Raw genomic sequence first — 57671 nt, forward strand, 5'->3', positions numbered from 1 at the left:
CCCGAATTATACGTTCACCTATACCAATACAATGGAAGCCAACCGAACCCACACTTTTTATGCAAAAGCTGGGCTCAATACATCTGGGAATATCTTAGGTCTTATACAAGGGGCCAACTACAAAACAGATAATTCAAAAAAACTGTTCGGCACAGAATATTCTCAATTTATTAAAGCTGAAGCAGATTTTAGACACTATTTAAAGCTCTCCTCTAAATCTACGTTGGCTTCTCGGCTAATGATAGGAACTAGTTATTCATATGGAAACTCCTCTTCTCTTCCCTATTTAAAACAATATTATTCAGGTGGTCCAAATGGACTTCGTGCCTTTCGTGCACGCGCTATCGGTCCGGGAAGTTCAGTGCCTGAAAATGTCGGTGAGCTAAACTTCTTTGCAGATCAGACAGGAGATTTTAAATTGGAAATAAACACTGAGTTTCGCTCAAAAATCACTAACATGATCGAGTGGGCTGCATTTATTGATGCAGGAAATATCTGGCTACAAAGAGAAGATATCTATAAACCAGGAGGTAAACTCAGCAAAGACTTCCTGAGTGAACTAGCTATAGGAACGGGGCTAGGGCTTCGACTAGATTTACAATTTTTAATCATCCGGACGGATTTTGCGATTCCAATACGTGTCCCATATTACAATAAAGGTGACAGGTGGGTCCTAAAAGATATTAACATAGGTAATTCCAAATGGCGTAGAGAAAATCTTGTATTTAATTTAGCCATCGGCTATCCTTTCTAAACGAATTAAATAAATAGAAGAAAAATAAAAGTCTAATTTTTACGATAAGAGAAAAGCATATACACATGTGATACAATATGTTTCACTTTTTTTATGTATATTTATATATCATTTTAGAAGTAATAATCTAATTTATTATCTGAATATAAAACAAATAATAAGCGGTTATTTAATAAGTTACAAAGAGCATATGAGCTCATGATATTAGTATATATATGAAGATAACAGTAATAGGTGCGGGAGCAGTTGGTGCAACAACCGCAGACAATCTTGTCAGAAGAAACGTAGCAGAAGAAATTATCCTTCTAGATATTAAAGAAGGTGTAGCTGAAGGAAAAGCTCAAGATATGATGCAAACTTCAGCTTTACTTGGCTTCGACTCAAAAGTGATTGGAGTAACTAATGATTACGAAAAAACTGCAAACTCTACGGTAGCGGTGATTACATCTGGAATTCCTAGAAAACCAGGAATGACACGAGAAGAATTAATTGGTACAAATGCAGGCATTGTAAAGTCTGTGGTAGAAAACTTACTTAAATATTCACCAAATATCATTATTCTTGTTGTATCCAACCCAATGGATACGATGGCTTACTTAGCTCTTAAAGCAAGTGGAATTCCAAAAAATCGCATCATCGGGATGGGAGGTGCCTTAGATTCTGCCCGCTTTAAATATCAAATCTGCAATAAACTTAATGCTTCAGCTAATGATATCAACGCAGTCGTAGTTGGAGGGCATGGTGATACAACAATGATTCCTCTCATTGAGCACGCCACGTGGAACAGCATTCCCATAACCAACTTTTTAACAAAATCCGAACAGGATGAAATTATAAAGCGCACCATGATTGGTGGTGCTACCTTAACAGCACTTATAGGTACATCTGCTTGGTATGCTCCTGGAGCAGCTGCCGCCGCTATGGTAGAAAGTATAGTGCGAGATCAAAACAGACTGTTTACAGCATCTGTTTATTTAGAAGGCGAATATGGACAAAAAGATATCTCAATAGGTGTCCCTGTTATTATCAACAAAAAGGGCTGGGACCGCATAATACCACTAAATTTATCTGAGCATGAACAAGAACTATTTATTAAAAGTGCAGATGCTGTTAGAAATATGAATAAAGTTTTAAGCGACGAAGGAATTATATAATAGACTAAAATTTACATGGTTTAAATGTTTATATTTAAACCATGCAAATAATTCCTTTAGAAATTATAGACTTACAGGGAGATGGCTATCACCTGCTCATAGACGTTAAACTATTTAATCAAAATTTCAAAATGGTCGTTGATACAGGTGCTTCGAAAACAGTACTTGATATCAACATGCTATTAAATTCAGGAATATCCAAAGAACAAATATTAAAAACAGATATTCTTTCAAGCGGTCTGGGCACTAATAGTATGGAAAGCTTTTTAATAGATTTACCTGAATTTAGTATCGAAAATTGGAAGATAAAAAATTTATCGGTTGCTGTCTTAGACTTAAACTCTATAAATAAAGCTTATGAACAGATGGGCTTACCGACCATAATAGGAGTACTAGGTGGCGACATTCTGTACAAATACGGAGCACAAATAAACTATAAAAAACTCTCTTTAACTTTAAACGAGCGTCAATCACTAAATTTTAAAAAGCCTCCTCTGAATATGTAATCGTAAATAAATATAATATACTACAGCAATTGAAACACCGGCAATGCCAATGATATAAAGCGTTGCTTTCAATCCAGTGCTTTCCGCAAGGGCACCTATTAATAAGGCCCCCAACGGCGCTACTCCTTGGAAAGCCATAACATAATAACTCATCACACGAGCTCTGTACTGAGGAACGGCATGTGTCTGAATATAAGTATTAATAGATGAGTTTTGTGTCATCATAGACAAAGACACTAACATCGTAAACACCAAAGCCATTGGTAAATAATTAGTGAAAGCCAATAATAATATAGCAATTCCCATCAAAAATGCAGAAAATAAAACGCGATAACGAAAATTGACACCTGCTCTCAATCGAGCCATTTGAAACGCACCTAACATTGCCCCAAATCCTGCCGCACTTTCAAACCATGAAAACGTAACCTCATCCCCATTAAAAAGGTCCTTAGCTACTGCGGGGAGTAAAGAAGTATAAGGGATCACCAATAAACTTGAAAAAGCAAGTACTATAATCAGTGAAAACAAATGAGGTGAACGCCTCATATACTTAAATCCTTCTATCAGAGCCTCTAAATTGCTTTCTTTCGTTAATGAAGAATTATCTTCTATTACATCCATCAAAAATAAACATATAATAACGGGGATAAAACTGATGAAATTAAGTGCAAAACAGACTAACTCTCCATATGTACTTAATAAAATACCTGCAATAGCTGGCCCTACCATACGTGCCGCATTAAAAATAGAGGAATTTAAGGCTATAGCATTAGATAAATCTTTTTTATCTGTTACTAAAGACACAATCAAAGCCTGTCGTCCCAATACATCAAAAGCATTAATCACTCCTTGTATAAACCCTAAAACACACAGTAACCATACCGTCTCCAGTTTTGCCCATATAACTAAAGTTAGTATTCCAGCCTGAATCATAAGCCCCACCTGAGTTCTAAAAACAAGTCGATATTTCTTATGTCTATCAACAAAGGAGCCAATAAAAGGAGATAGAATTAAAGATGGCAACAACGCTACAAATTGCACGAAGCCAAGCCAAAAAATAGATTCTGTCATTTCATAAACTAGCCAACTTATCGCTATCCGTTGCATCCAAGTTCCTAAAAGAGATAAGGACTGACCAACGACATGTAAACGAAAGTTAGGGTAAGAAAGTGATCTAAATATATCCATTACAGGAGAAATGTTTAGCTAAACCTACGTAAGAATGTCAATAATATAGCTATTTTTGTAACAGTTTAAAGGCAAATAGGTTTTAAAATTCTATATAATTATCATAATTCAACATTCAATCATGAAATTTTTTATCGACACCGCAAATTTAGCGCAAATCAGAGAAGCACAAGATCTTGGTGTTCTCGATGGTGTAACAACCAACCCAAGCTTAATGGCTAAAGAAGGAATTAGCGGAGAAAACAATGTATTAAACCATTACAAAGCAATATGCGAGATAGTAGATGGTGATGTTAGTGCAGAGGTTATTGCTACTGATTACGAAAATATGATTAAAGAAGGTGAAGCATTAGCCGCTCTTAATCCTAAAATTGTAGTAAAAGTCCCCATGATTAAAGATGGAATTAAGGCAATAAAATATTTCAGTAACAAAGGAATTAAAACGAATTGTACTTTAGTTTTTTCAGCAGGTCAGGCACTTTTGGCTGCCAAGGCAGGAGCAACTTACGTTTCTCCCTTTATTGGCCGCTTAGATGACATTTCAGTTGATGGATTAGGTCTAATTGAAGAAATACGCCTCATCTATGATAACTATGGTTTTACAACGCAAATTCTTGCAGCTTCAGTTCGTCATAGCGCACATATTTTAGGCTGTGCTAAAATTGGAGCTGATGTAATGACTGGCCCATTATCGGCTATTTTGTCGTTGCTAAAACATCCTTTAACTGACAGTGGACTAGCACAATTTTTAGAAGATCACGCTAAAGCAGCTAATAAATAACATACTACGATCTTGTCTTTTACACCAAAGACTTATATTCTACATAAAGCCCTTTCTCCACTAGAGAAGGGGCTTTTATAAATAGTTGTAAAATATTATGTACATTTATAGTTAACATGGGGAATACAAATGCAGCAAATAAAATAAAATTCAGTACGTTACTAAAAAAAAACGAACTAAAAGTAACGCCTCATAGGTTACGTGTTTTAGAAGAAATAACGCAAAAAGAAACAGCTATTTCACAACCCGATTTAGAAAAAATAGTAGGAAAGGAAATTGACCGCGTAACTCTCTACCGTATTCTTTCAAATTTTGAAGAAAAAGGGATAGTACATAAAGTATTCGATTTAAACGGAACTGCTACTTATGCTATTTGCTCATCCGACTGTTCAGAAGCTCACCATCAAGATCAACACTTACATTTCATTTGCTCTATCTGTAATAATGTCTACTGCCTAGATGAAATAAGTTTACCCCAAATAATACTCCCAAAAAAATTCAGCCTACACTCTTTAGCTATAAACGCAGTGGGTTTGTGCGATAAGTGTCAAGAAGATAAATAATATTCTCTTCGACAGGTCTACCTTTATTTATTCAAAAACCACCATTTCAAGCATCTGTACTTTCAACAAAAGAGACTAGCACACTCTATTCTTGAATCAAGAAAAAAGCTCACCATTATAAAAAAAAATACCTGTGAGTAAAATTCATTAACAGACTAAAATAAATAACAAAGAATTATAAACATATAGTAAAGCATTAAAATTAGGTATGAACTTTTTTTACGTACCTTAGTTTACATAATAATAATCACGGCAATTGGTCGAGTATATTTTACATCCATTTCTCCAAACATATACCTACAGAATTATGGAGATATGAACAGAGTAATAGAACAAATGAAAAATAAAAAAGATAACCCCTACAAAGAAGTTCTAACCCAACTTATTGTTGATATTTTCGAAAAATCTAACAACACCCCTCTTAACTATAAACAAGTTGCTGGAAAATTAAATATACACGACTCCGACTCCAAAGTTGCAATCGCAGACATACTCACCGATGAATCTCGTTCGAGTAAATTTTTACAGGTAAGCCGAGGGAAATTTAAACTCAAACAGCTAAATGTCTACCTTGTCGGCAAAGTTGATATGACAGCAGATGGTTCAGCTTATATCATACCTGATGATGAATTGGAGGCAGATATATATATTGCCCCTAGAAAATTAAGACAAGCATTGCATAATGACCGAGTAAAAGTTCATATTTACGAAAGAAAAAATGGTCGAAAAAGAGAAGGAGAGGTAGTTGAAATCTTAGAACGATCTAAAATTAATTTTACAGGCACAATAGACATCTCAAAATCCTATGCATTCTTTATACCTGATGACAGAAAAATGCCTCATGATATTTTCATTCCATTGGACAGTTTACATGGAGCAAAATCAGGAGAAAAAGTAGTCGTTAGCATTAAAGAATGGCCAAAAAACGCAAAAAACCCAATAGGAAAAGTAACGAACATTCTAGGTAAAAAGGGAGAGAATAACACCGAAATGAATGCTATTTTAGCGGACTATGGCTTCCCTCTATCGTTTCCCTCTGCAGTGGAAAGTGAAGCCAACAACATCTCTCTCAACATTTCCGAAGAAGAAGTCAAAAAACGTAGAGATTTTCGATCGACCCTCACTTTCACTATCGACCCCTTTGATGCAAAAGATTTTGATGATGCCATATCATTTGAAATTTTAGAAAATGGCAATTATCAAATCGGAATCCATATTGCGGATGTTTCTCATTATGTTATTCCCGACACTCCTTTAGATAAAGAAGCATTCGAACGAGCGACCTCCGTATATTTAGTTGATAGAGTCATCCCTATGCTGCCTGAAAGACTATCAAATGGAGTCTGCTCTCTTCGACCAAATGAAGACAAATTATGTTTTTCTGCCGTTTTTGAAATAGACAACCATGCTCAAATAAAAAACCAATGGTTTGGTCGAACAATCATTAACTCCAATCGTCGATTTACTTACGAAGAAGCGCAGGAAATTATAGAAACTAAACAAGGTGACCACGCTGATGCTATTTTAAAATTAAATGATTTAGCCTATATCTTAAGGGAACGAAAATTTAAAAATGGGGCTATTAGTTTTGAAACCGAAGAAGTAAAATTTCATTTGGACGAAAAAGGCAAACCATTAGGTGTCTATACCAGAATTAGAAAAGATGCCCATAAACTCATAGAAGACTTTATGCTTTTAGCAAACAAAAAAGTTGCAGAATATATTGGAAAAATGGGGAAAGGTAAAAACAAACCTACCTTCATATACCGTTTCCATGATACTCCGAACCCAGAAACATTAGCCACTTTCTCCTCATTCGCGGCACGATTTGGGCATAAACTATCGATCAAAACAGACAGAGAAGCTGCAAAATCACTAAATACATTAATGACAAAAATTGAAGGGCTAAAAGAACAAAACCTGTTAACTTCACTAGCCGTACGATCTATGGCAAAAGCTATATACACAACAAAACATACAAGTCATTATGGTTTAGCGTTTGATTATTACACACACTTTACGTCGCCAATACGTCGCTATCCGGATATCATGGTACATCGACTACTACAATTTTATCTAGATGGTGGACAGAAGGTAAATGCTGAACATTACGAAAAAATGTCTGAACATGCTTCGCAAATGGAAAAGAAAGCAGCTGAAGCAGAAAGAGCCTCTATAAAGTACAAGCAGGCAGAATTCCTATTAGAACAGATAGGAGTAGAATATACAGGTATTATTTCAGGGGTTACGGAATGGGGCATGTATGTAGAAATCGAAGAAAACAAGTGCGAAGGAATGGTTAGGCTAAGAGATATAACTGATGATTTTTATAGTCTAGATGAAAAAAATTATGCCATTATCGGTCAACGAAAAAAGAAAAAATACCAATTAGGTGATTCAGTACAGATAAAAGTTAAAAAAGTCGATCTTGAAAAACGACAAATTGATTTTATATTATTGTCCTAATTTAAATTAAGATCGGATTTCTGTTTTTCCACAAATTTGAATAAATAGAGATCCGATCTTTAAATTGCACCAGCCTTCCTCAACGACTTACAAAAGTCACAAAATACTTACAGTATAATAAAATATCAAAGAGAATCGAGCTAACCCGCTATTTTCCTTTCACATCCACACAACAGGTAAAAAAAACAGACTAAACCTACGGGACAGGACAGGATAGTTTTGATTTTTACTTAGCTTATTTTTGATTAGATTCGTTCGGTTTCCTATTATAAATCAACAAAAAAGCATTTTAAAGGTTAAAAGTCAAACTTTAATTCCATAACATAAATTTTGATTCGCACAGATTTTAAGTCTTAACATGTTTAATATATGACATTTTTAAAAAAACTAGCAACCATATTCCTAAGTATCATGCTATTCATCAACTGTGAAGGCAAAAAAGAGACACCTCTTTTCCTCCCTATAAAAGACTCTCGAATAGTCCTACTGGGAAATAACTTAGCATCTAGAATGGATGATTTTGGAAGCTTCGAAACAGCACTTCACATTCAATTTCCAGATAGCACCCTTTATGTTCGTAACATTTCTAGCCCCGGGAACACCCCTGGTTTTAGACCTCACCCCTCTCGAACATCACCTTGGGCATTTGAAGGAGCAGATCAATACAACCCCCAATATGATATTAAAACGGGAAGTGAAGGTCATTTTCCTACAGAAGACGAATGGATCAAATCACTTCGAGCAGATATTATACTAGCCTTCTTTGGATATAATGAGTCTTTTAGAGGTCCAGAAAGTTTAGAGACATATCGGGAAGAATTAGCGGCCTTCTTAGACCATTCTACTCAACAAGCATACAACGAAAAAGGAAACACGAAAATCGTTTTACTTTCACCAATCGCCTTTGAAGACCTTTCCAAAAACTTCGATCTACCAGATGGTAAGGCAATCAATAAAAACTTAAAATTGTACACTGAAGCTATGCGAGATGTAGCCAAAACAAAGGGAATACCCTTTATTGACCTGTTTACGCCTTCAGAAAAATGGTACAAAAACACGAATGATTACCTAACAATTGATGGCTCACAACTAAATGAGGAAGGCTACAAAAAACTTGGTGATTTTTTAGTTGAAAGAGTATTCGGAAAAGGCACTCACACAGCCATTGCCAATGAATCATTAATCAAAAATGCAGTCATCGAAAAAAACTGGATGTGGAAACATGATTTCAAAATACCGAACGGAGTACATGCATATGGACGTAGATTTAATCCTTTTGGTCCCGAGAACTACCCATTTGAAGTTGCTAAAATAAAAGAAATGACAGCTAACCGTGATACGGCTATTTGGAAAGCTGCCCTAGGCGAAGTGCTTGATCTAGATATGATGGATAAGAATACCATGACACTCCCAGAAATAAAAACCAACTATAATTTAGGAAAAAATGGCAACCCAAAATACCTCTATGGACAAGAAGCCCTAGACAACTTCCATTTAGCACCTGGCTACAAAATAGAGCTCTTTGCCTCTGAAGTAGAGTTTCCAGATTTAGCAAACCCCATGCAACTTTCTTTCGACAACAAAGGCAGATTATGGGTTGCTGTAATGCCTAGTTATCCTCACTGGAAGCCCGGAGATGGTAAACCCAATGATAAAATTTTAATTTTTGAAGATACAAATGGTGACGGTAAAGCGGACAAACAAACTGTATTTGCTGAGAATTTACACCTCCCCATCGGTTTTGAATTTGCCCCGGAAGGAGTATATGTCTCACAAAGTAGAGATATGGTCTTATTAAAAGATACTGATGGCGACGGTAAAGCAGACTCAAAAGAGGTCATACTTAGTGGTTTCGATGATCACGATACACATCATGCGCATAGCGCATACACGACTGATCCATCAGGAGCTATCTATATGAGTGAAGGAGTTTTTCTACACACTAACGTAGAAACATCTTACGGTCCAGTGAGGGGTACAAATGGCGGATTCTATCGCTATTCACCACAAAACAAGAAACTCGAGCGAGTAGCACAGTTAGCTATACCTAACCCTTGGGGTATAGCCTTTGATAAGTGGGGACAGACAATATATGCAGAAACATCCGGCCCAGCCGTAAGATGGATGCTCCCAGGCACTATCAAACCACGCTACGGTGAAGCTACAGATAAATCTTTTGACCTGATAGATCCTGCTCACCAGGTTCGTCCTACATCAGGTTTGGAGTTTGTATCCAGCCGTCACTTCCCTGACGATGTTCAAGGAGATTTTCTTATTAACAATACAATCGGTTTTCTAGGCACCAAGCAACATAAAATAGTTGATGACGGCACGGGCTATCATAGCGAACATCGACAGGACTTGTTACGTTCCGATGACCCTAATTTTAGGCCCGTAGATATGGAATTTGCACCAGACGGTTCACTTTATGTAATAGATTGGCACAATGCATTAATTGGACATATGCAGCACAATGCTAGAGACCCACTAAGAGACCATGTACATGGACGTATTTACAGAATCACCTACCCGTCTCGCCCTTTAGTAGTCGCTCCAAAAATTGAAGGTGCCACGATAGAGCAACTTCTAGAAAACCTAAAACTACCTGAATATAGAGCCCGCTATAGAACACGTGCTGAGCTTAGAACAAGAAAGGCAAAAGATGTTATAAAGAAAACACACGCATGGGTAAACCAATTGGAGAAAAACTCTCCAGATTACGAACAGTATATCTTAGAAGCCTTGTGGGTTACATGGGGAATGAATGAGCCATCATCTACGCTGTTAGAAAAAGTTTTAAATGCTAAAGACTACAAAATTAGGTCTGCTGGTATAGGTGTATTAAGATATAGCACAGACAAGATCGCCAACTACAAAGATCTTTTTACCACAGCAGCACAAGATGAACATGGGCGAGTTAAACTCAGTACTATCGCAGCTGCATCTTGGCTTCCGTCAAACACCGGACTTGAGATTTTAAACCACATAGATACTACAAAACTAGACAGATGGTCTTCCAAAGCATATGAAACAGCCTTTGCGCATCTTAATAATAGATCTGTTTCAAAAAAAGAGAATAAGAAAGAACCTCAAACAGACCTACAAGGAAGTCAAAAACAACAGTACATTAAAGGGGCTGCTATTTTTGCTCGCGATGGTTTTTGCCAAACATGTCATCAAGCAGATGGTAAAGGACTAGAGTCGTCGGGCTTTCCTCCTATTTCAAAAACAAGATGGGTTACCGGAAATGAAGACCGTTTAATAAAACTAACAATTAATGGCTTAATGGGACCTATAGAAATAGAAGGTAAAAAATACCCGGGACAAGTTCCAATGACACCATTCGGAGGTATGCTAAATGATCAGGAAATCGCAGATGTCTTGACATACGTACGTAATTCCTTTGGTAATAGAGCTACAGCAATTAGTCCAGAGAAAGTAAAAGAAGTAAGGGCTAAAATAAAGAATAAAAAAGGTTTTTATTCGCCAGAAGAACTTCTTAAAGATCACCCAATGGAAAATTAAAAAATACGTTGTATAAAAAGATATAATTATGAACAAGATAGGATTCAATTTACTACCATGGTCCGCTGGGGTTTCAGAGAAACTTAACCCCACCTTAGAAAAATTAAAAAAAATAGGTTATAATGGAATAGAAAGCTTCATAGGCTCTCCAGATGAAAATGAATACAAAGCCATGGGAGCATTCGCTCAAAACATAGGTTTAGAAGTTACCAGCGTCTTTGTTCTCGGTGCGTCCGAGAACCCAATTAGTACAGACAGTGCCATTAGAAAACAAGCACTAAATCGTATAAAGTGGGCAGTAGATAGAGCTGTGGATCTAGGTGCAGGAACAGTATGTGGTCCTTTTCACTCTGCACATAGTCATTTCTCCTATCAAGCGCCTTCGCAGGAAGAATATCATTACGCTGCTGAAGTACTGCACGCTGCTGCTGATTATGCTAAGCAAGCCAATGTCATCTTTGCCTTAGAAGCTGTTAATAGATTTGAGAATTATCTGTGCAATACTATAGAGCAATTAACTAAACTGATTAAGCTAATTGATCATCCTAATGCTAGAGCTATGTACGATTCTCATCACGCCCATATAGAAGAAAAAACTATTCTACAGCCACTACAACAAATACAACCATACCTACATTATGTGCATATCAGTGAAAATGATCGAGGTACACCTGGCATGGGATTATGCAGATGGGAAGAGACCTTTAATGCCTTATCAACCATCAATTACAAAGGTTGGTATACAATAGAGGCATTTTCAAGAGCTGATCCGGACTTTGCAAACTCTATAAATGTTTGGAGAGAATATTCTGCTCCGTGGGAAATTGCTGAAAAAGGATATACTTTTATTAAAGACATGCTTTCAAAAAACGAATAACTATTATAAACTAACCTTATAAACGATTATGACTCAAGAAATCAACAAAAAAGCCCTGTTCTATGCAAGTTGCCTGGCTCTAATAACAACAGGAGCATCTTTTTCAATCAGAGCGGGCATACTTCCCGAATTAGGAGCTAGCTTCAACCTAACTGCCGAACAACTCGGTTTTATTAACTCTATGTGGTTCTTAGGTTTTCCTATATCCATGGTTCTAGGAGGGTTATTTTACTATAAAGTAGGCGCAAAAAATATTATGCGTATTGCGTTTGTTGCCCATGCGCTAGGTATTGTTATGACAATTTACGCACAAGGCTATTCCTCACTATTGATATCAACATTATTTATTGGCTTTGGAAACGGATGTACAGAAGCGGCATGCAACCCACTTATTGCGGAAATGTACTCTGGAAATAAAATGGCAAAAATGCTCAATAGGTTCCATATGTGGTTTCCAGGGGGCATAGTTATTGGCAGTTTAGTTTCCAAATTTATGACTGACATGAATTTAAATTGGCAATTACAAATGTGGTTTATCATGATACCAACAATTATATATGCCATTTTATTTTATAAGAAAAAATTCCCACAACCCATTGACAACGCTGCTGTTTCTTTATCAACAAACTTACAGGCAATGTATAAACCAACATTTATCTTTCTTTTTTGTTGTATGGCGCTAACAGCAATATCAGAATTTGGACCAAACCAATGGGTGGGCATCATATTATCCAGTAGTGGCGCTAGTCCAATGTTAGTTTTAGCATTAGTCACAGGCGTTATGGCAATAGGTCGCTTCTTTGCTGGTGGCGTGATAAAAAAGTTTTCTATAACAGGAGTCTTATTGCTTTCGGCTATATTTGCAACAATAGGCATCTATTTATTTAGCATCGTAACAGGACCAGCAGTCTATTTTGCTGCAATCCTATATGCTCTAGGAGTTTGCTACTTCTGGCCTACAATGATAAGTGCCACTGCACAAAAATCTCCCTTAAGTGGAGCTTTAGGCCTATCTATTATTGGTGGAGTCGGCATGTTTTCCACCTCCATTTTTCAGCCTATTATAGGTTCATGGATAGACAATTCAAGAAATAGCATTATCCAAACGGCAGGACAAGTGGAGAACCTAGATCTTTTAGTTGGTCAAAGCACAATGACAAAAATCGCTATATTTCCTGCTATATTAATTGTTCTTTTCTCTTTCTTCTTCGTATGGCAGAAACGACTTGACAAAAGAGAAAACATTTAAACTATCAAATATCACAACACTATGCTATTAAAACCAACTACTTTCTTGCAACATTTTAGAAGAAAAACCATCCTACTAAATTTATTTTTGCTATTGTTGATTTTCTCCTATCAAAAAACTTACAGCCAAGAAGATTCAGAATGGCTACACTATAAACCAAAACAATCAACACAGGCCGAAAAAAAAGTAGTTCTAATCTCAGGCGATGAGGAATACCGCTCAGAAGAAACGTTACCCATGTTGGCCAAAATTTTAACTACCCATCATGGTTTTGAAACAGTAGTGCTATTTGCCATCGACCCAAAAACAAAAATAATTGATCCTAATAATCAAAACAACATTCCTGGGTTACACCATTTGGCCGACGCAGACTTGATGATAATAGCAACTAGATTCAGAGAACTACCAGATCATCAAATGAAACATATTGATAATTACTTAACAAAGGGTAAACCAGTAATTGGTCTGCGTACCTCTACACATGCTTTTAATTATGCGAAAGATAACACCTCCCCTTACCGCCATTATTCTTTCAATCACAAAGGTGGAGCATGGGATGGCGGGTTTGGACGCCTCATTTTAGGAGAAACTTGGATTAACCACCATGGTGACCATGGGAAGGAAGGAACCCGAGGACTAATAAATGGATTAGAGGTAGTAAATAAAAACCCAATCCTCCAAGGCGTCACAGACATATGGGGCCCAACTGATGTCTATGGTATAAATAGTCAACTAAAAGACGCCACCATCCTACTTTATGGCCAATCTACCGACGGTATGAGTGCACAAAGTCCAATAAGTTGGAAAAAAACGATACTACCTGTAGCTTGGACAAAACCTTATAAAATACCCAACGGTACAACAGGAAAAGTATTCGCTACTACAATGGGAGCTGCCACAGATTTTGTAAGTGATGATTTTAGACGGCTTATCATCAATGCTTGCCTATGGTCTTTAGATCTAAGTCATCTAATAACCAACGAAACAAACATTGAATACGTTGCTCCCTATAAGCCTACTATGTTTGGTTTTGGCAGCTTTAAAAAAGGCTTAAAACCTAAAGATTATCAATAATTCAACAAAATAAACTTATCGTCAGAAAAACAATTATCTGACGATAAGTATCCCCATTTAATGCCAATCTTTATCTTTTTTATATAAAAACATATAGATTCCTTTTTCTTACCAGATAATCTGATTATCTTTGCACACTTAAAAGTTAAATTTAAAACAAAAAAAGGTAAATGCCTACTATTCAACAATTAGTTAGAAAAGGTAGAGTAGCTCTGGTTGAGAAGAGTAAATCACCAGCGTTGGACAGCTGTCCACAGCGAAGAGGCGTGTGTACACGTGTATACACCACTACCCCTAAAAAACCAAACTCAGCAATGCGTAAAGTAGCCCGTGTTCGTTTAACAAACGGCAAGGAAGTTAACGCATACATTCCAGGTGAAGGTCACAACTTACAGGAACACTCTATCGTGTTAATTCGTGGTGGTCGTGTTAAAGATTTACCGGGAGTACGTTACCACATTATTCGTGGAGCATTGGATACTTCAGGTGTTAACGGTCGGAACCAGCGTCGTTCTAAATACGGAACTAAACGCCCGAAACCAGGACAAGCAGCTGCACCAACTAAAGGTAAAAAATAATTAAACGGAGGAAAATAAAATGAGAAAAACAAAACCAAAAAAGAGAATCATTTTACCTGATCCAAAGTTTAATGACACTCAGGTAACACGTTTCGTAAACAACATGATGTTTGACGGTAAAAAATCCGTTGCTTACTCAATTTTTTACGATGCAGTAGAATTAGTAGAACAAAAGACACAGGAGAATGGTTTAGAGACTTGGAAAAAAGCTTTGAACAATGTTATGCCTGCTGTAGAAGTTAAGTCTCGCCGTGTAGGTGGAGCTAACTTCCAAGTTCCTATGGAAGTTCGTCCAGAGCGTAAAATTGCTTTAGGTATGAAATGGATGATTTCATATGCACGCAGACGTGGTGAAAAAACTATGTACGAAAAACTAGCAGGCGAAATTATTTCAGCCTCTAAAGGCGAAGGTGCTGCCGTGAAGAAAAAAGAAGATACGCATAAAATGGCAGAAGCTAACAAAGCGTTCTCACACTTCAGATTCTAGTTTTGAAAACAAAGTTCAAAATATGATTACACCGACTCTAGATAGATTATTATTTTATCTAAAGTCGGTGTACTTATTTTAAATTGTATTAAAAAAAACACCGCCTTACACAGGCATACTGCTTAAAATATTATGGCAAAAGATTTAAAATTAGTTAGAAACATCGGTATCGCAGCTCACATTGATGCTGGTAAAACAACGACAACCGAGCGTATCTTATTCTATTCTGGTGTAAACCATAAATTAGGAGAAACACACGAAGGATCCGCGACAACAGACTGGATGGCTCAAGAACAAGAGCGTGGTATCACCATTACATCATCTGCTGTAACCGTATTCTGGAACTACCGCAATCAAAAATATCAAGTAAACGTTATTGACACGCCAGGTCACGTAGACTTTACTGTAGAAGTAAATCGTTCATTACGCGTATTAGACGGTTTAGTTTTTTTATTCTCTGCAGTTGATGGTGTTGAACCTCAATCAGAAACTAACTGGCGTTTAGCAGATAACTATAAAGTGCCTCGTATCGGTTTCGTTAACAAAATGGACCGTTCAGGTGCTGACTTCTTAAAAGTTGTCAAGCAAGTAAAAGACATGTTAGGTACAGAAGCAGTTCCTTTACAGTTGCCAATTGGTGCTGAAGACAACTTCACAGGTGTTGTTGACTTAATCAATAACCGTGGTATCGTGTGGAACGAAGCGGATAAAGGAATGACATTTACGGAAGTTCCTATCCCTGAGGACATGTTAGAGGAGGTTGCTGAATACCGTGAAAACTTACTAGAAGCTGTTGCGAGCTATGATGAAACTTTGATGGAGAAATTCTTCGAAGATCCAAACTCGTTAACAGAACGCGAAATCTTAAACGCACTACGTGCTGCTGTTTTAGATAACGCTTTCGTTCCTATGGTTTGTGGTTCATCTTTCAAAAACAAAGGTGTACAAACCATGCTTGACTTCGTGATGGAGCTATTACCTTCACCATTGGATCAAGAAGCTGTTACTGGTACTGATCCACGTAATGGAGAGGAAATTACTCGTAAACCTTCAGAGTCTGAACCATTCTCTGCTTTAGGTTTTAAAATTGCAACTGACCCATTCGTAGGTCGCCTATGTTTCATCCGGGCCTATTCAGGAGTACTTGAAGCAGGGTCTTATGTATTGAACACACGTTCAGGAAATAAAGAGCGTATTTCTCGTATCTTCCAAATGCACGCTAACAAACAGAACCCAATTGAAAGAATCGGTGCGGGAGATATTGGTGCTGTTGTAGGCTTTAAAGACATCAAAACAGGTGATACTATTTGTGACGAAAAACACCCAATCATTCTTGAGTCTATGACTTTTGCCGAGCCAGTTATCGGTTTAGCAATCGAACCAAAAACACAAGCCGACGTTGATAAATTAGGGGTAGCTTTAGGTAAACTATCTGAAGAAGATCCTACATTTGTAGTGAAAACAGACCAAGATACAGGCCAAACTGTTATCTCAGGAATGGGTGAACTTCATCTGGATATTCTTATCGACCGCTTAAGACGTGAGTTCAAAGTTGAAGTCAACCAAGGAGCTCCACAAGTAGCATACAAAGAGACTATCAACGGAACTACAGAACACCGTGAAGTATACAAGAAACAATCAGGTGGTCGTGGTAAATTTGCCGATATCAAAGTTGTTGTTTCACCTGTAGACGAAGATTGGGATGTAATAAAAAACCCTCTTCAATTTGTAAATGAGATTGTTGGTGGTGCTATCCCGAAAGAATACATACCTTCCGTTCAAAAAGGTTTTGAATCTTCAATGAATAATGGTGTATTAGCAGGATATCCATTAACGGGTATGAAAGTCCGTCTGATTGATGGTTCATTCCACGCAGTTGACTCCGATTCATTATCTTTCGAGTTAGCAGCTAAAATGGCTTACCGTGATGCTCTTCCTAAATGTTCTCCTGTCATCATGGAACCTATTATGAAGGTTGAAGTGCTAACACCGGAAGAAAACATGGGTGACGTTATGGGTGACCTTAACCGTCGTCGTGGTCAAATGCAAGGCTTAGATAGCCGTAACGGTGTTCAAGTAGTTAAAGCTATCGTTCCTCTTTCTGAAATGTTTGGTTATGTAACACAATTACGCACCATCACTTCAGGCCGTGCAACGTCTACGATGGAGTTTGATCACTTTGCTGAAGCTCCACGTAATATCCAAGAGGAAATCATCGCTAAAGGAAAAGGCAAGATTAGTCTTGAAGATTAATTAATACACACAATTAACAAATCAATCGCTACTTGTAAATAGCTCTAAGTAGCGATTACCCTTAACATAATATAAAATGAGCCAAAGAATTAGAATTAAATTGAAATCATACGATTACAACTTAGTTGATAAATCAGCCGAGAAAATCGTAAAAACAGTGAAACCTACAGGTGCAGTTGTTAGTGGTCCAATTCCATTGCCTACAGACAAAAAAATCTATACGGTATTACGTTCACCACACGTTAACAAAAAAGCACGTGAACAATTTCAATTATGTGCGTACAAGAGATTGTTAGATATCTACTCTTCAAACTCTAAAACTGTTGATGCATTGATGAAACTTGAACTTCCTTCGGGAGTTGAAGTTGAAATCAAAGTGTGATAGATTTCGACCAAAAGGAGAGAGGCTTCTGATGAAAATCAGAAGCCTCTCTCCTTTTCATACATTTCTCCCCTAACTCCCCTTTATTGTGCCTCTCCAAAAAAGCAGGACACAACATGATGGCCTACCCAAAGGCACATGATAGACTTGCGCCAAGGTGCATGACAGCTTAACATTAAAGTGTCGATATATTCGTTACAAAGTAAGACAGGCTATTAGATTCGCTACCGATCAATACAGTCCCAAAATAAACCACTAAAAAAGACATTATGATAAAAAGACTAATTATTTTTTCAACTCTCGTCGTGCTTTTATTACTTTTTAAACAAGGAATGGCACAAGAGGTCAACATCACAGGGCAGGTTTTTTCAGAAGAAAATCAAACACTCTCAGGCGTCTCTATAAAATCTAGTAGAGGCATCACAGCCACAACAGATAGAAATGGTCATTACGAAATCAAAGCCCATTTAAAAGATCTGCTAACTTTTTCTTTTGTCGGTTTTATCACAAAAGAAATCGAGGTAAAAGATCAAAAAGTTATTAATATTAATTTAGAATCCGCACTTGAATCACTACAGGAAATTGTTGTTTCAGTAGGTTACGGAGTACAAAAGAAAAGTGACCTGACTGGCGCAGTGGGCTCTGTTCAAGGAGAAAGCTTACAGGAGCGCACTTCTGCCAATCTAAACCAAGCATTAAGTGGTAAAATAACAGGGGTAAACGTATCAACAGGCTCAGGTAGACCTGGAGGCCGTACTAATATCACGATTCGGGGCGCAAGCTCTATCAGTGTTTCAAGCAATCCATTATACGTTATTGACGGGGTTATCCTAAGTTCTGTTGGTTTGGAAAATGGTAGCACTCCCATCGATTATCTAAACTCAAATGATATTGCCTCCATAGAAGTATTAAAAGACGCTTCTTCTACCGCTATTTACGGAGCCCGTGGTGCAAATGGCGTAATTATAGTCACGACTAAAAGAGGCACGACAGGCGGTGGAAGAGCTAACTATGATGCAGATTTTGGTTTAGGTGTTGCAGCAAGAAAATTAAATCTATTAAATGCTAAAGAGTTTCTAGAAATAGAAGATTTAGCCTATCAAAATGCAAAAAAGTATGATCCCGCTGGCTGGGCAACGGGCACGAAATATACAGATCCAAAAACAAAAAGAACGAATCCACTACTTTTTGACCAACAAGGGAATCCTTTATATGATACAGATTGGCAAAAGGAAACTTTCAGAACGGCTTTCACGCAAAATCACCAGTTAAGTTTTACAAATGGAAATGAGAAAGGTACTTATGGTGCTTTTGTAAACTACCGAAATGAGGAAGGTATAGCTTATGGTTCATGGCAAAAAAGATTCTCTGGTAGATTTGTTTTCGATAGTGAAATCAAAGACTGGCTTAAAGTCGGGGGGGCACTAAACTACACAGACCAAAAAGAAAAACAGGTCGATCAGTTAGGTGGTGGTGGTATTACCATGATGAGGCAGGTATTAGAAGCCCTACCAATAATTCCTGTAAAATATGCGGATGGCAGCTGGGCTAGTAATAGAGACTATCCAGGAATGGAAGGCGGGGATAATCCTATCCGAGTGGCAGATGAAAGATTATCATACCTCAACACACAGCCTCTTCTTGGGAATATGTTTGCAAATATTAAAATATTAGATGGCTTAGAATTTCGTACGTCTATTGGGGTTAATATTATAAACCAACGTATTGATTATTCAGCAGCAAAAGGTCTCCAATACATCTCTAATAATGGCAATGCCTCTGTCACAAATAACCGGTATAATTCATGGCAATTTGAGAATTACTTTACGTATAATAAAGAGTTCGCAAAAATCCATTCATTAAATGCAATGTTAGGTTTTTCGTGGCAACATATGGATCAATTCGGGGCACAGGCACGCTCAGAAAACTTTAGTGATGTATATTTCCAATTTAACAACTTAGGAGCAGGTGCCACGGCACAAAGCCCTAGTTCTTCAACGTCAGCCTACGGCTTAAATTCATATTTCTCAAGAATCAACTATTCGTTACTTAACAAGTACCTCTTTACTTTTACCGGACGTATAGACGGTTCTTCAAAATTCGGAAAAGATAACCGTTATGCATTTTTCCCTTCGGGAGCCGTAGCTTGGAAAGTCAATGATGAAGATTTCCTAAAAGACTCTCCTGTCATTAGTAACCTTAAATTAAGAGCAAGCTATGGGGCTACTGGCAACTCAGAAATACCCGCATATCGCGCCTTAGCAGGGATGTCAAATTATGACGTCATTTTTGGCGGAGATAGACACATCGGAATCGGCACTGGTAGAATGTCCAACTCTACTTTACAATGGGAAAAAACCCATCAGATAGATTTAGGTGTTGAGCTCGGGGTCCTAAATAATAAGCTAAATTTTGAAATGGACCTATATCGGAGAAAAGTAAATGACATGCTATTAGATGCTCCACTTCCTTTAAGTAGCGGTTATCCAAGTATTTTCTCCAATGTAGGAAGCATGGAAAACAAAGGAATTGAAGCAGGTATAAATACTGTTGACATCGGATCAGGCCCTCTAAAATGGAGCGGCACCTTCAATATATCATGGAACAAGAACAAAGTACTTAAACTAACTGGTGGAAGTGACATGTATTCAGGAGCAACCGTTATCCGAGAAGGTGAACCCGTCGGTTCATTTTTCGGACGTGTACACATGGGAACATGGTCCTCTGCCGAAGAAGCAGAAGCAAAACGCTATGGTTTACTTCCAGGCGATGTTAAACACAAAGATTTAAACAATGATGGAAAACTAAATGATAACGATCGCGATATAATAGGCAAAGGAATTCCTGATGGCTATGGTACATTTGCCAATACCTTTAAATACAAAAACTTCTCACTTTTAATAGACATACAGTATATGTTTGGAAATGATGTACTTGATCAAAGCTTACATTCTGCAGAAGATAGGCAAGGTATAGCAAACAGTTATAAAACCGTGTTAAATGCTTGGCGAGAAGATAATCAATCGACTCCTATTGCACAAGTAAGACCCACCAATGCAGGATATACAACTTTTTACGACAGTCATAAGGTTACTGATGCTTCTTTTATCAGAGGTCGAAACGTTCTTTTATCCTATAATTTACCTACTAACATAGTGTCAAGAATGCATTTACAAAAAGTAAGGTTATTTGCATCAATGCAAAACTTCTTCGTCATTACTAAATACAAAGGCTATGATCCTGAAGTATCAAACTCCGGATCCGCTTTTAACCAAGGTTTTGGTTTGTATGACTACCCTAGACCTCGCATTTTTGCATTCGGAGTAAATATTGGTTTATAATTTAAAGCAGAATAACAATGAACAATATCAAAATATTAACAATAGTTACAATTATATGTTTCGCAATTGCAACAGGATGCTCTAATTTTTTAGATGAAGCTGACAAGTCGAATTTCACAGAAGAGAATTATTTCACAAAACCAGAGCACGCACGTAGTGCAATAAACTCCATATATGCAAGTATGCGCGAGCCCCTAACAAGTGGGTTTGGAGGTGGAGCTTGGATGATGACAGAATTTGCGACAGGTTTAGCAGAAACAGATTTAGGACAAGCTGTCAACAGTTACTATATTAAAGAACTCAATAACACCTCAGACAATACTTATGGTTTAAGTTACTGGACAAATTACTACAAGGGGATTGGCAATGCAAACTTGTCAATAGAAAAAATTCCTACTGTAGTAATGGATGAAACAGAGAAAAAACAAATTTTGGGAGAAGCCCACTTTTTACGTGCATTTTATTATTTTCATCTCGTAAGAATGTTTGGAAACATTCCACTAATAACCGAACCTATTTCGTTAAACTCACCACAACTTCTCCCCAAACAAGCTGCTCCCGAAGAGGTGTATAACTTAATAGTCTCTGATTTAAAAATAGCTGAGAACGCAGGATTACCTTGGCTGGACCAGACAGGGAAGGTAAGTTTAGGTGCAATAAAATCGCTCCTGGCTCAAGCCTATTTAACCATGGCTGGCTATCCGCTAAACAAAGGTATTGAATACTTTACACTCGCCGCAAATAAAGCTAAAGAAGTTATAGATTCTAAAACATTTCAACTGTTTGACTCTTACTATTCACTACACGACCCTGCTAAAAAAAATATTGAAGAAAACATCCTCATGATTCAATACAAAACGCAAGTTATTCCCTCGCCATGGCAAGTGTCTGTTATTCCATACAACAAAAACATCTCAAAATATGCAGATGAAACCGGAGGTATTTATGCAAACAAAAGTTTCGTAGAATCTTTTGAAACTGGGGATCTAAGAACGCAAGAAAAAGAATTTTTTTATACTACTTATTCTCATGAGTCAAACCCGAACCAAACCGTACAGCTTGGTGGATATTTCATCTATAAGCTCTTTGACGAGGCTGCACACAAAACAACTGCTAATAGTGACTTAAACTGGTCTTTAATCAGATATGCTGAGGTCTTACTGACCTATGCAGAGGCACAGAACGAAGTAGCAGGTCCTTCTACAGATGTATATAATGCAGTAAATGATATTAGAAAAAGAGCTAAATTAAAAGAATTAAAGAACTTAAATCAAGCTACTTTACGTGAAGCTATTTGGAAAGAAAGGTGGCACGAACTATGTTATGAAAACAAAACTTGGTACGACATGGTTAGATTACGGAAAGCTCTAAATATTAAAACGCAACAGTTTGAAAAATACATAGGTCACAAATTTCCAAACGGAGCTACAGTAACAGAAAGAGAGCTCCTTTTTCCTATCCCAACTGCTGAAGTTAGAAACAACAAAAACCTTAAGCAAAACGAAGGATACTAACTGCTTATAACTTCATAAAAAGATCACGAATAGACAAAAGTACCAGAAGAATCTTACTTCTGGTACTTTTTCTAAAACCACATGAGTTTAGATTTCAAATCCAACCCCTACTGACCAAGCTCTATTTTTAATACTATGTGTTCCAAAGTTATTTTCTCCTGCAATATTTGTCAATCCTAAACCGTATCCTACGTTAAGCGTAAGCCCCCCATCTAACTTATATCCAGCTAAAAAGTTCAAGCCAAAGTCCGTACCCTTCAAAGATTTACTTTTCCCGAATTTAAATTTATCCTCTATATCGACACTGCCTGATTCAATCTTATTTTTACCGCTCAGACCAAACCCCACATAAGGACCAGCTCCTAAGAAAAAACTACCAGTTGACGTCTGAAATTTACCTACAAAATTAACAGGCACTTCTAGCCACATCGTATTCTGTTTTACTTCAAAACCTCGATTTCCATCACTGATTAACTTAGCTCCCTTCCCTTGTAAAGAAACACCTGGCTGAATGTAAAGATTAGATGTTACGGGTGCATCTAGATACCCTGTTACATAAAAATTTGTAGTTGCCTTGGAATCTGACAACATATTCGAATTTCCATAGCTATAAGAAGGAAAATTAATTCCAGCCTTTACGCCATATTGCAATGGAGTTTGCGCTTGTGCACCAAAAGCTAACATAAATGCAACACTAAATGATAGTAATACTTTTTTCATGTCTATAAATTTTATTTTTAATAAATATGCAGTTTTTCAATAAAAACTACAAGAATACAACTTTACTAAACGATAAAGATATAACAACAACTTTCAATCCAAAAAAACAGCCATTCAAGACATATGACGCAAATAACTCAAAACCAGCGCCATACAAATCAGAGAGGTTAAAAAAACAGTTAAACACTTCTATATAAAAAAATCTTTTAACAATAAGCTTTGCTTATATCAAAAGTAAATTTTATTTTTGCATTCCCTCGAATGGGAAATGGTCGGATGGCCGAGTGGCTAGGCTGAGGTCTGCAAAACCTCCTACAGCGGTTCGAATCCGCTTCCGACCTCGTTTTATTGACAATAAAAACATTTAACAATGGCAGTTACAAGATTAAAAAGAAAAGATAGAAGAAATAAGACTGTATCACGTATGGAAGTACAATTCCTTAAATTAGGTCGTAACGTTGAACTGGGTTCAAAAAGTAAAATGCCTAAAAACAGTCAAATTACTAAAAACAATGAAATTTTGGATAAACTAGTTGCAGAAGCTAAGTAGTTGTTCAATACAATATAAAAAAAGAGAGCTATAGCTCTCTTTTTTTTCTCCGATACTAATTCAGTTCTTCTAGCAACGCACACAATTCTTTCACCTTTTCAACCGATGTTTCCATAGTTGGCTCATTCATACCCTCAAACAGGCTAGAATGATATGTCATAGTGGAATTCACTACAATTTTTGCCGATGAATGAATAGACTTAACTCCAGTACATCTTATAATATCCTTAATGTTATCTGCATGAACACCCGCTCCAGGCATAATCTCAATTCTACCAGCCGCCTTCTCGACAAGTTCTCGTAAGAGCTCTTTCCCTTCGCTGGCTGTACTTTTAAGCCCTGATGTCAAGATCCTATCGAACCCTAAGCTTATAACATCCTCTAACGCTTGAAAAGGATCTGCACAACGATCAAATGCACGATGAAAAACAGTCGTCATCGGTTTAGCTAGCTCAACTAACTCTCTATTTCTATCCACATCCACTGTGCCATTTGGTTTGAGTACACCTATCACAACTCCATCACAGTTTAAATCCTTACACACCTTAATATCTTCTTTTATCTCTTCAAAATCAGTATCGTTATACACAAAATCACCTCCTCTTGGCCTAATCAACACATGAATACCAATCGTTAACAAGTCTCTTGTCCGTTTAATTTGAGCATAGGAGGGTGTTGTTCCTCCATTCTCTAAATTCTGACACAACTCAATACGACTAGCCCCTCCTTGTTGCGCCTGTATAGCTGAGTATGACGAGTTTGAACACACTTCTAGCCAATAACCGTTTATCTGTCTTTCCATAAATACAAAAATCAACATTTTATATCTAATGTAATAATTAGCTGCATGAATTATTAACGACAAAAATTTAAAACAAATCACTCCTTTACGTGTTATTACATAACTAACACAATAAACACCGCTCACCCAACATAAGTATTATGTCTTCTACCTGGAAAGAATACACCATACAAGATCATCTAAACACTATCTATGATCAGTTAATATCCGAAAATGATAAACTTAAAAAGGAATTACACATCACTAGAGTCTATTACAACAATATTTGTAATAGTCATATAACATCTGGCTTTCAACAGGAAACAAAATGGATGAAAGCAACGCAAAAACACCAACATAAATTCTTAGAGTATGATACCTATTGCTTTCTCATCGATCTGATATCCAACTATAGAAACATAGATGGAACTTTTTCAGCTTATCAAGATATGCTATTAGCCATTGAAGAGAATATGCTCGTTTTTGCTCGAGAAGAGCAATATGAAGTATCGGCTATCTTAAAAGAATGGTTAATTAAGTTTTCCATATCTACCTAAAATATCTCAAAGGTCAGACGTATTTACACGTGCATACGTGCTAAAGGAGCTACCCCTTGATCCACGAAGTCAGCTTTCAAGAATTTATGATATCCAGCAATTGCAATCATTGCTGCGTTATCTGTACAATATTCAAACTTAGGAATAAAAACAGTCCAGCCTAATTTATCGCCCAATTCGTTCAAAGTACTACGCAGACCTGAATTTGCAGAAACACCGCCGGCAATAGCAATCCGTTTTATTCCCGTTTGTTTCGCTGCTTGTTTCAATTTATTCAATAATATAGAAACTACCCTCCCTTGCACTGAAGCACAAACATCGTATAAATTATTTTCTAAAAATTGTGCATCCTTTTTTTCCTCTGCCTGAATCATATAGAGTATTGCAGTTTTCAATCCTGAAAAGCTAAAGTCCAATCCCCTAATTTGTGGTTCAGGGAACTGGAATGCATCCGCATTTCCTAATTGCGCATACTTATCTATTAAGGGACCACCTGGATAAGGAAGATTCATAATTTTGGCTGTTTTATCAAAGGCTTCACCTGCTGCATCATCTAGAGTCTGCCCTAATACTTCCATTTCAAAGTAATCTTTCACTAAAACAATTTGTGTATGCCCTCCAGAAACAGTCAGGCATAAAAAAGGAAATGCAGGCTTTGGCTCGTCGATAAAATGTGCCAAGATATGTGCTTGCATATGATTTACCTCTATTAAAGGAACGTTCCGTGCTAGAGCAAAACCTTTTGCAAATGAAGTGCCAACAAGCAAAGCGCCCAATAAACCAGGTCCACGCGTAAAAGCAACTGCATCTATATCATTTTTGTTTACTTTTGCTTCTAGAATAGCTTGATCCACGGTAGGAATAATATTTTGTTGGTGCGCACGAGAAGCCAATTCTGGCACAACACCGCCATAATTAGCATGAATTGCTTGCCCAGCAATAATATTTGATTTAATTTCACCGTCTATACATATAGACGCTGAAGTTTCATCGCATGAAGATTCGATACCGAGAATAACAGCCATAGCAACATGTACTAAAATAAAAAACAAAAGTATCAAAAAAATACTGAAAATAACGTCAATAATACTGTTTAGCTTAATCACGCTAACTATTATCGCTATTTTTGCGATTCAAAATCAATCTATACAAAACTATATTTCAAAAAGACTAGCACACTTTCTTAGTAATGAATTAAAAACCACAATTAGTATCGATGGCGTCAACTTAAAGTCTTTTCGTTCTTTTAGCATTACAAATTTGTCAATTCTTGACAGAAAAGGACAGCAAATGCTAAGCATCCCCCAAGCAAGTGCACAAATTTCAATAGCACAAATTTTAAATAGCAAACTAAGCATAAGAAAAGTAGCCCTCAATGATGCATTTCTACATTACGAAATGTATAAAGACAGTAGTAATTTCACATTCCTTATCAACTATTTTGCACCAAACAAAAAAAACACGAAATCCAATTCAAAAAAAATAAGTATTGAACTTAATGACATCGAACTAATAAATAACCAAATCAAGTTTACAAATCATCAGTATAAACCTAAAAAACAAGGTTTAGACATCAGTAATTTAGACCTATCTTTTATTTCCGTAAAAATAAAAGACATACAGCAAAATCAATCATCTTATAGCGCCAAAGTTGAGAATCTAAAACTTAAAGAACAAAGCGGATTTATTCTTCAAAACCTAACGAGTACAATTACGCTCTCTAAGACACAATTAGAATTAGCTAATTTAACACTGCAAACAAACCGATCAAGACTTACCGACTATATTTCTTTAAACTACATAGACATAAAAGACTTCGAAAATTTCATGGAAAGTGTTCATGTGAAAAGTAATTTAAAAAATAGCTTAATAGATTCTAGAGATATTGAATTCTTTGCTCCCAATATGAAATACGTTCGCTTTATATCCGAAATAAAAAAAGCTTCTTTAAATGGAACAGTAGAACATATACAAGTTGAGGATGCAAATCTAAATATGCTTAACAGCACCCAACTAAAAGGAAGCTTCACAATTAAAGGGCTTCCGAATATTGACCAAACGAAATTTGATTTTAATATCGAGTCGCTCACAACATCCGCAAATGAACTCGAACAAATCGTACCAGGATTAGCAAATACTGAGGCTTTTATACTTCCTGAAGCGTTAAAACAATTCGGAACAATTCAATACCGAGGCATACTCTCCGGCTACTACCATCATTTCAAGACACTAGGAAAGATTCAAACCGACTTAGGGAATTTAAATATTGACACTGATTTCAACTTAAAACCATCTTTTCAATATGTCGGTCATTTGACTAGTGATTCGTTTAGTCTCGGTTCTCTCTTGAACTCTCCTCTTTTAGCCAGCAGCTCCTTAGACATAAATTTCGACGGTAAAGGACTTGCTATTAATGACATAAAACTCACTGCTAATGGCAAACTTAATAATTTAGATTTCAACAAATATACCTACGAACAAGTTGATTTTGACACAGAAATTGATGAAAGAATATTTTACGCTAACGTTGCTGTCAATGATCCTTCTGCCCGATTACATATAGATAGCAAAATAAGCTGGAAGGACAATGCACCTATTCATTCCTTTTCATCACACATTGACCTACTCGACCTAAAAACGAGTAATTTATTAAACAAGGATAGCATTACACTTACAAACTCGATAGTACATGCACAGCTAACGGGATCAGCACTCAATTCCATAACAGGCGAAATAGTCTCCGATCAGATTCATTTCAATACTTCGCATGGTAATTTCACTATTCGTGATTTCAATATAACCTCCAAGGAAGAAAACAAAACAAAGATATTAAGTATACAATCAGATGCAGTTGACGCTAAAATGTCGGGACAAATAGATCTACCTACGCTAGCCAACTATTTTCAATCTTTAGCCATGCGCTACGCACCTGCTATAAACATAGAAGCAAAAAACTACAATCCACAAAACTTTAATTTAAACGTTCTTATTAAAAAATACAAACCACTTTCTACATTCCTCCACTCCGACTTAGAGATTCATGACAACACTAAACTCAATGCACATTTTTCATCTGATCATTACAAAGCAAATTTTGAAGCTCATAGCCCAAGTGTCAAATACAAAGGGCTACAATTAACCAATTTAAAATTAATAGAAAATGCGGATGAGAAAGCATTTTCACTAAACATCACTGCCGACAGATTAAGCTTAACAGATTCGACTTATATTGAAGGAATAAAACTGACAAACGTACTTGCTAATGACAGCTTACACTTCGGCATGTTACTTTCAGAAGAGCACAACGCTAACTATCTAAACCTACATGGAAACATTCATTTTGCACCAAACAAGCCCGCATATATTAAGTTTAGTAATTCGAAAATTATTCTCAATAACGAGCAATGGTCTATCGACGAAACCGCCGATTTACGCGTATCTAAAGGAAAGTTTTATTTAAACAACTTACTGTTTAAGCGACAACAACAAGAAGTTGCTCTTAACGGCATTCTCTCCGATCAGGATGATGATATCAATATCATGTTTAAAGAATTCAACCTATCGGCTCTTGCAGGCATAACTATGCCAATGGGCATAGAGTTACATGGGCAAATGAACGGAGATATTACCATCAACTCCGTTTTTAAAACCCCTAGATTGTCAGCACATATCACTACTTCCCCTATTGTATACAACAACCTACCAATAGGTAGCCTGTACATAGATGCCGATTATGAACCATCTACAGCTTTAATCAAATTAAACACTAAGCTTAGTGATATCAATCAAAATGGGATAAATTTAACAGGGAGCTATAACCTAAACACTAAAACAGATGCACTGCAACTGAATGGAAATATCAAAAATATGGATATTGCAGTTGCTCAACCTTTTTTAAGAAGTCTAGTCTCAGGTTTATATGGAAAAGTAAGTGGAGATTTAGCCATAAGAGGATCGATCTACCAACCTATCATAAACGGACGAGCGACTGTACATGAAGCAGGTTTCTTGGTAAAATATTTACAAACTCATTATACTTTAACACAACAGAACTTACTTCTTGACAACAATAGTTTTATACTTACTGATGTTAAGATCAGAGATCACAAAAATATTGAGGCTTCGGCAAACGGAAGCATTAACTTGAACACTCTCTCGGATCCAACTCTAAACGTGAATCTGAGAACAGATAACTTTCAAATATTAAATACGAACAAAAAAAATAACGAACTTTTTTACGGAACAGCATATGCCTCTGGAAACTTTACCTTTTCTGGACAGACATCAGCCATCAATATAGACATTAATGCACAATCAAACCCAAATACTACAATCACAATCCCATTTAACAGCTCGCTAACTATTAGTGACAACGACTTTATATACTTTTCAAACCCTAATTCTGCCGAGGACAAGACCAAGACCTCCCTATTCAAAGGTCTAACGATGAATATGGACATCGAAATCACCCGTGAAACAGAAATAAATTTAGAAAATAATGTAGGTTCTTTAAAAAGTTTAGGCACAGGAAATATATCTTTAAAAATATCCTCTCTTGGTGATTTTGAAATGTTTGGAGACTACCATGTACTTTCGGGGAAATTTCATTTTACCGCTCAAGACTTTTTCAATAAATACTTTGATCTAAAGGAAGGGGGGACCATCAGATGGGCAGGTATCCCTAGCGAAGCAACGATCAACCTTGGCGCCACCTATGAACAGCGGACCTCTGTCGCGCCGCTTTACAATGCCGCAGGGCACGCTGAGAACAGCGCAAGAACGCTTGCACAAGCTACCATGCTTCTAAGAGGTCCTTTGAACCAACCGGAAATTTCATTCGATTTAAACTTTCCACAAGATCCCTACATCAAAGACGAATTGCAGGGTTATTTAAGTGATGGAAATAGCCTCAACCAACAGGCCATTAGTCTTATTGTCCGTAGAAGCTTCACTCCTGCCTCTACGCAAGAATTTGGCAAGGAAGTAAATAACACCCTATTATCTGCAGGAACCGAAATCGCATTTAATCAACTCAATACAATTATATCACAATCACTAAATATGAATTTTCTAGATCTTAATATTCGGTCGTTCAATGACGCCTCTGCCTCATTACGCTTCTTTGATGATAGGCTAATTCTTACGGGTGGGGTTTCAGATCGCCGCAACACGATCATGAATGACCTTAATCTATTTTCTGATCAAATTGCAACGGATGCTGAACTAACATTCCGTCTGAGGCAAGATGGAAACCTAGTATTACGTGCCTACAATAGGTTAAATACTAAAAGTGTACTGTTTAATCCTTACAGCGATTATATTAGCGCAGTAGGCATTGTATATAGACAAGAATTTAATTCTATAGCTGAGTTTTGGAGAAAAATGTGGATTTGGAAAGAGAAAAAAGAAACAAAAAAGATAACATCACCCGACACCAGCAAAAATTTTATACATTTTAAATAAATAGGTTTACGAGTTCATCCCATTCATGGTCAAGCGTCCCTTCAAATACTTTCTTCCCAGCTTGCCTATACCAATAGCCAGCATTCCAAAGATCGCCCTCGACCCGATGTAAATATGCATGCACATGTGCAGAACTTTTGTCGTCCAACTGATCAACCAAGTCATGCGCCTTTTTCCAGTCTCCCTTCTTGTCATACCACAATGCTTGCAATTGTATTGCCCACTCAGCTTTCGGTTCAGACAACTCTGTTAAAGTGTTTATAAAATCACTATACCTCATAATCTTATAATAAAATTTGATAACCCACTTACAAAAATAAACAATTTTGTAAGTGGGAAAAATCAACTACCGTTACTTAAACTTACTAGCTAAGGCTGCAAGTTTACTGGCCATATCTCCTCCCTCGGTAGAGCCCTCACTTCGCCTCTTTCCCACCTTACGCGGACCTTTATCTTCTGTTTTCATAGATAGACCTATTCTTTTACGGTTTTCATCAATTTCAGTAACAGTTACTTCAACATGCTGCTGGACTTTAACAATTTCATGTGGATCTGAAACATACCTGTTGGCCAACTGACTTAAATGCACCAAACCATCTTGATGGACACCAATATCAACAAAAGCTCCAAAATTTGTAATATTAGTAACTACACCTGGCAACTTCATACCAACCCTTAAATCAGCAATACTATTTACTCCGTCAGCAAACTTAAACTCTTCAAATTGTTCCCGTGGGTCTCTTCCTGGTTTAGACAACTCGCCCAGAATGTCGTTTAGGGTCGGCAAACCTACTTCCTCCGTTACATACTCCTTCAAATTAATCTGCTTTCTTAACCTCTCATCACTTAATAAGTTGGCTATCTTCGTATTCAAGTCCCTAGCCATCGTTTCCACCACTGCATAACGCTCTGGGTGTACTGCCGATGCATCTAAAGGATGCTCCCCATTCCGAATACGTAAAAAACCTGCTGCCTGTTCAAAAGCTTTCTCGCCTAAACGTGGTACTTTTTTCAATTCTTTACGTGTTTTAAAAGGTCCATTCGCATTGCGATAATTCACTATCTGCTGTGCTAAGGAAGGCCCCAACCCTGACACATAAGATAAAACCTGTTTTGAAGCTGTATTCAATTCAACACCGACCGCATTAACACAGGAAATAACCGTATCGTCCAAAGCTGTCTGTAATTTATTTTGATCTACATCATGTTGGTATTGTCCAACGCCAATCGACTTAGGGTCGATTTTCACCAATTCAGCCAAAGGATCCATTAAACGACGGCCAATAGAAACAGCTCCCCGTACAGTGACATCCTGATCAGGAAACTCCTCACGAGCAACCTCTGAAGCCGAGTAAATAGAAGCCCCCGACTCATTAACCATGACAATTGTCACATCACGCAGACCAAGTTTGCGTACAAATTCTTCTGTTTCTCTTCCCGCAGTACCATTACCAATGGCAATAGCTTCAATCTGATATTTATCAACCAAATGTACAATGGTCTTTTGCGCCTCAGCCAACCCTCCCGCACCATTATGAGGAAAAACTGCCGTATTCTCGACCAACAACCCTTGAGCATCTAAAACAACAGTTTTACAACCTGTTCTAAAACCTGGATCTATAGCTAATAAACGCTTTTGTCCCAAAGGTGCCGCTAACAACAATTGACGCACATTATCAACAAAAACACGAATAGCCTCTTCATCAGCCCTTTGCCTAGTTAACACACGTACCTCTGTTTCCATAGAAGGCTTAAGCAACCTCTTATACCCATCTTGCAAAGCCAATCTTACTTGCTCAGCAGCATCTCCTCTAGAAGTAAGATACATTTTTTCCACAGCCGGAATCACCAAGTCTTCACTCACTTGAATATCTAGGTATAACAGCTCTTCCTTTTCACCTCTTCGCATAGCCAATACCCTATGTGAAGGCGCATCTTTTAATGATTCTGACCATTCAAAATAGTCTTTATATTTAATAGCTGCATCTTCTTTTCCAGGAACTACCCGAGATACAAACTGCCCCTCTTCTATAAAGGCAGTACGTGCTTTTGCCCGAACTTCTGCATCTTCAGCAATTTGCTCGGCAATGATATCTCTTGCTCCGGCTAAAGCATCTTCTAAAGAAGAGACTCCTTTTTCATCATCTAAAAAATTCGCCGCTAATGCGTCCAAATCATTACTTGATTGACCCAACAACAAGTCTGCTAACTCTTGTAGTCCCTTTTCTCGAGCAATCGATGCTCTTGTTCGACGCTTAGGCTTATAAGGCAAATAAAGATCTTCCAATGCAGACATCGTCTCTACTATCTGCAATTGAAGCTCTAGCTCCGCTGTCATTTTTCCTTGCTCCGTAATGGATTTCACCACTGCTTCTCTTCGTTTATCTAAATCTCGCAATTGTTGTACCCTGTCTCGGATAGCTGTAATCTGCACCTCATCCAAACTTCCCGTCAACTCTTTACGGTAACGGGCTATAAAAGGCACTGTAGCACCTTCGTCCAATAACTCAATAGTAGTTAATACCTGTCTATTGGTAACACCCAATTCTTTCGAAATAACAATTTCGTATGCCATTATAATTTGAAAATATAAATATAAATATCAGAAAGATTTATTCTGATAAAACGACTAGTGTATAATTAAAAATTTGATTACTATCATGCGAATTTGTTCACGCCCCACTACATAGGTATTTCACATGCAGTCTTCCCATTGCTTGGATCAATAGAAAGACTGTCTTTTTTACGCTTTGCTATTTGCAGGACAGTAAGCGCACTTATAATACTATTAAAAAGAACTAATGGATAATTAAGCATTTTTTGTATCATCCTGTTTACCAGTTTCCGGAGTAACAGCTTGTTTTTCATCCTCACTAGCATCAGCTGTACTTTCTGCAAAATGATCATTATAACCGTAAGAATAATGATCACCGTCAGAGCTAGGCTGCTCACCCGGATTATGCTGATACGTATTCTCAGGAGAAGTAAATCCAGGAAAACCTTTTTTATCTTCACCATCTTCATTACTCACAAGCTCCTCATCTTTCTTTTCTTCACTTGTATCTGTATTGCTATAACTGGTCGTAGGTTTATCATCTACGGTTACATCTAAATCTTTTTCAAAGTTATTAATCTGATCGGAAATCTCTCGCTTAATCCCATCAGAAGCATCTTTAAACTCCCTTATACCTTTACCTAATCCACGCGCTAATTCAGGCAATTTTTTACCCCCAAACAACAACAAGATAATAATGACAATAAAAATCATCTCTTGTGTCCCTATATTCATAAATGCTAAAGTCATTTTCTCTTCTTTTTATTTAACCTAATACAAGTTACTAAGGTAAGTGTAAATTTAATATTCCTCAAAATTTTGTTGTAAATATTTAGTAACAAATAAGTAGATTTCATAGCACAAAACAAAGCTATAGCCCTAATTATTTATATAAAATGTATAATTCGACACTCTCTTACAATTCAGTTTTCTAATCCCACTAGATTTTTTAGAAAACTATAGCTGATTATTTATTTACCTTTGCCAATGCATGACATTTAACAAATACTACAAACAGAATAAACATTTTTACTGGAGCACCTTCGCTTTAGCAGGTCCTGTAATCATTTCACAGCTAGGTCAGACTCTTGTACAAACGGCTGACACCATTATTGTAGGCAAATTTGTTGGCACCATACCTTTAGCTGCTGTTTCCTTGGTACATTCTGTTTTTATTGTGGTTATGGTTCTAGGTATTGGAGTATCTTACGGGCTCACCCCTTTAATCGCACAAGAAAATGGACGCAATAACAAAGCTGATTGTGGCAGACTTTTATCCAACAGCCTCTGGTTAAATATTGCGACAGGTCTTATACTTTTTTTAATTGTCAACTTTGGCTCTATGTATGCAGTTCAACATATGGACCAGGATCCTCGTGTTGTAGACGCTGCCAAACCTTACCTACTCATACTCATGCTATCCGTTGTTCCTCTCATGGTTTTCAACACCTTCAAACAATTTGCTGAGGGGCTTGGCTTCACCAAGCAGGCCATGAATATTACCATATGGGGAAACATTCTAAATGTTGTACTCGCAATAATCTTCGTAAAAGGCTTTTTCGGAATTAAACCTATGGGAATTGAAGGAGTAGGATATGCTACTTTAATAGACCGTATTGCCATGATGATTGCGATGGCAACCTATGTATTAAAGTCCAACAGATTCAAGCCTTATCTACAATATTTCAGACTTTTATATATAGATTTTAAGCGCGTAAAAAAGATACTTACCATCGGAGCTCCGGTTGCCATGCAGTATGTTTTTGAGGTAGGCGCATTTGCTGCTGCTGCATTAATTGCTGGAAAAATTGGAGCTATCGAACAAGCCAGTCATCAAGTTGCTATCACTCTTGCATCTATGGCTTACATGATGGCAAGTGGCATTGCTTCTGCCGCTACTATCAAAACAGGTCATAGTTTTGGAAAGGGCAACATGATACGTGTAACTAAATTTGCCAATGTTTCCTACCAATTAGCGCTGGTTTTCATGATCTGTACTGCTTTAATCTTCACATTTTTTAGCAACTATTTACCGTTAATATTTAGCGACGACCAGGCAGTCATCACAATTTCAGCAAGCCTACTTATCATAGCAGGCCTTTTTCAACTTTTTGATGGTGTACAGGTTGTCGGTTTAGGTGTACTCAGAGGAATAGGTGACGTAAATGTCCCGACACTAATAACGTTCTTCGCTTATTGGATTATAGGAGTTCCAAGCGCCTACTTACTTGGTATCGTACTGAATATTGGAATAAAAGGAGTTTGGTACGGTCTGACTTTAGGTTTATTAACCTCATCATTATTGTTATTTTTCCGTTACCGTTATATCATTAAAAAATCCGGAAAAAGAATTGAAAACAAGATCACTTAAGAGTAGAAATCTAGTAATAGCTATTTACTTGCTTTGTCTTTCATGAGTTAAAACACGTAAATAAAGTTGTTCTACCTTTTCACGTGCCCAGGTTGTCTTCCTCAAAAAAACAAGAGAAGACTTAATGCTTGGATTTTCAGTAAAACAACGGATTCGTATTCTACTCCCCAATTCATCCCACCCCATATAGTCTACCAAGTACTCAATAATATGATCCAATCTCTTTCCATGTAAAGGGTTGTTAACCTGTTCTTCCATACAACAAAGGTAAAAAAATCATCCTACAACCAAAACTAGTTATATTACAAGTAATATAACTCCCATTAAGATAATCATAAATACAATCTACCTGTGCCTCATCAATTGTAACATACAATAACTCCAATATAAAATTGCAGAACTGTAACGCAATCATTAGAAGTAATTAAAAAACTACCCCCCAAAAAACTCTAATTTAAAGATCATTGAACTTCCATGTAAACATAATAAAAAAGGAGGTCACTAAATGATCTCCTTTCCATATTTTTATATCTCTCTATTTACATCCCAGTTTTCTAGGTAATCTGCGACCCGTTTTAAAAACGTTCCTCCTAAAGCCCCGTCGATAACCCGATGATCATAGGAAAGCGACAAATACAACATATGTCGTATAGCAATCACATCACCATCTGCAGTTTCTAAGACTGCTGGTCGCTTCTTGATAGTTCCTACAGCCAAAATTGCTGCCTGCGGCTGGTTAATAATCGGCACCCCCATAATATTTCCAAAAGCACCAATATTTGTAAACGTAAATGTACCTCCTTGCGTATCGTCTGGTTTCAGCTGATTATTCCTTGCCCGATTTGCCATATCGTTTACAGCCTTACTGAGACCAACCAGACTAAGCTGATCTGCGTTTTTAATAACCGGCACAATGAGATTACCTGTAGGTAAAGCCGCTGCCATACCAATATTAATATTTTTTTTCTTTAAAATATTATACCCATCGACTGAAACATTAATCATAGGAAAATCTTTAAGAGCCTTACTAACAGCCTCGATAAAGATAGGTGTAAACGTAATATTCTCGCCTTCACGCTTCTTATAAGCATCCTTCACCCTATTCCTCCAATTTACCACATGTGTCACATCAGCTTCTACAAAAGAAGCTACATGTGGCGACGTCTTTACACTATGCACCATATGATCGGCAATCAATTTCCGCATACGATCCATTTCAATAATATCATCCCCTTCCCCCTTACTAGTTCCCTGTTGAGACTTTACAGAATCAGTAACGAAAGTCCCCCTTGGTTCTTTATGAACTACCTGCTCTCCACTGTAATTTATAGGCTTTTCTGTCCGGTTCTTAATATAGTTCAATACATCTTCTTTTGTTACACGCCCCTCAGCTCCTGTTCCACGAATTTCTTCCAATTCCTGCTGGGTTACACCCTCTTCTTGCGCTATGCTTTTTACTAAAGGCGAATAAAAACGATTTATTGAATAAATAACTTGCGTTGTTTCCTCTTTCTTTTCCAATAACTCTGTGCCTGGGATGATATCATGATCAGTGCAATCTTCACGATGATCATTCACTACATTTTCATCATTAAAATTATTTATTGGTGAAGTAACATTAATCGCAGCCTTCTCTTTTGTATCTCCATCACCTTCAATTTCAATATGTGCCAAGACATCGCCAACCTGTGCGACCTGATCTACCTCAAAAAAAATAGCAATAATTTCACCATTTACTGGAGAAGGCACATCTGAATCTACTTTATCTGTTGCTACCTCAACAATAGACTCATCCTCACTTACTGTATCACCAATTCCCTTAAGCCATTTTGTAATAGTTGCTTCAGAAACACTTTCCCCCATCTTAGGGAGTACAAGTTCATATATTGCCATAAGTTTCAGTCTTTAATGATTCTGCTAAATTAACATTTAATCCTCTAATTACCTCTAAACAAAATTAAATATCAAAAAACAAAATAAAATCAGATTATAATACTTCAATAAAGGCGATTACTGCTTTTTAAACATTTTCCATAACATTAGTAACGCTGCTGAGACCGTACGTTCGATATTTATAGATCGATCATTTTTAAAATAAAATGTTTTTACTTCTTTCCCTAGAGGTCCTACTACAGCTACACAAACCATACCAACAGGTTTCTTATCCGTACCTCCCCCAGGCCCAGCAACACCACTCGTTGCAATAGCATAATCACTTTCAAATTTCTTTTGCGCTCCTAATGCCATTTCTAAAACCGTTTCCTCACTAACAGCACCATAAGTTGCCAACGTACTTGGAGCTACATCCAGTATATCCAATTTCGCTCTATTCGCATATACAACCGCTCCGCCTACAAACATATTACTCGCTCCCGGAATTGCTGTTATAGCTGCAGAAATAGCTCCTCCTGTACAACTCTCTGCTGTTGATAACGTACACTTACTTTTCGAAAACACACGTACAATAACCTCCTCAAAGGTGACATCTTCTGTAGCTACAACATATTCAGACAAACGTTCAGCAACAAGACTAGCCTGCCTATCGGTTTCTTCCTTAACCTTAGTTTCATCTACACCCGATGCTGTAAACCTCAACCTCACCAAACCTAATCGTGGCAAGTAAGCCAACTTAATGTAAGATGGCAAAGAATCTTCTAAATCAGCAATCTTTTCTGCCAAATGCGACTCCCCTATACCAACAGTAATTAAATGTGCATTATATATAATCTCTTTTTTATCACCTTCAATAAGCAGCGGCATCACCCTATTTTTAATCAGATATTTCATCTCAAATGGCACACCTGGCAAAAAAGCATAATAGACAGATTTCTTTTCCAACCACATCCCCGGGGCTGTTCCTACATCATTAAACAATATTTTCGCATCTCTTAATACATCAGCCTGATTCAAATTCATAGAAGGCATTGCTCCAAGCCCTGATTGCTGAAAAATACTTTCTACGTGCCTTAAAACCTCCAAATTTCTAACAATTGGACTCTCAAAATAAACAGAAATTGCCTGCCTAGTTACATCGTCTTTCGTAGGTCCTAAACCTCCTGTCACTATCACAAGGTCTGCTCGCTCCGACGCTTGTTTTAAAGCTCCTAAAATAATATCTTCCCTATCGGATATAGAACTCATCTGCACCACAGATACCTGCACTAAACCAAGCTGCTGAGCGATCCACGCTGAGTTCGTATCAACAATTTGCCCATTTAATATTTCATCACCAATAGTTATAATTTCTGCTTTCATAGCATCTATAATTTTTTAACACAAAGAGCTGTCCCTAAAATGACCAACTTAACACTAAACAAATTTCAATAAAACCTTAGCATAGCTATACCTAAAGTATGTAAATAAAAACTACCTTAACAAGAATTTTCACTTCATAAATCTACTAAATGCAAGCTATTATCTATAGCTTAAATACTTACTAAAGAAATAAAACTTTTACTATTCACTAGAAGCAAGTGAACTATGCTCATAAAACCTTAAATCGACTTCATGATAAAAGATTAGTACCTATAATGGCTTTGGCTTTTGGTAAGCTTCAGATCCTGTAATATAGACGCTTTTGCCCGGATAGTAATATTATAGCTCTGATATTGCCCAAAAGGAGTCCATCCTACCGACAGATCCCAACAATGTAAATCCCGATATATATTAAATCTAGTTAATGAAAGCTTCTTCTGCTGCAAATCATACCCTGTATTAAATTGCACCTTCCACTTCGGCGTCACATTAAAATCCCCATTCAAATTCACAGTTGCAGTTATATTATTTCGCATCACCTGCCTTGAATTATCCCACTGCTTATTATAATTAAAACTAAATGAACCGTTTAAATTCCAAGGAATATTAAAATCTACGAAAGCATTCGGGTCAGTACTGATTCTAGCCAAAGCCTGAGCCTGTTCTGGCGTCATGTTAGACATTTGGTTACGCAAAGAATCTATATTATCATTACGGCTCTTATTTGCACTAGGGTTCAAACTATAATCAAAAGAAAGCCCAAAATTAGTTAAACGTGCTAACTTCCCATCTTTAAGTGCAAAACGGTCAATACGTATCCCTTCATCATTTACAATATAGGGATCCAAAATACCATTAAAATTTAAGTTTATTTTTTCATTAAAAATAGATGTCCTACCCGAAAAGCTAATAGTAGATAACTTCAGCGAATCCGCCATGAAGTTATAGTTCCCACTAAAAGTCAATCCCTGAATAATAGGTATCTTTTTAACAGCATTTGTTCCGGTTGAATCCTTTTTATTCTTCACCTTTGCCTCAATATTATTATCTATTGAAAAACCAATCCCCATGGATTTCCCTGCACCAGGTCCACCATACATAGCACCTTCAAATACAGAATACTTCCTTAACACACCATCTTTATCAACAAATTCTTTATAAAATCCATATTTGGGATCAGAAAAATCTGGTCTATAATTAAAATTTACAGAAGGGGTCACTACATGTCTTAGTGCCTCTATTTTACCAATTTTCGGATACGTACCGTATATCTTTGTAGATAATCCTGTTGACAAAGAATAATCATAAGCACGACGAAACCCCTGCACCGTATCTCTAGCTTCACCAAAACCCTCGACCTCATTGAACAAACGTTTACGAATAGACTGCAAATACCAGCGTTCCGTATAGTTAACGGACGTATTAAATTGAAAATGTTTAAATGCATTTAAGCTCAAGCTTACAGGGATACTATGCTGAAAACCGTTCGTAAAATTCTTTAATGATTCTTTTTTAAACAGAATAGAATCACCCGTACTTATCGTATTACGCCCTTGTAAACTATACCCAACCGTTATACGCTGATACCATTTTTGCTCACCTACACGATCTTTAGAATCAAATGGATTGAATGTTGCTACGTTCAAATTAAATGATGGTAATTCTAAATCTACCTTTCCCGTTGTCATATCTTGCCTATGGCTCATATTAGTCGTAAAGTTAACCTTACCATCAGCAAACACTTTACCATAAGCAATAGACGAAGACATATTATTTTGTGTTAAATCCCGTATACTATTGTGCTGATTCATCCCCGTATTCTTAAAATAAGATCGTGTAGCAAAATTGACCGAGGCTGAAAATGATGTCCCAGGATTAGCTTCTTGACGCTGTGTATGGTTCCATGTTACATTAAAGTCAGTATCAGAACCATAATTATCCGTCCCTTCTACACCCGATTTTGTACGTGCATAACGGACAGTAAAGCCTCCACTATATTTATAATTCACTAGATAGTTTGTACGTATATTCGTTTCCCAAGATCCTTTTGAATATAAGGTACCTCTAATTTCAGAATCCCAATAATCACTAAAAGCTAAATACCAACCTGCATCACGTATCGCAAAACCCCGCGTAGCATCTTCTCCAAATGACGGAAATAAAAAACCAGAAGATCGTTTATTTGTTCGCGGAAAGAAACCAAAAGGAATCGCTAAAAACTTTATTGGAATATTTTCAATCACCAAATGTGCGGGGCCGACTATAATATGGTTTTTAGCAGCAAGTCCTTTTGTAAAATTAATACCAAAATGTGTATAAGGATAAGGTAAATTACACGTACTATACATACCTCGCTGCAAAGAGAGCTCATCATATAAATTTTTACGTACCACTCTCGCCTGTATATAAGCACCATCTTCCTCTGTCATGATCCCGTACGTATTCCCTTCTTGACTTTTATAGTCATATAAGAGGGAGTCAACCGTCTTTGGACTATCTCCCGGAAAAATCACGACAGGGCGGCCTACGTACTTCCCATTATGATCAATCACACCACTCGCAAACAATTGATTCGTGTTCCGATCTAAACGAATGTAGTCAGCAGCCAACTCAAAAGTTTCATACTTTACCTTCGCCCCTTTGTATAAATGTAAAACATTTTTATCAACTTGATTCCAGGACGAATCATTTGCCACAATAGTGACAACCGTCTCCAGTCCCTCTTTATTTTTCACTTGAACAGTATCCTGTCCCGTAGTCTCTTTTAAATGATTTCCTATTGTATCAGCCGACGACACAGTAGTATCTGGTACGATACTAGATTTCTTATCTGCAGGTGTTATAACTTGAGCATTTAAAGCTGCAAAGCTTATAAAAATAAACAAGAAACTAGAGAAAAAACAAGTTAACGCCTTCAATGTTAATTATGAATGTTATTTTTGTGTGCAAATAGTCCTATTCGAGCAAAAATAGTCAAAAAACATTTAGAAACAGTGAAGTAATTGACGGAATAACTAAATATATGATTTCACACTATTTCACGTTACTTATAGGAGCAGAATTATTTCAAAATATTATGCATATAGAAAGAGAAAGCAAATTAAGAATCATTAAAAAAAAATTCACTCTCTTATTGTTATTCTTTGTAGCTGCCATTTACAATATATCAGCTGCAACAAAAGGTCTCTCAATCAATGAGCCCTATATTATTGTTATTGATCCTGGGCATGGAGGAGGAAAAATCGGGGCTAAAGGCAGAAAATCTACAGAAAAAGACATTGTACTAGACATTTCAAAAAAACTAAAGACTCTATTAGAAGCACAAATTCCCAATGCAAAAGTTCTACTAACCCGAACTACAGATATTGATGTAACATTTCTATCAAGAATACAACTTGCTAATAAAAATAAAGCGAATATTTTCATCTCCATTCATGCCAATTCAGCCGATGTAGATATACGCGTTCGCAACAAAAACGGAAAATATGTAAATTCCGTTCGCCGAAATCCAAAGGTTAGAGGCACCGAAACCCTAGTCCTAGGGTTTCATCGTATGGCCGAACAGGATGTTGCTATACGTGAAAACGCCGATTTACTGCTAGAAGACAATTATAAAGAAGATTTTTCCGATTTCAACCCCAGCGATCCTTCAAGTTATATTATTTTCCAATTAATGCGTAATCAATATCGCCGAGAAAGTATTAAATTAGCATCGCTCATACAAGGGCAATATGTGAAAAGTGCTAAAATTGATCGAGGGGTCAAAGAGCAGGGTCTGGCTGTATTATCTAAAGCCACAATGCCCGCAGTACTAACTGAAATTGGTTTTATAAGTAGTCCAGAAGAAGAAGAGTACATGCTTTCAGCTAAAGGTCAGGAAGAAATTGCTCAAAACCTGACAAATGCTATAAAAATGTATAAAGAACATTTAAAAATTTAATTTCAATCCTAGAATCTCAGATTTCAAAAAAATCCGAGATAATTTAAATAGTAATGACAGTTTTGAACACAAATAAAAATACTCCGTACACTCGATTAAGATTTTTTTCGATCCTACTCTCTGTTACTTTCTTAACAAGCAGTTTTACACCTAAAGACCCAACAATTGAACAAGGAACCAAAGCACAGAAAGTTAAAACTATTGTTCTCGATGCTGGACATGGAGGGCATGATTCTGGAGCAGTTGGTCGAAAATCAAAAGAAAAGGATGTAGCTTTACAAGTCACATTAAAATTAGGTGCGAAAATCGAAAAAGAAATGCCGGACACAAAGGTAATTTACACACGTACTACAGACGTTTTCATACCTTTATACCAACGCCCTGCTGTGGCAAACGAAGCCAAAGCAGAACTTTTTATTTCTATCCATTGTAATTCAGGTGGGACAAGCACAGTTCGCAAAAAAAACAGTCGTGGCCGATGGGTAACGAGTAAAGTCCCTAATAGAACAGCAGTAGGAACAGAAACTATAGTCAGCGGATTCAACAGATTAGCACAACAAGATGCGGCCATACGGGAAAACGCATCTATTTTATTAGAGGAAAACTATAAAGAAAATTACGGAGGTTTTGATCCTAATGATCCATCAAGTATGATTGTTTTCCAACTCATGAAAAATCAATACAGGCGTGAAAGTATAAAACTAGCATCCTATATGCAGGAAACATATAAAGCATCGGGACGTAGAGATAGAGGTGTCTTAGAATTATCTTTAGCGGTACTAGCTACTGCGGGTATGCCTGCAGTTCTTACCGAGATAGGTTTTATCAGCAATCCAGACGAAGAAGACTTTATGTTGTCTGATTATGGTCAGAAAGAAATTGTAAATAATTTGTTCAATGCAATAAAAACCTACAAAACCACTACAGATCGATAAACTTTTAGTAGATTTAGATTGTTAATAAAACAAAAAGGAAATATAATTCATCTCACACATATATTTTGAAAATAACAAACGAAACAAAAGTAGGAATCATTACCGCAGTAGCCTTAGCATTATTGTTCATTGGCTACAATTTTTTAAAAGGAAATGATGTATTCAATAGCGAGAACGAATTTTACACGGATTATGACAATGTAGATGGATTATCCGTATCCAAACCTGTTGTTGTCAACGGATATCAAATTGGTCGAGTATCAAAGCTCACTTTAATGGAAACCGGAAAAATACGGACTCACTTCAAAATAAAATCAACTTATCAAATTCCATCCAATACTGTTGCACGTATAGTCAGCGCAGACTTATTGGGCAGTAAAGCTATCGTCTTCGAATTAGGAAGCAGTAAAACAATGGCAAATGACGGAGATCCACTTTTATCAGATGTGCAAGCAAATTTACTAGAAAAAGTAGAGCCTTTACAACAGAAAGTTGAAAACTTAGTAGTCAAACTAGATTCTGTTTTATCAGCTATCAACACAGCGCTAGACGATGAGTTTCAACGTGATTTTAAAAGCAGTTTACACAGTATATCAGTTTCGCTGGGTAATATGGAAAAAATCACAAGTGATGTCGAAGGATTAATGGGATCTGAGAAATTACGATTCGCTAAAATTATGCAGAACTTAGAGTCTATCACAAATAACTTTAAAAACAATAACGACAAAATAGAAAAAATATTAGCAAATCTTGACAACTTATCAGAAGATCTTTCAAAAACAGAAATTAAAGCAACAATAGATAATGCGAACCAAGTCATGAAAGATGTACAGGTCATAACTGCTAAAATAAGTAGTGGAGAAGGAACAATAGGCCTACTCTTGAACGACGATCAACTTTACAACAATTTAAACAGCTCAACTAAAGAATTGGACGATCTCATTAAAGATCTAAAAGAAAGACCTGGTCGGTATATTAGATTAAGCATATTTGGAAAAAAAGACACAAAATAGTCTTCATTAATATTCTAGCATAATAGCCCATTTTTATATAAAAATGGGCTATTATCTTTATTACTTTTAACACCTTATAACTATCAGTAAATTTTAACTATATTTGATTTTCACATTAAAAGCACAAAAATGAATATTAAGGGTTGTCTTCCTCCTCCAATAGTTTAATATTTCATGGAAATATAAAGGTTGTAACACGCATCCATACATATTGATGCTAGAGTTACTATGCCTCCATCTTACTATTAAATATTAAAGACAATTCTTAATGAACAAAGCATATATATATTTGCACGGTGCAGTGCTACTCCTTGGTCTTTCTCCAGTTTTTGGAAAGATTATATCACTCAATGAAGGACTTCTTACTTTTTACCGAGTGCTCTTTTCAGCTATAATTCTATTCTTTATCTTAAAGCACTTTAAAGTAACTCAAGCTCTCCATTTTAAAGAAAAGGCAAAAATTGCGCAAACAGGCATACTTCTAACATTTTCTTGGGTCTTTTTCTTTGCTGGGATTAAGTATTCTAATATTTCTATAGGTGTAGTTTGCTTTTGTATGGCAAGTTTCTTCACTGCCTTTCTAGAGCCTATTCTTAATAAAAGTCCCTTCCGAATATCTGACGTTCTACTGAGTATACTAACTCTTCTTGGAGTAAGTCTCATTTTTCACTTTGACTCATCATACCGTTTAGGAATAACATTAGGTATTATTTCACCGTTATTTTATACACTATATTCTATCTACAATAAACGGTGGGCAAATCACTATGATAGCAAACTCATAAACTATTACCAAATGATAGGCGGAACAATCGGATTGGGTTTGACACTTCCTGTTTATCTATTTTTTTTTCCATCAGAAAAGCTGTTCCCTGATTTAAAGGATATTTCATATTTATTAGTACTTGCTTCCTTGTCAACAGTATTGACATATATTTTACTTACCGAAGCTTTTAAAGAAATATCAGCATTTACAGCAAACCTCAGTATGAACCTAGAACCCATTTATGCCATAATCATAGCTTTTTTATTTTTCGGCGAAAGTAAAGAAGTAGGATTTTCTTTTTATATAGGCCTATCTTTTGTCGTAATATCTGTACTTCTACAGGCCTACATGGTAAGTAAAAAAACTACCTCTTAAAACTTGATAGATTACTGACTATGTCTGGACATAGTCAGTAATAAGTTCTAACGAATTCCCTATGATGTTGTTATAAGCATAATAACTATTCAGTAATAGAGATGGGCACAAAAACAATACTCTTATAATTATCCTTTTCATATAGCACACCTATCGACTCTGTCCCCAATAGCACTAAATCAGAATAAGCACTATAATCTCCTTTGTATCCTTCAGGAGACTTAGCTATCACCTTATTAAAAAACCAAGTCTTTCCCTTATCTCTTGATAAACGCACGGTAAGATTATCTCGTTTTTGTTCATCTGCTGCATTACAGACTGCTAAAATATAGTTTGAACCGTCTTTCCATGACAACGTACTGCCTTGATTCACAGGATCAGGTAAAGCAAGGTCATAAGTAGTAGTATCCCAAGTTGCCCCCCCATCACTAGAATAACTTACAATACGGCTTTTTATATTTCCTTGCTGATTTCTGGTATTCATATACAATTCTGTATCAGAAACCTGAGCGGCCATCGTTTCATTTCCTCCTTCAAAAGGTATAGTTTCAGCAATCTTAAAAGTTTGACCATGGTCGTCCGAATAATAAGCATTTGCAAAATAGTCTCTCCCAGCATCTTTTGGATTGCCCTCTGAATGGTTGGAAGGTATGTAAATACGTCCTTTGTATGGACCATCACCTAGCTGTACAGCGTGCCCGGGAGTATTAGCAAAAGCCCTCCAATCTTCTTTAAAGTTGTAATCAGAATTGATGTTAGGTTGATTCGGACGGTGCCCCTGTGTGGTAATATTGACAGGTTGGCTCCACGATTGACCACCATCTGTAGATGTTATGTACCATAACTCCCGCAATCCATTCCCTTTCCTCACTTCTCCTTCATGATTGTTTCCTGTATTATAAAATAAGAAAATTCGTCCTTCAGGATAAACCGGATCATATACGTCGACCACAGGAGCAGGATTACCGGCCTGTAATTTTTCATTTTTAGCAGCCACCTGTAGTGCACCCCATGTTTTACCATTATCTTTACTAATTTTATAAACAATGTTTACATTGCCATAATCTCCAGCGTGATCTACACGACCTTCTGAAAACGCAATAATATCTCCATTCTTATTTTTTACCATGGCTGGGATACGATAGCTTTTGTAGCCATCTTCACCAGACTTAAATACAGTTACTTCTTGGGCATGTCCCCCAAAGATTGTTGTAATAACAATCAATGTAAAAATTAGCTTTTTCATTTTCTACTTTAATTTTAATCAATCTATAGGTGCGAAAGTGAACATCCATTTGATAGGATTATCCCAACTTCTACCTTTAAAACTCTTTACTGGTAATTTTATTAATACTTCGTTCCATCCTTTTTTTAAGGATATAAATGTAGGTTCTCTAAACGAATAACCTTCGTCTAATAAAGGTTTTTCTAAATCTCCTTTTAACCCTGGTTGTTTCCAAACTGGCGGGTTGATCTCTTTTAAATTTACCCAAAGTTTGCTCTGACGATTGTCCCAAGCATGCCTCTCTGGCGAATCACTTGCATAGGAACGTGAAAGGTTGTCAAATCCAACCCAAAAAGAACCCGTTCTTGCCTGGTCACTCCAAATTTTAGTGCGTGCATACCAAGTCGTACTATCTTGAGGGAGATCAATTGCACCCTGCAATATATCTGCCCACCAATGTCTAAGGATGATTGTTCCTCCCTCTACTGTTTTTGACACCTGAACATTCTTATCATAAGGATCATGTTCTATTTCAAAACTACAACTCAAATCTCCCTCATTATTATATGGGCCAACTAATTCCCAAATTAAATCTGTTTGCTTTATGTAAGGGAAGGGTTTCTGTTCAAAATAAAGAGACTTGTGTGTCAAAAGGCGCCCTTCAAACTCTTTAAAAGCGGTGTATTCTTTTGTATCATTAGGCATAATATTACAAACCCAATGTTCTAAACCACCTCCTCGCCATGTACGTTCAGCAAAAGCCAGAATTGAAGGATAAAGCGCAGACTGATAAAACATGTCTATCGGATTGCTTACAGCACGATCAGGCCAAGAACATAATGTAGCTCCTAAAAGATTGGTATGTTCTTGATTTTGCCCACCTATTTGTCGATGAAATAATGTTGTAACCGTCTCTAAAGGATCCATATGATTGATATATAGATGTTTTGAGTCTATATATCGGATATCTCCTATTTCTTTTATTACCTCAGGACCTCCCATCCAAAGCTGTCGCCAGGTCTGAGACTTCAAATTACTGCCCGGTGACCAGCCTACACTAGTTTTATACCCTAGTTGTTCTACATAGCGTGTTATTTCAGGCATGAAATTATTATTTGTTATTTTCACTTCATCACCGCCTATATGTAGCATCTCGAGCTCTGGATAGTTATTCCTAAACTCAGACAAAAGCTCTTTAATGTAATACATTCCAGAATCAGATTGCATATCTACACCAAAAAAGCGTGTAAATGCAGCACTATGTCCTGGCATATCGATTTCTGGCAGTAGTTGGATATGTCTATCCTTGCAATAGGCAATCAGTTCCCTAAATTCAGCATCACTATAATACTCTCCTACCCAACGCGTCATTGTACCGGCATCGGTTAAGCCTGGATATTTTTGGCTAACGAGTCGCCAAGCAATATCCTCTGTAAAGTGAAAGTGCAATACATTGAGCTTATATTGTGCCATTACATCTATCTGCTCTTTAAGCATATCCATCGGTTGATAATTGCGTCCTACGTCTAATAAAAATGCACGCCAAGAGAAAGCAGGTTGATCTCTAATTTCTAAAAAGGGAAGTTTTTGATCTTTAACTTCCAGTTGACGAAGTGTTTGAAGACCATAAAACAACCCAGCGGCCGTACTAGCTTGTAAGTGTAAGCTTTCCTTATCAATTGTAAGATTATAACCTTCTGCTGCAATTGATTCAGAATTAGTAAGTAATTCCAATACGAGAGGGAAAGTTTGTTTAGTATGCTTTTGTTCCGATACTTTCCAGTTATCTAGTATGCCTCTAAGAAATCGGAGCTCCCGCTGTGTCCCCCCCTTATTTATAATATTTACACCTTTCCTAAGATTTACTACTCCTTTTTGCCAACTCACATCTTGAGGCATAGGAATGAATGCTTGTTGTGCTACTGAAATCACAGCTAGTTGCAAATAAATAAACAATAATAAAAACCGTATCATCTTTTATTTTTTATAAAATTATTCAGAATTGTCCAGCAGTACCATTCTTGTCTAGGCAAATGAAAGGGGCCTTTAAACATATTGCCTTTAGCTGTTTGAGCTATTGAACCATCGCGATGTAGGTATCCAAACCATTCGCCATTCTTGGGGTCGTGAAAATGGCTATACGCATAATCATGAATCTTTCTGTGACGATCGGCATATTTTTTATCACCTGTCATGAGATAGGCTAGTAAGGTAGCAATAATAGTTTCATTCTGTGGCCACCAGAATTTCATGTCTTGCCAATATTCTTGCACAGGTTTATTATACACATCCCTGAAATACAAGATGCCGCCATGCTCTTGATCCCATCCTCTATCCCACATGTAATCAAGCATACGACAAGCCAAATCGATCAGTTTTGGATCATTACTTCGATATTGCGCTTCATGTAGTACAAACCAAGCTCCCTCTATAGCATGTCCGGGATTGAGTGTTCTTCCATCAATATGATCGATAATACTGCCATCAGGGGCTACTTGCTCCATTACGCAGCGGATATCATCTTTGACAAAGTTCTCTTCAATTTCTGTGATCCAACCTGCAATTGCATTATCACAGCGTGGGTCACCTATTGTCTCTCTTAGCTGCTGTGCAGTATTGATCATAATCATTGGAATGCCTATCCCTTTACTCGGTCGTGTGCTTTCGTATTTAGGAGTCATTTTCCTTGTTCCATTGGCATATTCCAAACAGGTTCCAAAGATCTCTCTAGAAAGTCTGGCAGCTTCTTCATCGCCCGAGGCTTTTGCATATGCTGCAAAAGCAATAACTGCAAATGTCTCAGAAAAGAAGTAACGCCGCATCCGAATAGGGGCACCGGTCTGATCTACATGAAAGTACATTTTACCTGTATCGTCAAAACACTTGTCACGTAAAAATTCATAACCGAGTCTCGCACCATCCAGCCATTCTTGCCTCGCTTCTACGGTGTTATACAAAGTGGCTAATAACCAACAGGCACGTCCCTGTATCCAAACTGCTTTATCCGTGTCGATTAATGAACCATCTTGATCTCTCATCAATAGATAGCCGCCATGCTCCTTATCATAGGATCGAGGAAACCAAAATGGAACCGTGTCATTAGTCAATTGATCTTTATAAAAGGAAGCTAAATCTTCCAATTCTTTGTGAGTGTACATTATATTACTTTATTTCAAATGTAAATGTCGAAACAGGCGTTCCTGCTTCATTTTCTAAATTTGCTGTTGAATAGGGGGTATATGCATACCTTATATGTTTAATAGCTATCGGAAGTAAAGGTATCGAAATCTGATTTTTGTATATCTTTGCAGATTGTACAGGGTGGAAGAAGCCTCTGTCATCTATCAATTCAAGACCTTTTAAAGCTTCCTCTCCTCTTGTTTTTAACTGTTTGCAGGCAGAAAAGGTTAATATTAATTCTGTACCATTTTGCTGTACTTCGGTCAATTTTGGACTATCTGCCAAAATTTCCCTACCATAAGTATGCTGTTTAGCAAGATTAGCTAAACGTTGCCCCACTATTTTCTTTTCGATAGGATGTACATCCGTAGGATCCCCTATATCAGATGATACTGCCATATATACCCCTGACATATTTTCCACAAGCATTCGTTGGTGATCCCTGAAAACAGGCCATGAGGGACGCTCTATACTAGATAATTGAACAAAATAAAAAGGCAAGTCTTCCTGCCCAAAAAATTCTCTCCATGATGAGACTAGCTTAGCAAATAAATGGTCATGCAGCTCTACATTGTGTGCATTACTTTCGCCTTGATACCATAAAACACCTTTAAAAACCGTATGTACCCAGGAGCTCACACCTGCTTCAAAGTTATATGCAGGAGCATAAGGATGGCGTGCATTTTTGACAGATGATAATGCTAGATTTTCAGCGCCTCGTTTTCGACAAAAGTCTTGTATAAAGTCTGAGGTTCGCCAAGAGTGTATATAGCTAGCCAATAGGTTGTCATTTTCCAATACTTCTCTAGGAATCCAAGACTCTGTATTAGAGCCGCCAACAGATATATCTACTATACCAATAGGTATATCTTGATCTAAAAATATTTCTTCAGCAAAAGAATAAGCTACTGCCGAAAAACTTGCAGCAGACATACTTGAAGAGACTTGCCAGTTTCCAGAAAAATAATTAAGATCATTTACCTTTTGGAGTGTAGTTGAGTCCCAGACTACGTTGGTAGTTTCGGCTAAATTTTTTGCTTTAAACAGACGGATTAAAGGATATTTATCTGCTTTGTCAATGGTTTCAGCTCCGCCCTTTGAAGCGCGGACAGGGAAAGCCATGTTGGATTGTCCGGATGCTAGATAAACATCGCCAAATAAGATATTGTCTAAGATTACACTTTCATTATTACACTGAACACTGATTGTGTAAGGACCTCCTGCTTTTTTTGAAGGAATTTCTACACACCAATTGCCGTAAGTATCGACAGTAGTATTTAGTGTTTTTCCATCAAAAGTTATAGTAACTATTTTATCTGTAGTACCAACTCCAAAAATCTTGTTGGGTCTATCTCTTTGCAAAACCATGTTAGAACCTAATGTCTGATCTACAGTTAGAATTTGCTCAGTACCTACCAACACTTTAGCAACTTGGTTAGCAATTATATTTGCACCTTTTGCATTCGGATGTAAGAAATCATCAAATAAATCTATTCTTGCCGACAAAGGGCTATGGTTGTCTATTAATTCAGCCCCATTAGCTTGTGCGATCTTTGGAATTAAAATTTGAATAGAATCAAACCAATCTCGTGTACCTGATAAAAAGCGTGGATGGCCAGAAAATATAGGAGTCAGTAAGCAAACATAAACTTCTACGGTAGGGTTAACTTTTCGAAATTGATCAATAAGTGTGCTATAATCTTTTTCAAATTCAGTTGAATAATTCGGCCAATTTCTAGGATCTGTATCATTAAGCCCTAAGGCTACAACTATAATATCTGGAGCAAATTCTAGGGCTTCTCTATATTCCTTTGTTTGTATATAAGGGTTATGCCCTTTGGTTAACAAGGTAGCTCCGCTATGTCCAAAATTGCCAACTAGGTATTCCGTTCCTAATAAAGCCTGCAATTGTTCAGGGTAGCTATTACCAGCTCCCTTTATTCCATAACCTTTGGTTACAGAGTCGCCTATACAACCTACTTTTATTTGAGAAAGCCCATTTTTGTAAAAAGCGGAAAGAAATAACGTGATAAATATAGCAAGCAAAAATTCAATCTTCATAATCAATTACTTTTGGCCTTAATACAATCAACTGAAGTAGGATAGCAATTAATACAAATGCTGATAAAGTGGCAAAACCGATATTGAAATTCCCTTCGTCTTTAAATCTACCTAATACTTGAGTTACTCCTGCGCCTGCAAATACACCTGCCATATTCATAAAACCATAGGCAGTTGCTCTCAGTCTGCTCGGGACAAATTGACAAAGTATAGGCATGTTATTGGTGTCAAACATGCCGAAACCAATACCAAATAATATAGCTGCTCCAACTACCGGAACTGTGGTTGTTCCAAAACCTAACAATATTAAGGAAGGAATCGTTAATCCGAGTCCGATCGCCCCTGTATATATTCTTCCTTTTACATTTTTAAGCACCCATCGATCACTTAATACTCCTCCAATGATTACACCTATGAATGAGGATGCTGCTATGGCAATCGTAGACATAGGTCCCGCCTGTGACATAGGAATAGCAAGATTCTCAGAGAATAGGGTTGGAATCCAGTTTTTGATAGCCCAGCCCGGTAAACTGGGAGCGGCAAAGTAAAAAAGAATGACCCAAAAAGTAATCGTTCCGAATAATTGAGTTAAGCCTTTTATTACAGGTGTTTTGGTTACTGTATTTTTGATTTTATCGGTAAAAGAATCGCTTCTTTTTTCAAATAAGGTAAAGGTCAATATGACAGCATAACCAATACCTACTAGTCCAAACCAATGAAATGCTGTGTGCCAACCATAATCGGCTGCTACAGTTGCTCCAAATCCCCCCAGAGCTTGCCCCATATATAAACCTGTCATATGTATCCCGATAGCGAGAGAGCGGGTTTTACCTGTATGGTAATCTGCAATAAGAGCCAATGCTGCAGGGATATACAAGGCTTCGCTAACGCCCATAAGAGCACGAAGAACCAGGAGTTCGTTATAGGTATTGACAATGCCCATTGAATAAGTAACTGCCGACCACACAAACAAACTCCCGACGATAAGCCATTTTCTGTTAATGCGGTCTGCAATAACTCCCGCTACAGGACTCATCACAGCATATATATATAGAAATATAGCCATCAAAAAACCAAATGCTTCCGCCTGCTGCAGTTCGACGATATCGATCTCCATAGCAGATTTCATCGTCGATAGCATTTGTCGATCCATATAATTGAGTAAAGCTACAATCCACAGCAATCCTACTACAACCCAAGGATAATATTTTTGTTCACCTAATTGTTTTATCATCATTATCAGTTTATCGGTCGGCTTTTTTTATTGTATTAACTGACCGCTTAATATATTTGCTGTTCGCACGCCAGCCCTTATTTCTCCACTTGGAATAATAATATAATCTTTCCACTTAATAGCGGTTGTTGTCACTGGACTTTGTACAGTCAGCTCAGAAATTAACTGCCATTCTTTGCCTGTTTCTGATTTTAATCTCCAAACATTTTTATGAAAGCCTGGATGCGTCTGTTGTATTTTTCTTTTTTCTAAAATTAATGCTTCACGCTTTATACTATCGGTCTCTGCTGAAATGTCAGCGATTATCTGTTCGGCAAGATGAAACGTAGAAGCATCATCCCCTCCAATCAAAATATAATCGCCATTACTTGTACAGACACCAGTACCTGCTGCCAGTGGAGAAGGTAATTCAGGTAAATATCTAAGCGACTTATCCTTACTATCTATAGAAAGAACACGGTCGTAGATTGTACTTTTGTCTCCTCTATTTCGTTTCCGCCCCCCCATAATGATGATTGTTTCATTAGTTCCTGCAAGCGCAACCGCATGTGTCAAAGCGTAGGGCAATTCCAACCATGGTGTCCATTCTTGTCCAGACTGAGACATATCTAGCTTATAAATCTTATTAGAAACAATATCATTATTTTCACCACCAATTAGATATAGGGTTGCATTAATGTACACCATACTAGCATTACTCAATGGAATAGGAAGTCTTGGTAATTCATTAACTTTTAATTGATTTTGCTTATCGAATTGATAAGCATATACCTCACCAATTGCACCCAATATATCTTCTCCTCCTGCTGAATATAACACCCCATCTTGTGATACATTTGCTGGATAAGCTAGTGCCTGAGGCAATGTAAAAGTACTATCTAACAATATAGTATCCCCAGATAACCGATATAGAAAAGCTTCTTTTTGGTATTTTTTTTCACCTCCATCCCAAGGTGCTCCATCTGGAAAATTAGCGCCCCCTGCTACTAAAAGATGATCTCCTATTAAGCCCGTTATAGGACCGGCAATGCCGATGTTTGGCTTTTGATCAGTGGGAGGTAATTCCGTCGCTACATTCCAAACTATACTAATATTCTGCAGATTACTTTTACAAGAAACCAGCAGAATAGATAAAATAAATATTAGAGAACGATTAGGCATCGTATGTAGATTTGAACTTGTCGAAGCCTAATTCTTTCACCTCACTTTTAAATAACTCAAAGCTACTCCCGTCCATATTGGCTACTGGAAGCCTAAATTCTCCACAATCTAAATCTATAAGTTTCATATAAGCTTTGCCAGTTGCAATTCCTCCATACTTCCCTAAAAGAGTGATCATGTCAATTGCTTTCTGTTGCAAGTTATTTGCTATTTCTAAGTCCCCTTTTTCGAAGGCAGCAATAAGTCCGTGATACAAAGGTGCTGCATAATTGTATGTGCTTCCTACCGCACCTTTACTTCCAAGTACTAATGCAGACAACATATTCTCATCACGCCCCCACAACATGTCATACTTTCTATTATTATAGTTTAAACAGGATAAAAAATCCATAAAATCTTCATGTGTATATTTGATCCCTACAAACGTGGGTACCAATGTATCTACTTCTTTAAGTAGATCGATCATAGCATAATCTCCTCCTGTTAATACAGGAATGTGGTAATAATAGAAAGCCGTGTTTGGAGCTGCAGAAGCAACTTCTGCACAACATAGAGCGAGTTGTTTTATATTAGCTGGTTTAAAATAGTAAGGAGACGTAAATGAAATTGCATCGGCACCTTCTTGTTCGGCAATAGTTGCTAATTCTTTACACTCTTTGATATTCGTCCCTCCTAAAAAAAACATTAAAGAAAAGTCGTCATCATTTTTAGTTAATGTTGTCCATGCTTTTAAAACCTGTACTTTTTCATCAAAAGTTAAAGAAACACCTTCGCCTGTAGAGCCACAAATGAACGCTCCTGTGACATTATTTGCTTTTAAAAGTAAATAATAAGAAGGGATCAGATCAAGATTTAACTCACCGTCGCTATGGAAAGGAGTAAAGGGAGCAGCTATTAAGCCTTTAATATGTTTCATGTATCTTTAATTTGCTGTTTTTTTTCTGTTTTATAAAATATCAAAACCTACTGTAACAAACTCATGCAATGCTTACAGTAAGCATTATTTTTTTCCTATATTTATTATACGATTCGTCTATTTTGGTTGTTCCTAAAATGCAGGAATGAAGAGCGTATACTTCTCGCTCCTCTATTCTATACTTTTTCATAAAAGATTTAAGGTTTTGTAGTTTCATATCCGGGAGTCTGATCCACCAAAGGGTCATTTGTCCATACGTCGCGCCCAATAGGCCACAACACCTTATAAGCCTGCTTACTTTGATCTAACACACCATAAGGATGATTAGGAGAACGAAACACTAAAGGTATTGCTCCATACTTCATCCGACGAATATCATACCAACGTTTGCCCTCCCAAACGAATTCTTTCATTCTTTCTTCAAAAATGGCTATTTCATTCTCATCTTTTGTACCATTTACAAAAGGTGCTAAATCATTACCTTCGTAAGCACGATCACGAATCGGCTGTATAAAAGCAGTTGGGTCACCGCCCTCAGCATTCGCTATTTCTGCTAGCATCAATAAGCGGTCTGCTTCACGATATATAGGCCAATCATCAGTATAATTACGAATATTATTATTAACAGTACCCATAAATTTTGTTAAAACGGTATTCCGAACAGTTACGCGCTGGGGTGCTACTGTACGATCTAAAGCATAAAAGTCATAAAAAGTATGATTCCTTCGTCGGTCTCCGATGTCATAAGACTGAAATAAATCATATGTATAAGCATAACGCTGAATCCCCCCTACACTGGCTTCTGCAATCCTCAACGGATCAATCAATGTCTGTGCATTAACATCTATAGTATCTTTAAAATAAATTCCATTAAAATTGCTACCTGCATATAAAAATTGTGCTACTGCCGAGGACTCTGCTTCATTAAACGCATAAGGTAAAGTGAAAATAATCTCCGAATTTCGTTTTTCTGTAAATACTTTCGCAAAATCTGCCAATAAACTATATCCACCTACTTCATTCAAAACAGCTTTTGCATCCACAAGATCAGCAGTATTATTATAAACTTTTGCAGACCAAAGAAATACCTCCCCTTTTAGCATACGCGTAGCATTAAGAGTCCAATAAGCCTTATTAGAATCTTGAACAGAGCCAAAAAAATGTAATGATTGAGCAATATCTGACTTTATAGACTGCAACACCTCTATTTCAGGTGAACGGGCAAGACGTAAAGTAACAGGGTCCGGTTTATCTAAAATAATATCAGGAGTAAGACGCAAAGGAACACTACCATATGTACGCATAAGATGAAAGTAATAGAAAGCTCGAAGTCCATAAGCCTGTCCCAATAAACTGTTTTTCGTTTTCTCACCCAAAAACGTAATAACTTCAACTCTGTTGATAAAAAGATTGATTTGTAAAATACTATTCATAAACCCTGCCCACGGAGCAAGCCCTGGGGAGACTTCTGTCATTTCTTGATTAATAAGTCCCAATTCATTAAGAGACACATCCATTCGAGCAGTATTACTTAATGCACCACTACGCATTTCTCCCAAACGAAAAAACTGAAATTGTTGTCCCCTTAATTGGCTATGGATACCTGTCATAAAATTACTAACCTGCGCTTCATTTTGCCAGTAATTACCATCAGCAAAATAATCTTCAGGCGCAAGATCTAAATGCTTATTACAAGATGTTATACCTATCATTATTATAGATACAACCATTAATTGGATATATTTTTTCATTGTTATGTCTTTTAATAATTTTAAAAGGTGATTTTACCACCAATGATTAACATAGTAGGAATAGTATATGCACTATTTTGTAAACCAGTTCGTTCTGGTAATTTAATCATGCTATTAGTAATATATCCTAGATTTTGTCCAGTCGCAGTTAACGTTAAACTTGAAATCTTC

45 protein-coding genes and 1 tRNA gene (2 of these 46 only partly in view) are annotated in these 57671 nt (G+C 37.0%); 25 read left to right on the forward strand and 21 right to left on the reverse strand.

Annotated features, from left to right (window positions below; all coding sequences use genetic code 11):
• From tamL to ORI89_RS08675, 3 genes are all read left to right on the forward strand, one after another.
• On the forward strand, positions 1 to 754 hold the 3' end of the coding sequence (gene tamL, locus ORI89_RS08665) for a translocation and assembly module lipoprotein TamL (RefSeq protein ID WP_268230066.1). 1580 nt of this gene lie to the left of the window's left edge; only the last 754 of its 2334 coding nucleotides appear in the window; its start codon lies off the left edge, out of view; the stop codon is at positions 752 to 754.
• 215 nt (positions 755 to 969) lie between these two features.
• Complete coding sequence (locus ORI89_RS08670; protein ID WP_268230067.1) at positions 970 to 1908, forward strand: malate dehydrogenase; 939 nt, start codon at positions 970 to 972, stop codon at positions 1906 to 1908.
• A gap of 41 nt (positions 1909 to 1949) precedes the next feature.
• Positions 1950 to 2414, forward strand: a complete 465-nt coding sequence (locus tag ORI89_RS08675; protein WP_268230068.1) for a retropepsin-like aspartic protease — start codon at positions 1950 to 1952, stop codon at positions 2412 to 2414.
• On the opposite strand, the gene ORI89_RS08680 is transcribed toward ORI89_RS08675, so the two are convergent.
• The gene (locus tag ORI89_RS08680) at positions 2382 to 3602 is read right to left on the reverse strand and encodes an MFS transporter (RefSeq protein WP_268230069.1); all 1221 of its coding nucleotides are present in this window, start codon (positions 3600 to 3602) and stop codon (positions 2382 to 2384) included. The genes ORI89_RS08675 and ORI89_RS08680 overlap by 33 nt on opposite strands.
• Before the next feature lie 121 nt (positions 3603 to 3723).
• Here ORI89_RS08680 and fsa point away from each other — a divergent pair, with 121 nt between their 5' ends.
• The 13 genes from fsa (at position 3724) to ORI89_RS08745 (ending at position 22692) form a co-directional block, all read left to right on the forward strand.
• Entirely contained in the window at positions 3724 to 4383 is a 660-nt protein-coding gene (gene fsa / locus ORI89_RS08685) for a fructose-6-phosphate aldolase (RefSeq protein WP_268230070.1), read from the forward strand.
• Positions 4384 to 4499: 116 nt separating this feature from the next.
• Positions 4500 to 4946, forward strand: coding sequence for a Fur family transcriptional regulator (locus ORI89_RS08690; protein WP_268230071.1), 447 nt, complete (start codon positions 4500 to 4502; stop codon positions 4944 to 4946).
• Between the two features lie 336 nt (positions 4947 to 5282).
• A complete protein-coding gene (rnr, locus tag ORI89_RS08695) occupies positions 5283 to 7412 on the forward strand; it encodes a ribonuclease R (RefSeq protein WP_268230293.1) in 2130 nt (709 codons plus the stop codon).
• Between the two features lie 369 nt (positions 7413 to 7781).
• The gene (locus ORI89_RS08700) at positions 7782 to 10937 is read left to right on the forward strand and encodes a PVC-type heme-binding CxxCH protein (protein WP_268230072.1); all 3156 of its coding nucleotides are present in this window, start codon (positions 7782 to 7784) and stop codon (positions 10935 to 10937) included.
• Positions 10938 to 10965: 28 nt separating this feature from the next.
• Complete coding sequence (locus ORI89_RS08705; RefSeq protein ID WP_268230073.1) at positions 10966 to 11814, forward strand: sugar phosphate isomerase/epimerase family protein; 849 nt, start codon at positions 10966 to 10968, stop codon at positions 11812 to 11814.
• A 28-nt stretch (positions 11815 to 11842) separates the two neighbouring features.
• On the forward strand, positions 11843 to 13063 hold the full coding sequence (locus ORI89_RS08710) for an MFS transporter (protein WP_268230074.1): 1221 nt from the start codon (positions 11843 to 11845) through the stop codon (positions 13061 to 13063).
• 21 nt (positions 13064 to 13084) lie between these two features.
• Complete coding sequence (locus tag ORI89_RS08715) at positions 13085 to 14137, forward strand: ThuA domain-containing protein (protein ID WP_268230075.1); 1053 nt, start codon at positions 13085 to 13087, stop codon at positions 14135 to 14137.
• 170 nt (positions 14138 to 14307) lie between these two features.
• Positions 14308 to 14715, forward strand: coding sequence for a 30S ribosomal protein S12 (gene rpsL, locus ORI89_RS08720; RefSeq protein ID WP_268230076.1), 408 nt, complete (start codon positions 14308 to 14310; stop codon positions 14713 to 14715).
• Positions 14716 to 14734: 19 nt separating this feature from the next.
• Entirely contained in the window at positions 14735 to 15202 is a 468-nt protein-coding gene (rpsG, locus tag ORI89_RS08725) for a 30S ribosomal protein S7 (RefSeq protein ID WP_268230077.1), read from the forward strand.
• 132 nt (positions 15203 to 15334) lie between these two features.
• Positions 15335 to 17455, forward strand: a complete 2121-nt coding sequence (fusA, locus tag ORI89_RS08730) for an elongation factor G (protein WP_268230078.1) — start codon at positions 15335 to 15337, stop codon at positions 17453 to 17455.
• A gap of 76 nt (positions 17456 to 17531) precedes the next feature.
• Positions 17532 to 17837, forward strand: coding sequence for a 30S ribosomal protein S10 (rpsJ, locus tag ORI89_RS08735; RefSeq protein WP_268230079.1), 306 nt, complete (start codon positions 17532 to 17534; stop codon positions 17835 to 17837).
• A 269-nt stretch (positions 17838 to 18106) separates the two neighbouring features.
• Entirely contained in the window at positions 18107 to 21178 is a 3072-nt protein-coding gene (locus ORI89_RS08740) for a SusC/RagA family TonB-linked outer membrane protein (RefSeq protein ID WP_268230080.1), read from the forward strand.
• A 17-nt stretch (positions 21179 to 21195) separates the two neighbouring features.
• Entirely contained in the window at positions 21196 to 22692 is a 1497-nt protein-coding gene (locus ORI89_RS08745; protein ID WP_268230081.1) for a RagB/SusD family nutrient uptake outer membrane protein, read from the forward strand.
• 87 nt (positions 22693 to 22779) lie between these two features.
• Here ORI89_RS08745 and ORI89_RS08750 read toward each other — a convergent pair whose 3' ends face one another.
• Positions 22780 to 23412 carry a porin family protein gene (locus ORI89_RS08750; RefSeq protein ID WP_268230082.1) on the reverse strand — a complete coding sequence of 211 codons (633 nt, stop codon included), beginning with the start codon at positions 23410 to 23412 and terminating at the stop codon, positions 22780 to 22782.
• 270 nt (positions 23413 to 23682) lie between these two features.
• Between ORI89_RS08750 and ORI89_RS08755 the strand changes: the two genes are divergently transcribed.
• A tRNA-Cys gene (locus ORI89_RS08755) sits at positions 23683 to 23753 on the forward strand.
• A 29-nt stretch (positions 23754 to 23782) separates the two neighbouring features.
• The gene (locus ORI89_RS08760; protein ID WP_268230083.1) at positions 23783 to 23962 is read left to right on the forward strand and encodes a spore protein; all 180 of its coding nucleotides are present in this window, start codon (positions 23783 to 23785) and stop codon (positions 23960 to 23962) included.
• Positions 23963 to 24017: 55 nt separating this feature from the next.
• Here the strand turns inward: ORI89_RS08760 and ORI89_RS08765 are convergent, their stop codons facing one another.
• Positions 24018 to 24764: a copper homeostasis protein CutC gene (locus ORI89_RS08765; RefSeq protein ID WP_268230084.1), complete on the reverse strand. Its 747-nt coding sequence runs from the start codon at positions 24762 to 24764 to the stop codon at positions 24018 to 24020.
• Between the two features lie 140 nt (positions 24765 to 24904).
• On the opposite strand from ORI89_RS08765, the gene ORI89_RS08770 reads away from it, so the two are divergent.
• Positions 24905 to 25300 (forward strand): hypothetical protein, encoded by a 396-nt coding sequence (locus ORI89_RS08770; protein WP_268230085.1) that lies wholly within the window; start codon positions 24905 to 24907, stop codon positions 25298 to 25300.
• A 23-nt stretch (positions 25301 to 25323) separates the two neighbouring features.
• Here ORI89_RS08770 and tsaD read toward each other — a convergent pair whose 3' ends face one another.
• Positions 25324 to 26325 (reverse strand): tRNA (adenosine(37)-N6)-threonylcarbamoyltransferase complex transferase subunit TsaD, encoded by a 1002-nt coding sequence (gene tsaD / locus ORI89_RS08775; protein ID WP_268230086.1) that lies wholly within the window; start codon positions 26323 to 26325, stop codon positions 25324 to 25326.
• A 76-nt stretch (positions 26326 to 26401) separates the two neighbouring features.
• Here tsaD and ORI89_RS08780 point away from each other — a divergent pair, with 76 nt between their 5' ends.
• Entirely contained in the window at positions 26402 to 30763 is a 4362-nt protein-coding gene (locus tag ORI89_RS08780) for a translocation/assembly module TamB domain-containing protein (protein ID WP_442800881.1), read from the forward strand.
• Here ORI89_RS08780 and ORI89_RS08785 read toward each other — a convergent pair.
• From ORI89_RS08785 to ORI89_RS08795, 3 genes are all read right to left on the reverse strand, one after another.
• Positions 30756 to 31043 (reverse strand): hypothetical protein, encoded by a 288-nt coding sequence (locus ORI89_RS08785; protein WP_268230088.1) that lies wholly within the window; start codon positions 31041 to 31043, stop codon positions 30756 to 30758. The genes ORI89_RS08780 and ORI89_RS08785 overlap by 8 nt on opposite strands.
• A 72-nt stretch (positions 31044 to 31115) precedes the next feature.
• Positions 31116 to 33338, reverse strand: coding sequence for a Tex family protein (locus ORI89_RS08790; RefSeq protein ID WP_268230089.1), 2223 nt, complete (start codon positions 33336 to 33338; stop codon positions 31116 to 31118).
• 234 nt (positions 33339 to 33572) lie between these two features.
• Positions 33573 to 34067 carry a Sec-independent protein translocase subunit TatA/TatB gene (locus ORI89_RS08795; RefSeq protein WP_268230090.1) on the reverse strand — a complete coding sequence of 165 codons (495 nt, stop codon included), beginning with the start codon at positions 34065 to 34067 and terminating at the stop codon, positions 33573 to 33575.
• 241 nt (positions 34068 to 34308) lie between these two features.
• Between ORI89_RS08795 and ORI89_RS08800 the strand changes: the two genes are divergently transcribed.
• Positions 34309 to 35688 (forward strand): MATE family efflux transporter, encoded by a 1380-nt coding sequence (locus ORI89_RS08800; RefSeq protein WP_268230091.1) that lies wholly within the window; start codon positions 34309 to 34311, stop codon positions 35686 to 35688.
• 24 nt (positions 35689 to 35712) lie between these two features.
• On the opposite strand, the gene ORI89_RS08805 is transcribed toward ORI89_RS08800, so the two are convergent.
• From ORI89_RS08805 to ORI89_RS08820, 4 genes are all read right to left on the reverse strand, one after another.
• Complete coding sequence (locus ORI89_RS08805) at positions 35713 to 35946, reverse strand: VF530 family protein (RefSeq protein ID WP_268230092.1); 234 nt, start codon at positions 35944 to 35946, stop codon at positions 35713 to 35715.
• 267 nt (positions 35947 to 36213) lie between these two features.
• A complete protein-coding gene (locus tag ORI89_RS08810) occupies positions 36214 to 37581 on the reverse strand; it encodes a dihydrolipoamide acetyltransferase family protein (protein ID WP_268230093.1) in 1368 nt (455 codons plus the stop codon).
• Positions 37582 to 37698: 117 nt separating this feature from the next.
• Positions 37699 to 38943: a competence/damage-inducible protein A gene (locus ORI89_RS08815; protein ID WP_268230094.1), complete on the reverse strand. Its 1245-nt coding sequence runs from the start codon at positions 38941 to 38943 to the stop codon at positions 37699 to 37701.
• A 263-nt stretch (positions 38944 to 39206) separates the two neighbouring features.
• Positions 39207 to 41828 carry a putative LPS assembly protein LptD gene (locus ORI89_RS08820; RefSeq protein ID WP_268230095.1) on the reverse strand — a complete coding sequence of 874 codons (2622 nt, stop codon included), beginning with the start codon at positions 41826 to 41828 and terminating at the stop codon, positions 39207 to 39209.
• Between the two features lie 137 nt (positions 41829 to 41965).
• Here ORI89_RS08820 and ORI89_RS08825 point away from each other — a divergent pair, with 137 nt between their 5' ends.
• From ORI89_RS08825 to ORI89_RS08840, 4 genes are all read left to right on the forward strand, one after another.
• Entirely contained in the window at positions 41966 to 42883 is a 918-nt protein-coding gene (locus ORI89_RS08825) for an N-acetylmuramoyl-L-alanine amidase family protein (RefSeq protein ID WP_268230096.1), read from the forward strand.
• A gap of 62 nt (positions 42884 to 42945) precedes the next feature.
• Positions 42946 to 43818: an N-acetylmuramoyl-L-alanine amidase family protein gene (locus ORI89_RS08830; protein WP_268230097.1), complete on the forward strand. Its 873-nt coding sequence runs from the start codon at positions 42946 to 42948 to the stop codon at positions 43816 to 43818.
• A gap of 65 nt (positions 43819 to 43883) precedes the next feature.
• Positions 43884 to 44831 (forward strand): MlaD family protein, encoded by a 948-nt coding sequence (locus ORI89_RS08835; protein ID WP_268230098.1) that lies wholly within the window; start codon positions 43884 to 43886, stop codon positions 44829 to 44831.
• 268 nt (positions 44832 to 45099) lie between these two features.
• Positions 45100 to 45972 carry a DMT family transporter gene (locus tag ORI89_RS08840; RefSeq protein ID WP_268230100.1) on the forward strand — a complete coding sequence of 291 codons (873 nt, stop codon included), beginning with the start codon at positions 45100 to 45102 and terminating at the stop codon, positions 45970 to 45972.
• Between the two features lie 85 nt (positions 45973 to 46057).
• Here the strand turns inward: ORI89_RS08840 and ORI89_RS08845 are convergent, their stop codons facing one another.
• The 10 genes from ORI89_RS08845 to ORI89_RS08890 form a co-directional block, all read right to left on the reverse strand.
• Positions 46058 to 47218, reverse strand: coding sequence for a sialidase family protein (locus ORI89_RS08845; protein ID WP_268230101.1), 1161 nt, complete (start codon positions 47216 to 47218; stop codon positions 46058 to 46060).
• 18 nt (positions 47219 to 47236) lie between these two features.
• Positions 47237 to 49171 (reverse strand): beta-N-acetylhexosaminidase, encoded by a 1935-nt coding sequence (locus ORI89_RS08850; RefSeq protein ID WP_268230102.1) that lies wholly within the window; start codon positions 49169 to 49171, stop codon positions 47237 to 47239.
• Positions 49168 to 50355 carry an AGE family epimerase/isomerase gene (locus tag ORI89_RS08855; RefSeq protein ID WP_268230103.1) on the reverse strand — a complete coding sequence of 396 codons (1188 nt, stop codon included), beginning with the start codon at positions 50353 to 50355 and terminating at the stop codon, positions 49168 to 49170. The genes ORI89_RS08850 and ORI89_RS08855 overlap by 4 nt, the downstream gene beginning before the upstream one ends.
• Positions 50356 to 50359: 4 nt before the next feature.
• Positions 50360 to 52438, reverse strand: coding sequence for a GDSL-type esterase/lipase family protein (locus ORI89_RS08860; RefSeq protein ID WP_268230104.1), 2079 nt, complete (start codon positions 52436 to 52438; stop codon positions 50360 to 50362).
• Positions 52428 to 53675, reverse strand: coding sequence for an MFS transporter (locus tag ORI89_RS08865; protein WP_268230105.1), 1248 nt, complete (start codon positions 53673 to 53675; stop codon positions 52428 to 52430). The genes ORI89_RS08860 and ORI89_RS08865 overlap by 11 nt, the downstream gene beginning before the upstream one ends.
• Before the next feature lie 24 nt (positions 53676 to 53699).
• Complete coding sequence (locus ORI89_RS08870; protein ID WP_268230106.1) at positions 53700 to 54833, reverse strand: kelch repeat-containing protein; 1134 nt, start codon at positions 54831 to 54833, stop codon at positions 53700 to 53702.
• Complete coding sequence (locus ORI89_RS08875) at positions 54826 to 55749, reverse strand: dihydrodipicolinate synthase family protein (RefSeq protein ID WP_268230107.1); 924 nt, start codon at positions 55747 to 55749, stop codon at positions 54826 to 54828. Before ORI89_RS08875 ends, ORI89_RS08870 begins: the two co-directional genes overlap by 8 nt.
• Positions 55750 to 55810: 61 nt before the next feature.
• Entirely contained in the window at positions 55811 to 55939 is a 129-nt protein-coding gene (locus ORI89_RS08880) for a hypothetical protein (RefSeq protein ID WP_268230108.1), read from the reverse strand.
• Between the two features lie 7 nt (positions 55940 to 55946).
• Positions 55947 to 57500 carry a RagB/SusD family nutrient uptake outer membrane protein gene (locus tag ORI89_RS08885; RefSeq protein ID WP_268230109.1) on the reverse strand — a complete coding sequence of 518 codons (1554 nt, stop codon included), beginning with the start codon at positions 57498 to 57500 and terminating at the stop codon, positions 55947 to 55949.
• Positions 57501 to 57520: 20 nt separating this feature from the next.
• Positions 57521 to 57671: the final stretch of a SusC/RagA family TonB-linked outer membrane protein gene (locus ORI89_RS08890; RefSeq protein ID WP_268230110.1), read on the reverse strand. 3230 nt of this gene lie beyond the right edge of the window; only the last 151 of its 3381 coding nucleotides appear in the window; the start codon falls outside the window, past its right edge; its stop codon occupies positions 57521 to 57523.

The organism is Sphingobacterium sp. UT-1RO-CII-1, from assembly GCF_026711005.1.
GTDB lineage: Bacteria > Bacteroidota > Bacteroidia > Sphingobacteriales > Sphingobacteriaceae > Sphingobacterium.

Bases quoted from the DNA above. Each gene is read 5' to 3' on its own strand.
- ORI89_RS08670 (WP_268230067.1), top strand. From the start codon at position 970: ATGAAGATAACAGTAATAGGTGCGGGAGCAGTTGGTGCAACAACCGCA.
- ORI89_RS08675 (WP_268230068.1), top strand. From the start codon at position 1,950: ATGCAAATAATTCCTTTAGAAATTATAGACTTACAGGGAGATGGCTAT.
- ORI89_RS08680 (WP_268230069.1), bottom strand. From the start codon at position 3,602: ATGGATATATTTAGATCACTTTCTTACCCTAACTTTCGTTTACATGTC.
- fsa (WP_268230070.1), top strand. From the start codon at position 3,724: ATGAAATTTTTTATCGACACCGCAAATTTAGCGCAAATCAGAGAAGCA.
- ORI89_RS08690 (WP_268230071.1), top strand. From the start codon at position 4,500: ATGGGGAATACAAATGCAGCAAATAAAATAAAATTCAGTACGTTACTA.
- rnr (WP_268230293.1), top strand. From the start codon at position 5,283: ATGAAAAATAAAAAAGATAACCCCTACAAAGAAGTTCTAACCCAACTT.
- ORI89_RS08700 (WP_268230072.1), top strand. From the start codon at position 7,782: ATGACATTTTTAAAAAAACTAGCAACCATATTCCTAAGTATCATGCTA.
- ORI89_RS08705 (WP_268230073.1), top strand. From the start codon at position 10,966: ATGAACAAGATAGGATTCAATTTACTACCATGGTCCGCTGGGGTTTCA.
- ORI89_RS08710 (WP_268230074.1), top strand. From the start codon at position 11,843: ATGACTCAAGAAATCAACAAAAAAGCCCTGTTCTATGCAAGTTGCCTG.
- ORI89_RS08715 (WP_268230075.1), top strand. From the start codon at position 13,085: ATGCTATTAAAACCAACTACTTTCTTGCAACATTTTAGAAGAAAAACC.
- rpsL (WP_268230076.1), top strand. From the start codon at position 14,308: ATGCCTACTATTCAACAATTAGTTAGAAAAGGTAGAGTAGCTCTGGTT.
- rpsG (WP_268230077.1), top strand. From the start codon at position 14,735: ATGAGAAAAACAAAACCAAAAAAGAGAATCATTTTACCTGATCCAAAG.
- fusA (WP_268230078.1), top strand. From the start codon at position 15,335: ATGGCAAAAGATTTAAAATTAGTTAGAAACATCGGTATCGCAGCTCAC.
- rpsJ (WP_268230079.1), top strand. From the start codon at position 17,532: ATGAGCCAAAGAATTAGAATTAAATTGAAATCATACGATTACAACTTA.
- ORI89_RS08740 (WP_268230080.1), top strand. From the start codon at position 18,107: ATGATAAAAAGACTAATTATTTTTTCAACTCTCGTCGTGCTTTTATTA.
- ORI89_RS08745 (WP_268230081.1), top strand. From the start codon at position 21,196: ATGAACAATATCAAAATATTAACAATAGTTACAATTATATGTTTCGCA.
- ORI89_RS08750 (WP_268230082.1), bottom strand. From the start codon at position 23,412: ATGAAAAAAGTATTACTATCATTTAGTGTTGCATTTATGTTAGCTTTT.
- ORI89_RS08760 (WP_268230083.1), top strand. From the start codon at position 23,783: ATGGCAGTTACAAGATTAAAAAGAAAAGATAGAAGAAATAAGACTGTA.
- ORI89_RS08765 (WP_268230084.1), bottom strand. From the start codon at position 24,764: ATGGAAAGACAGATAAACGGTTATTGGCTAGAAGTGTGTTCAAACTCG.
- ORI89_RS08770 (WP_268230085.1), top strand. From the start codon at position 24,905: ATGTCTTCTACCTGGAAAGAATACACCATACAAGATCATCTAAACACT.
- tsaD (WP_268230086.1), bottom strand. From the start codon at position 26,325: ATGGCTGTTATTCTCGGTATCGAATCTTCATGCGATGAAACTTCAGCG.
- ORI89_RS08785 (WP_268230088.1), bottom strand. From the start codon at position 31,043: ATGAGGTATAGTGATTTTATAAACACTTTAACAGAGTTGTCTGAACCG.
- ORI89_RS08790 (WP_268230089.1), bottom strand. From the start codon at position 33,338: ATGGCATACGAAATTGTTATTTCGAAAGAATTGGGTGTTACCAATAGA.
- ORI89_RS08795 (WP_268230090.1), bottom strand. From the start codon at position 34,067: ATGACTTTAGCATTTATGAATATAGGGACACAAGAGATGATTTTTATT.
- ORI89_RS08800 (WP_268230091.1), top strand. From the start codon at position 34,309: ATGACATTTAACAAATACTACAAACAGAATAAACATTTTTACTGGAGC.
- ORI89_RS08805 (WP_268230092.1), bottom strand. From the start codon at position 35,946: ATGGAAGAACAGGTTAACAACCCTTTACATGGAAAGAGATTGGATCAT.
- ORI89_RS08810 (WP_268230093.1), bottom strand. From the start codon at position 37,581: ATGGCAATATATGAACTTGTACTCCCTAAGATGGGGGAAAGTGTTTCT.
- ORI89_RS08815 (WP_268230094.1), bottom strand. From the start codon at position 38,943: ATGAAAGCAGAAATTATAACTATTGGTGATGAAATATTAAATGGGCAA.
- ORI89_RS08825 (WP_268230096.1), top strand. From the start codon at position 41,966: ATGATTTCACACTATTTCACGTTACTTATAGGAGCAGAATTATTTCAA.
- ORI89_RS08840 (WP_268230100.1), top strand. From the start codon at position 45,100: ATGAACAAAGCATATATATATTTGCACGGTGCAGTGCTACTCCTTGGT.
- ORI89_RS08845 (WP_268230101.1), bottom strand. From the start codon at position 47,218: ATGAAAAAGCTAATTTTTACATTGATTGTTATTACAACAATCTTTGGG.
- ORI89_RS08850 (WP_268230102.1), bottom strand. From the start codon at position 49,171: ATGATACGGTTTTTATTATTGTTTATTTATTTGCAACTAGCTGTGATT.
- ORI89_RS08855 (WP_268230103.1), bottom strand. From the start codon at position 50,355: ATGTACACTCACAAAGAATTGGAAGATTTAGCTTCCTTTTATAAAGAT.
- ORI89_RS08860 (WP_268230104.1), bottom strand. From the start codon at position 52,438: ATGAAGATTGAATTTTTGCTTGCTATATTTATCACGTTATTTCTTTCC.
- ORI89_RS08865 (WP_268230105.1), bottom strand. From the start codon at position 53,675: ATGATGATAAAACAATTAGGTGAACAAAAATATTATCCTTGGGTTGTA.
- ORI89_RS08870 (WP_268230106.1), bottom strand. From the start codon at position 54,833: ATGCCTAATCGTTCTCTAATATTTATTTTATCTATTCTGCTGGTTTCT.
- ORI89_RS08875 (WP_268230107.1), bottom strand. From the start codon at position 55,749: ATGAAACATATTAAAGGCTTAATAGCTGCTCCCTTTACTCCTTTCCAT.
- ORI89_RS08880 (WP_268230108.1), bottom strand. From the start codon at position 55,939: ATGAAAAAGTATAGAATAGAGGAGCGAGAAGTATACGCTCTTCATTCC.
- ORI89_RS08885 (WP_268230109.1), bottom strand. From the start codon at position 57,500: ATGAAAAAATATATCCAATTAATGGTTGTATCTATAATAATGATAGGT.